This window comes from Candidatus Edwardsbacteria bacterium RifOxyA12_full_54_48 (assembly GCA_001777915.1).
Taxonomy (GTDB): domain Bacteria; phylum Edwardsbacteria; class AC1; order AC1; family EtOH8; genus UBA2226.
In genome coordinates this window covers 57,672-115,342 of sequence record MFFN01000008.1, presented here as the reverse complement: position 1 = coordinate 115,342, position 57,671 = coordinate 57,672, and the positions used below count along the sequence as shown (strand labels likewise).

Here is a 57,671-nt window from a genome sequence, read left to right as displayed (position 1 = left end):
GGGGTGTTGGCCCTCCTCGGCCGAGTATTTCTGGACCCTTTTCAGCTGGTCCACCGGCAGGTACAGCTTGTCGCCGTCCCGGAAGATCAGCAGCAGGCACTCGGTCTGCCGGCCCTCAATGTTAAGATTGCTCAGACCCTGATACTGGCAGATGCCGTGGTCCACGTGCACCATGAAATCGCCCTTCCTCAGGGCCTCCAGGCTGCGGATGGCCCCGCCCCCCTTGAAGAACCTTCGGGCCCTTCTCCGTTTCTCCCGGGCGAAGATCTCCCGCTCGGTGACGGCGCACAAAAGGGCCTCGGGAAAGACGAAGCCGCTGTGCAGCCCGGCCACCGTGATCTCGGCGACCCTTGCCCGGCTCTGGCCGTCGATGATCTCGTTCAGGCGCTCCTGCTGTCCCTGGTTGTCGCACAGCAGAAAGATCTGAAAGTTCTCCTGGTGCAGTTTCTCGATCCTGGCCCCCAGCAGGTCCAGATTGGACATGAAGGGCTCCACCGGCTGGATGCCGATGCGGACGATCTCCTCGGGCGACCTCTCCTCGGACATCCCGAAGCCGGCCCCGGAGGTCGCCAGCAGTCGGCTGAAAGTTGCTAGCCCCCGCCGGAACTGTTCGCCGGAGGCGAATCGGTTATCGTTGACCATGTCCCGGTACTCCTCGGACAGCTCGGCCCATTCGGAGGAGATCTCCCCCGGCTCGTCCATGATCACCAAACAATTCTCCGGCAGGTGCTCCAGCAGCAAGGCGGTCCTTTGGGAGACCTCCATCCGGGGCAGGATGGTGGCCCGTTCCAGCCGGGCGGTGGAGCGCTGGTCCAGCAGGCTGAAGCGGCGCAGCGAGACCAGGATGTCGTCGTCCAGCTCCAGCCTGACCGGCCCCTCCTCGCTGAAGCTGGCGATGTCGATGATGGAGCCCCGCAGGCTGATGTCCCCGATGCCCGACACGGCCGGCTGGCGCTCATAGCCGGAGTCTATCAGCCGGGCCAGCAGCTCCTCCCGATCGATCTTCATGCCCAAAGAAAGGTCTATCCTCCGCTGGCCGAACTCGGCCGGGTTGACGGTGCGCTGGATGACCGCCCGGGCCGAGGCCAGGATCACCGCCGGCTGTCTGGACGACAGGGCCTGGAGGCATTCCATCCGGCTGCCCACCAGCTCCACGTCCGGCTCCTTCTGGTCGCCCGGCAGGATGTCCCAGGCCGCCCACCATCTGATGTTGTCCGGGCCCAGCAGGACGGAGAGATTGTCCCGCTGCCGCTCGGTTTCCTCGTCGCCGGGGGTGATCCACAGCAGGGTCCGGGGCTGTTTGGCATACAGCCCGGAGACGATCACCGGCTTGCCGGCCTCGCAGGGCCCGGTCAGGCCGAAAAGCTTCTGATCGGAGGCATACAGCTTAAAAAGCTTGGCGAACGACGGGCTGTGGTAGACCGCTTTTGAAAATTTATCCCAGATCATATTATATTTTGTGATTAAACTTATTTCAATCTCTCACTAAGACACCAAGACCACTAATTATAATGATTTTAAACTTTGCGCCTCTGTGCCTTTGTGTGAGAAACAACCAACCTCTCACTGAGCCACTAAGGCACCAAGATTATTTTGTAATTACCAGAACTAAGATTACCCTTCGTGTCCCTGTGTCGCTTCGACAAGCTCAGTGCATGCTTTGTGTGAGAAACAACCCACCTCTCACTAAGCCACCAAGATCACTGAGTTCGTTTCGGGTTTCTTGGGTATTAAGATTACCTCTTTGTGCCTCTGTGTCACTTCGACAAGCTCAGTGCATGCTTTGTGTGAAAATATTCTTGGTTAATTTTTTGTGTTTTTCGTGTATTTCGTGGGCAGCGTTCCCGAACCGTAAACGCCGAAAGGCCAAGGCCCCGCTAGCATGGGGGGTCTTGGCTGTTCTTATAATTGATCAGAAATAATTATACACCGAAAGGATATTTTTGTAAAGCCTTATGATCAGGTGCGGTAGGCCATGAATTCCCCGTACTCCCCGCAGGTCTCGAAGCCCAGCCTTCGGTAGCATCTGATGGCCCCGGCATTGTCGGCCTTGACGTTGAGCCCGATGACATCGACCGTCTGCAAAAGATTCTGGCACAGCGCGGCGGTGGCCTTTGTCCCCAGCCCCTGGCCCCGCAGTTCCGGCCAGGTGGCGATGTTCCCCAGCGCCGCCACTTTGTACTGCTGCGAATAGACGTGAATCCCGGCGATGCTCGCCAGACGGCCTTCTTTACGCAGGCCGAAGTACTGTCCGGTCTCCAGCATCCGGGCATCGAACCAGTTGTCGGGATAACTGGCGGCGTAGAAATCCGATATCTCTTCCCTGTGGGAGGCACCCAATGGCGTGGTCCCGGCAGTATCGATATTTTTTAGAACCTCCGGCCGGGACAGCACCATCTTATGGTGGGTGCCGTGCGATTCTAAGCTAAATTTTTCTTTCAAGATCTCTTCCAGGCCCGGGGTCAGATGACAGTAGAGCCTGTCCGGCAATTCACCGGCCAGCTGAGCCAGAAGCTCTTCCATGAAAGGGGATCCCGGCTGGTCCAGGGCCAAAAGGACCGGCAGCTCGGTACCATTATACAGCAAGGCAATGGATTTTACCTCCCCGTTTTCTTCATGACCGTACCAAGTGGTGTAGGGAAAGAAAAAATCGTCCAGGTCGCCCAGCTCATAGAGGTGCAGGGCGGGGTTTTGGCGCAGGAATGATTCGATGATGGTCTTGTCAGTCAATACTCTCATCGGACGCTGATGAACGCAGATCTTATCGTTTCAGTATTAGAATAACCTATTAAAACGCGTAAATGGCTTTTAAATAATGGCATTGGGTTTTTGATTCGGTTCTATTATTAACGTAAAGAGTATCTACCCGTTTATAAGTTGTGTGGTTTTCCGTTTCAAAGGAATATTCGATTTTTATTTTTTCGTTGATTTTAACTGTTGTGCCCAGATCCAGCACCGGTCCATCCGTTCCACAACGTACCGTCCATGGGGATAATATATATGTCTCTAATGCCAAATGCCCGTCACCAATAAGCGAAATATATTCGCTCATATCCAGATCAATACCTTCGTAAATATCAAATATTATTCTGGTTCTTAATAGCCTTAGATAATAGGCCATACCAACCCCCAGACGGAAATAATTCCCGCGATGTCCTAAAGGCTGGCTCAACCCGCCTTTTAAACAAAGGGTCCTGTTTTTGCTGCGAATGGAACGCCATTTCAATTCTATAAGATATGTCTCCCCATAATTTCTTTTATAATAATTTACGAGAAACGCCAGGTTATTCAGGCTGTCCATGTTTGATATCCCGGCTTTGACACCATACCAATTATTATTAACATTGAATGATCGGTCATAACCGAAACCGTAGCCGAACCTGCCTGCCTTTTGTGCCAATCCAAGATTGATGATTCCATAGTTGATTCTTGAGGAATCATTAATGTTGATATTTTCGGTATAACTTATTGCAATATTAGTTGTCTTTCTGTCATTCAAACCAGCCTTTATATCTATCGTTGGTGAATTTCTGGAAGTTTTATAATACTGGCAGATGCTGTCAAGAACATAGAAAGTCTCGTTGCTGGTTAAACTGTTGCTGAAACCCAAAGCCGCAAAATCATATTGCATGCCTGACATTAATGCCGGATTATCATAGATATCGTTTTCTAAATCTTCGATGATGGTGCTGCCCCCCAGCCCTTTTACCCGGACATCGCTGGCAGTAGAAATATTGACGCAAAATAATCCAACAAGAATAACCACCAATTTCTTCATTATCTTCTCCTGTTTGACCAGCCAATAGAAAGGGTCATTATAATTAAATAATGACCCTATTTACTGTGCTAATTATAGTTGATGCCATTTCTAAAATCAAACTATATTTTAACGAATTTTACCGTTCAGCCTTTTCATTGAACGCAACTGTATAGAACGCTGATGAACGCTGATCTTATTGATATTAATTGCAATTGCTTTTTGAACCGTCAGTGCCTCCGCTGTAGCTATGGCACTCGAGGAAGCCGATATAAAGCGTAAGCGGAAGGCGCCAAGTGCGCCAAGATTTTTATAATTTTTCTTTGTGGGCTTCGCGTCTTCGCGGTAAATTATCAAGCACCGCTTTTCCGGTTCAGCTTTTTCACCTCCCTCAGGATCATCACCGCGGTGATGGAGGCCGCGATTAAATCCGCCAGCGGCCCGGACAGCCACACCCCGTCGATCTTTAAAAGCGGCGGCAGGATCAGCACCATCGGTATCAGCACGATCACCTGGCGCAGCAGGTTGAGGAACATGGAGATTCTGGCCTTGCCGATGGCCTGGAAGAAGTTGGAGCCCACCACCTGGAAGCCCACCACCGGGAACATGAACAGCAGGATCCTCATCCCCCTGACCCCTATGGCCAGCAGTCCGGGATCGCTGGTGTTGAACAGCGAAATGATGGCCCCGGGGAATATCTCCACCGCCAGCCAACCGCTTACGGTGATGCCGGTGGCCGCGATCAGGGCCAGCTTGAGGGTGCGCTTGACCCTGTGGTATTGCTTGGCCCCGTAGTTGAAGCCGATGATGGGCTGGGAGGCCATGTTGATGGCGATCACGCAGAACACCACCATCATGGCCACGCTGTTGATGATCCCCATGGCCCCCACCGCCAGGTCCCCGCCGTATCTTATCAGCTGGATGTTGAACAGGGCGTTGATGACGCTGCCGGCCAGTTGCATGGCGAAGGGCGCCATCCCGATGGAGAAGATCCCCAGCACTATTTTCTTTTCCAGCCGCAGATTGGCGGTCTTAAGCCGCAGTCCGCTTTTGTTCCCGGTGAAGTGCAGCAGCACCCAGGCGCTGGTGATGGCCATGGAGATCACCGTGGCGATGGCCGCCCCGGCCACTCCCATCTTAAAAACGAAGATGAACAGAGGGTCCAGCAGGGCGTTGGCCACCGCCCCGATCAGCATGGTGTACATGGCGGTCTTGGCGTGGCCCTCGGCCCGGATCATGTTGTTCATCCCGAAGCCCAGCCCCTGAAAGATGTTCCCCCACAGGATGATGGTGATGTACTGCTTGGCGTAGCCCAAAGTGTCCGGCCCGGCCCCGAACAGGGACAAAATGGTGTCCCGGAAGACCAGCCCCAGCACCGTGATGCCGAAGGAGATGACGATCAGCAAGGTGAAGGCGTTGCCCAGGATCTTCTCGGCCTCCGGCTTGTTCTGCTGGCCCAGCCGGATGGAGACCAATGAAGCCGAGCCCATGCCCACCAGCATGCCGAAGGCCATGGCGATGATCATGATGGGAAAGGTGACCGACAGGCCGGACAGCGCCAGCGCCCCCACCCCCCGCCCGATGTATATCCGGTCCACGATGTTGTACAGGGTGTTGGCCAGCACGCCGATGATGGCCGGCAGAAAATATTTCCACAGCAGTTTGCCTACCGGGGTATGGCCCAGTTCCTGGGTGCGGTCCAAATGGATTCTCCTGAGAAGGGGTTGGATTCTTTCCCGCGAAATACGCTAAAGAAACTAAAATGTTTTGGCGCCTTTTCGCGTGTTTAGCGGGCTAAAATAAATTAGTGCGGGCAGTAATACCCGCACCGTGAGTGTATTATAACCGAATAAATTTTTATATTCAAGCCATGTCTTTTTACTTTTTATATGTTCTTGTCTGCATTATCAAAGTATCTAATTTTTGATTGATGCTTTTTATCGATTCTTCATTGTTATTTATAATCTCTATTGGCTTTTTTATTTCTACTTTATTAAAAAATATTGTGAATATTGAAACAGCCAAAGTAATTAATATTGAGGCAATGGCAATTCGTGTAGCTATTTTTGCATTTTTCATTGCTTCGGTTAATTCAAGGTAATCAATATATTTAAACTTTGCCTCAATCGTTAAAATATATTTTATTTTTTCGTCTTTATATTTACCTTCAAGGTTTGCGGGTGCATATAATAAGAAAAACGGTGTTTCAAGGGGCGGATCCCCCTTTGCGCCCTTAAAGGGGTTATGATAAGCATGGGAAAAATATTTATCAACAATGTCAATCTCTTTGTCTCTAATATTACATTCCTTTATTAATTGGGTATAACTAAAACCTTCCGGATTTTTATCTCCAAATTGTAGTATTCTAATATATAAATCTTTTTCCATTTTCATTATATCCTTAATGCTTATTTAGTAACACTAAACGGCGCAACTTTAAAAACACAAACACCACTTCCAATATCTTGTCGCCCACCACTGACCTGTTTGTAATACCTGGCATAACTATACTGGTAATTGCTGTTAATATCAAAATCCGGAAAGCTTGCTAAAGTATCACCATTAATTTTAACACACTCGGCAATTTTAGTAATATTATTCTCTTGATAAACATACATACCGCCAAATAATATACCCCCGCCCATTCTTAATTTGTGAAACCAGAAAGCAATGTCTTCTAACATTATTTCGGGATATATTGGATTTGCTAAAGAGAACTTATAATATGATGCATATAATATATTAGAATTCGCAAAAGTGTGAAATATTGTTCTTGGACAACTAATGTTATTTACAACAACGGGCATTACTGGATCACTAATATCAACAACAGTTATTCCAGAATCTTGTTTTGCTATATATGCATAATTACCTGATATAGTTACATCATATGAATATTTTCCAATATTGCAAGAAGACACATTGGTTGGATTATTTGGGTCTTTGATATTAATAAGAAATAGACCATTATAGAAATTGGCAACATACGCTATAGTATCACGAACGGCAATGCCAATATTTCTTGGCACATCTATTTGTGTACAATTAGTTACATAGCCTATTTCTGTTGGGTTTAATGGATCTGTTAATGATGCAATGCTTAAACCATCACCAGCAACAAGTATATATAACAAATTATTTGCTAAAATTGCCTTTAACCCGGTTGAATTACCTCTGGGATAAATAACATTTTTTATATGGAGCGGTGTGTTGTAATTAGATATATCGTAAATGGCAATTTCTGTATTATAAAAAAAATACGTGTAATTATTATAAATAATTTGGCAATTGGGTTCTCCACCATAATATGTGGTAAATGTTTTTCCAATTACATATGGACCTTTTTCAAATACATTTATTAAACTTGGTTTCCATTCATTGATCGGATTCCACGCCTTTACCTGCCAATAAATTTTACCTAACTTATTAGTATCTACCCAATTATAAAACGTGTCCGCTATTTCAATTGCAACAAATGAATCAGATATGGTTGAATAATTACTCAGCCGTAATTTATATTTTGTCGCACCATCAACTTTAGACCATGTAAATGTAATCGTATCTTGTGCATTCCAAATCCATGCATTATTGGCAGGTGAAATTAAACCGGGCACCCCCGGCAATGGCACAGCAGATTCCACTGGATTATTCCACTTCCTCCCGCAACCCACAATAGATAACAGCACACAGATAACAGATAATTGGGCAATATATTTTTTCATTGCTAAAACCTCCAGGTCAGACCTAACCCCACGCCTTCGCAAAGGCTACGGCGTGCAGGCACCCCCTTCCCCGCAAGGGAAGGGGCTTCCTGTTCCCCCTCCTCACGGGAGGGGGTTAGGGGGCGGTCAGTAAAATATAGGTCCAATTCCGGACCATTTTCCGTCAGGCTCATCGGCTTTTTATTGCCAACCAAATATAAAATCCCCGAAGTAAGAAAACAAGCCCCGGCCGTGCCGGCCGTTATATAAGTAAACTTGTCTAATTTCTCGGTGTTGTCCCGGGCCTCCACGGCATCGGCGGTCAGTTCCGCGCTTTGGTATTTGTCGTATTCCTTATTGGCAAGTATCTTCAGCACTCCGGCCCCAGCGGTCAAACCAACCCCCGACCACATAAAAGCCTTGGCCGTGCCCCGGTAGGGCTTAATGTAGCCCAGGGCCATCAGCCGTTCCCGGCGTTCCTTTTCGTCCTGCTTGGCCTTTTCCTTCAACTGCTTCCGGTATTCCCCTTTCTTCTGTTCGTTCTCCTTCTCCAGCGCCTTAAGCCTTATCCGTCGTTCCTCCTCCTGTTTCTGGGCGTAAAGCCTGGCCTTGTATGCCTCCTCCTGCCGCCGTCTGGCCTCGGCCTCGGAGATCTTTTCCTGTTCAAAAGTTTGGTTTTGTTGCTGAGACTGGGCGTATTCCGTTTCTATCTTTTCAATGTCCTTGCGCCCCTTTTCCAGCAGGGCTTTTTCCTCGGGCAATAAAATATCCTTGTCCACCAGTTCCCCGGCCGCCTCCCGCATTAAAAGTAGCAGGCTCTCCTGCGGCCCGTTAAAATCCCGGTCCACCGTCTTATCTATCTTTCCGGTGGTAACGTCCACCAGCCTTAAATTCACCACCCAGGCCTGCCCGAACTTGCCTATACTGCCGCCCACCATCTTGGAAGCCGACAGCATCTTGCCGGCCTCGATCAGACAGCTGGTCTGGTCGCAGGCCCCGGTCATGGTAAAACCCTGTTCTTTTAATATCTCATCGCGCTTGGTGCGCTCTACGATGTCGTAAGTCCCGGCCTTGCCCAGCTCCGAGAGGAGGCGGTCGGTTACTATGACAGCATCGGCAGCAGAAAGGCCCTGGCATTGCAGATCCATGATGGCCACGGTGGGCCTGGGTCCGGCCAGGGCGGCATGGGCGATAAGAAAAATGAATAAGGCAAAATATTTAAGATTCATTTCATCACCGATATATTTAGTGTTTACAGTATCAACTATACACCCCGCCCCAGGCAAAATCAAGAAGAAATTTCATAAATGGTTTTATCAGGTTTTGTGTTTTAGCGATAGGCTAATTTATCCGCCGCAGCCAAAGCGTAGGAGGAAGCCTATCGCTTGGTATCATTCGCCTACGCTTGTATTGTTGGCAATTTCAAGCGCCGTAGCTACGGCGAAGGCGCACAAGGCCGCAGTTGCGGCCTCTGCCAATAGGCTTCGGCAAAGCCTTGTTGAATTACCAGCGATATTATTTCCTGTCCGCCTTTGGCGGAATGGTATCGCTGAATAAAAACATAAGCCCGGATGGCCTTCCATCCGGGCCTAACCTAACACCCTCTCCAAATTTATTTGGAGAGAGCCTGCACTGAGATGGCGATAATAAATGACAAACGAAAGTGGGCAGGGGTGAGGTCTAATAAAATGATATCAATCCTGCTTACCGCATCAACACCAGTTTTTTCGTCTCCACAAAACCACCGGCCTGTAAACGATAAAAATATACCCCGTTCCCCAGGCTGCCGGGATTAAATTTAACGCTGTGGCTCCCTGCGCCCTGGTGTTCGCTGACCAGCGTCTTCACCGCCCGGCCCAGCATGTCGTAAACCTTCAGTTCAGCAAAAACGCTGGCGGGCAGCTGATAGCTGATCACCGCCGGCCGATCGGCCGGATTGGGATAATTCTGGGTCAAGGCAAACCGACCTGTCGGCCGCTCTTCCCGGCCCGCCACTCCGGTCAGCGGTTCAATGAACCTTCCGTAAACATCGCCGTCAGTGAAATTATAATCCATCCTTGAACCGACGGCCAGGTACTTGCCGCCGCCGAACCCACAGCCTCCAACGGGAACCTTGCCGGCTACGTAATCGAATATTACAAATGGAGCATCGACCGGAATCCCAGCCGGTGACCAGAATCTTCCCAAGAGCGACAGAATGGAGTACTGCGACCAGGTTATCAGGTAATTGGTCCCGTCAAAAGCGATGCTGGGCATGCCGGGGTCCAGGATTGAGTCGCAAACCACAATAGAATCCTGAAGCACCCCCGAGGTGGTGATGAATCGCCCCATTATGGTCCACTTGGTGCCGGTGTCGGGCGTTTCGTGATAGACCAGCAGATACCTGGAGCCGTCGAAGGCCAAGCTGGTCGGATTATCGCTCAGGTTCGGTCCGCCGTCGATCAGGAAATTGGATCCACTCAGGGAACCGTTGCCTCCGACGAACTGCCCATAGATATCCTTGTCGCTGTCCTGGATCACCTCGACCCAGGCCGTCAGATAATTGGCCCCGTCATAAGCCAGGGAGATGTCGCGGGCCAGATTGCTGCTGATCTGGATCTGCCCGCCGATCAGGCTGCCGCTCTTGGAAACCCGCTGGCCGTAAAGCAGGGTGTCGGTCTTGACGAATAGCACCATATAAGAGGTGTCGTTGAAGGCCAGGCCGAAGTCGCCGGGATGCATCAGGGATGCGTTTGCCGCGATGGTAAAATAGCTTCCCACCAATCCGCCCGAGGTGCTGATGAACTGGCCGTTGAGGGAATTGTCGCTCTCCCGCCAGGCCAGCAGATAGTTGGTCCCGTCGAAGGCCGTCAGCGCCCCGGGGAATTCGGCCTGCCGGCCGATCGAGATCCTGGCCCCGATCAGGCTATCCGGGTACCCGATCAGCTGGGCGGTGACATTGCTCTGATCCAAGGTATCTCCCAAAATGGTTATAATTCCGTTCTCGCCCCCATAGACCGCGCACGACCCAATGGTGGAATCCCTTCCTACGGCAACCGGGAATTCCTGGGCATTAAGAACCGCCCCCGTTAAAGCGAGGCCCATCGCCATCATAAAAGAGATGAAAGGTTTAAACATGCTTGATATCTCCTATTTAATGATTTTTAGGACATTTGCACATGGCTTTTGAATTTATATGTTTTGCCATGTGCCTTTATGAAATATACACCCCGCCCCATGATAATGCAAGTGAATTCGCAATAAAATATCCGCGGCCTACGTCATCGCGAGTAATGCCCGATATCAAACATGCGAGTGCCTTCGCTGAAGCTACGGCACTGGAAGTGGTCAAATAAGGTAGCCTAGGCGAAGCGATCCAAAAACTTGGATTGCTTCATCCGTCAGGCGCAGATGTCTTCTCGCAATGACTAGAACCATAAGTCGCTCTGTGCCTTTGTGTCTTTGTGGCATAGCCCCTCAATACTTCTCTATCCACTCTATGGCCCGGACCAGCTCGAAGTTCGCATCCCCCGGCAGGGCATGCCCCACCCCGGAGAAGAAATTGAAGCTGGCGGTGATCCCGGCCTTGGTGAACTGCCTGATGGCCTGGATATTCTTCTCTATCCTTTCCTCCGGCTCCAGCTCGCCCATCAGCACATAAAATATGATCTTATTTTTGGCGGCTTCGGCCATCAGGGGATCCAGTTCGGTCCCGTAGCCCGGACCGATGGGAATGGAGCCGATGAAGATGTCGGGATGCTTCAGGCCCAGGTAGTAGCTGTAATACCCGCCCTGGGAGAAGCCGGCGATGATCATCCGCTTTTCGTCTATTTGATACTTGGCCTTCAGCAAGGCGATGGTCTCCATGATCCGCCGGTCGGCCTGCTCCCACTCCCCCCAGTTGAAGCTGTTCTTGCCCATCACCTCGGGTGCGTAGGGACAGCAGACGATGTAGCCCTTCTTGCTGCCGGCCGCTTTGAAGGCCTTGGAGAAGTTCACCGGCTCTCCTCCGAAGCCGTGCATGGCTATCAGCAGGGGATATTTTTTCCCCGGATCGAACCCCTCGGGCAGCAGCACCACCGGCTGGTTGGTGCGGCCCTTTATCTTTTCCATTAATTTTGCCGACCGGGCCAGGGCCTTTTTATAGCCCTTGGATTTGCGGATGTTGTTAAAATCCTCGTCCTGATCAAAATTGTACATCCCGGCGTCGATGGCCTGGTTGAGCCAGGCCAGCGCCTGCTTTTCATCGCCCAGCAGGCTGTAATTGCAGGCGATGTTGTAGATCACCGTGGTATGCCCCGGCCGGAATCTTAATGCCGCCTGGTAATCTTCGATGGACTGCCGGTACAGCTTCTGCCCGTAGCTGGTGTTGGCCATCTGGATGTAGACGGCTCCCGAATCGGTCTGGGCCGCGGCCAGAGAGACCAGGCCCAGCAGGGCAGTGATAGTCAATAAGAGTTTTTTCATGTCAGCCTCCTTAAACACTATTTTTGCTTTTAATATAAATCCCAAAAGATATAAACACGGTATGTCATTCCTGCGAAGCTTGTCCTCGCAAAGGCGGGGAGCAGGAATCCATATCTCTGGTGGATTCCCGATCAAGTCTGGAATGACATACTCAATATTTCAAACCTTCTTAGGGCCTCCACTTTCTCAGCCTCAGGCTGTTGCTCACCACGCTGACCGAGGAGAAGGCCATGGCCAGCGCCGCAATAAGACTCTTCAGATTATTTCCCGTTTCCGTAAAATTATCCTTTCTCCGCTTTCTCTTTGAAGAGAAAGCTACAAAGTCACGCCAAAGGCGGATCCGCCTATATGGATTTACCTGCGGTGGCGGAAGAACTGTCGCTGCACCGCTGCCTGGTAGTTTTTATAGCCAGCTGCCTAAATGTCTTGATCACGAAATTAGGCACCCGCAGGCAAAACATTTTTCACGGCAGCTTTTAGCCGGACAGCAGCGCTGATGCGACCCGGAGGTGGGTTCCCGCCTTCAGCGGAGCGGCTATGCTTCAGCCCCGAAAAAGCAGTCATTGCGTCATGTGCCTCCTGCTTGTTCTGGTTCAATGAATGCCGGGGCGTAAGCCTTGCTATCCGCGGAACTGGGCGGCAAAGACTTCTTTGGTTACTTTCTTGGTCACAAGAAAGTAACATCCGGCCTAACCATTGGATGTGCAACCTGTTTTTATTATTTCCACTTTCTCAGCCTAAGGCTGTTGCTCACCACGCTGACCGAGGAGAAGGCCATGGCCAGCGCCGCCAGCATGGGATTGAGCAGTATCCCCCAGAGGGGATACAGCGCCCCGGCGGCCACCGGTATCCCGATGACGTTGTAGAAGAAGGCCCAGAAAAGATTCTGCTTGATCACCCTCAGGGTGGCCTTAGAAAGCTTCAGCGATCCGGCTATCAGTTCCAGATTATCACTGATCAGGATGATGTCGGCCGACTCGATGGCCACGTCGGTGCCCCGGCCCATGGCTATCCCGATGTCGGCCTGGGCCAGGGCCGGAGCGTCGTTGATCCCGTCGCCCACCATGGCCACCTTTTGCCCGGCGGCTTGCAGCTTTTTGACTTCGGCTGCCTTATCGCCGGGTAGAACTTCGGCCAGCACCTGGTCGATCCCCAGCTGTCCGGCGATGTTTATGGCCGCCTCCCGGTGGTCCCCGGTGATCATGGCGGTCCTCAGACCCAGGCCCTTAAGGTCGGCGATGACCCGGACGGCATTCTCCCGCAGGGTGTCGGCCACCGCGATGATCCCGGCCGGCCGGGAATCTATGGCAACATAGACCACCGTCTTGCCCTCCTGCTGCAGGCGTCCGGCCAGTTTTTCCAGCTTGGTGTAGCCGATGCCTTTCTGCTCCATCATCTGCCGGTGGCCGACCTCCACCATCCGCCCGCCCACCCGGCAGCTGAGGCCGGAGCCTGGCAAAGCCTTGAAATCTAAAACTTCCAACAATGATATTTTTTTCAGCCGGGCGTAATCCATTATGGCCTGGCCGATGGGATGCTCGGATGAACTTTCGGCCGAAGCAGCCAGGGCCAGCAGTTCGTCCTCATTGAATTCCGGCATCACCGCCACATTGGTGACGGCTATTTTCCCTGAGGTCAGGGTCCCGGTCTTGTCGAACAGAATGCTGGTGATGCGGCCCGCCTGTTCCAGCACCTCGCCCCGCCGGATCAGTATCCCCAGCTCGGCCCCCCGTCCGGTGCCGGCCATGATGGCGGTGGGGGTGGCCAGCCCCAGGGCGCAGGGGCAGGCGATCACCAGCACCGCCACCGCGTTGATCAGGGCCATATTGAACGACGGCCCCCAGATCAGCCAGGCGACAAAGGTGGCGGCGGCCACCGCCATCACTACCGGGACGAAGATGGCGGCGATCCGGTCGGCCAGCCTCTGGATCGGAGCCTTGCTGCCCTGGGCCTCCTCCACCAGTCTGATGATCCGGGCCAGCATGGTATCCCGCCCGATCTTTGATGCCCTGAAGCGAAAGGCTCCGGTCTTGTTGATGGTGCCGCCCATGACCTGGTCGCCGATGTTTTTGTCAGCCGGAATGCTCTCCCCGGTGATCATCGATTCGTCGATGGTGGAATACCCCTGGGTGATGACCCCGTCGGCGGCGATCCTCTCCCCCGGCCGGACAATGATGATATCCCCGACTATAAGCTGATCCAGCGGCACTTCGATCTCATTGCCATCCCTGGCCACCCGGGCGGTCCTGGCCTGCAGGCCGACCAGCCGCTTGATGGCCTCCGAGGTCCGGCCCCGGGCTTTGGCCTCCAGCATTCGGCCCAGCAGGATCAGGGTGATGATCACCGCCGCCGAATCGTAATAGTAGGCCGGCTCCCGTCCCGCACCGGCGAAGAATTCCGGCCAGAAGGTGGCCGCCAGGCTGTAGCCGAAGGCGGCGGTGGTCCCCACCGCCACCAAGGTATTCATATCGGCATTGCGCCGTTTTATGGAGGCCCACAAACCCTGGTAGAACGGCCAGCCGGAGAATATCTGGACCGGGGCCGCCAGGCCCAGCATGATGTAGGGATCATGCAGCCAGCCGGGAAGGAATGGCAGGAACATGTGCATCCCGCCCAGGAAGACCGGAACGGCAAATATCAGGGCGAACAGAAACCTTCGCTTAAGCGACCGGTAATATTCCTCCCGCCGGACATCCAATGAGACCGCCGGAGCAACTGGCACATTTTCGGATTTGGCGGATCCTTCCGACACCTGGTATCCGGCTTCGGTGATGGCGGTCTTTATTTTATCCCGGCTGGTCATCTCCGGAAGATATGAGATGTCGGCCTGCTCGGTGGCCAGATTGACGCTGGCCGATACCACCCCCGGGCTTTTCTTCAAGGACTTCTCCACGTTAAGCACGCAGGAGGCGCAGTGCATCCCGCCCACCGGCAGGGAGAGCTTCTGGACTGGGACCTGATAGCCCGCATCGCTGACGGCCTTGACTATCCCGGCGACATCGATCTGCCCCTCATCGTATTCGATGAAGGCCTTCTCGGCGGCCAGGTTGGCGCTGGCCGAAACTATCCCTCCGAGCTTTTTCAGATGCTGTTCGAGGTTATTGACGCAGGAGGCGCAATGCATCCCGCGGACGGGGATCTCGGTTTTTTTCATGTATACTCTCTCGTCTTGACTGGTTTCCTGGCCCGCAGCCGGTCCATCCTTATCTTGTATTCCACATCCCGGGTCTGGGCATACAACTTTTCCGAAAGCTCTCCGGCCGCCTCAAGGTAATCGTTATCGCCGGTATGCCGGTAAAGCCCGATGCAGGCCCCCATTTTGATGGATTCCGATGCTTCACTTTCAGCCAGTTCTTTTAATCCCTTGAGTGCCGAAGCTTCCCCCTGTTCCAGTTCCAGCAATAAAGACAAAAATCCCATCACGGCTGTCTGCTCGGGATCCTCCTGTTCCCGGTTCAACGATGCTGCCTGCCGGAGCAAATTGGAAGCTTCGGCGGGATTATTTTGTTCCAATAAAAGTTCTGCCAGGGTGTTTAAAATGATCACCCTCAGGTTGGTCAGCTTGCTTTTGCCGGCAATCTCCAGGGCGGCGCGCAAAAGGCTTTGGGGCTTGTCCGGGTCCCCGGCCAACTCCTCCAGTTTGCTCAGATTCACCAGTGCTATGATCTGGCCCGGACAATCCTCCATTTCTTCGGTAAGTTTTTTATGCTCCTCAAGATGATGTCTGGCCTGATCCCACCGGCCAAGCTGCAGGCAGACCACCCCCTCATTCCCCGTGGCCACGGAAACCACCCGGATATACCCTATTTCCGAAGCCGCCTGGACCGCCTTATGCAGATATTCCAGCGATTTCTCCAGCTGGGCCTGTCTCTTAAACAACAACCCCAGATTGCAGGTCACGCCGCAGAGGGTCCTTTTGTCCCCGATCTTGGCGGCCAGCTCCATCTGCCTTTGCATATGCTCAATGGCCGTATCATATTCGCCCTGGTACAGGTACATATTGCCGGAATTCCCCTCGGCCAGCGAAACTCCCAACAGGTCGCCGGTCTCTTCGGCCAGCTTCTTTTGCTGCCGGTAGCATTCCAGGGCCCGGTCCAGCATCTTCTGCTCGGCATAGATCACCCCCAGGTTGCCCCAGGCTATCCCCAGCTCCATTTTATCCCCGGTTTTTTCCGCCCAGTCTTTTCGTTCGCTAAAGCATTCCAGGGCCTGCTGATAATCTCCCTGCTCTCCAAATACTCCGCCCATGGCGCCTGCCGCTTTGGCCGCTCCTCCCCCTTCGCTCAGCTCCTCAAACAACTGCTTGGCTTTTGATAAATGCTCCAATGCCGCCGGGTATTCGCTCTTCAGCCTGAACACCTCCCCCAGTCGGAAAAGGCTTTCGGCCCTTTGGTGATCTGCCCCCAGGCGCTCAGCGGCGGCCAGCACCTGCTGATACAGATCGACCGCTTTGTCCCACAGTCCGGTCACCACCTGGACCTCGGCCTTCCTCAGGGCGATACCGCTGGGATAGCATTCTTTGTTGCCGTCGGCTGACGATATCCAGTGCCGTTCTATTTTATAGCATCCCTTGTGCATTATCTTGGTTTTTAGAAATCTATTTGTTTGATGTTCAGATCATCCAGATGGCCGGTGTCGTTCAGGCAGGTCAGCACGAACCTTTTTCCGTCCCATTCCACGGTGGTCAGGCCGCAGGACGACAGCTTGATGTTCCAGAACCCCTCCGGGCCCATGTTCAGCATCTTCATCAGGATCAGCTTGAGGATCACCCGGTGGGTGACCACCGCCACGGTGGATTCCGGCAGATTGTCCTCGATCAGGCCTTTGATGGCCCTCAGGGACTGGGCCTGGATATCCTTGATGTTGCTGGCCCCCGGGATCCTGGCCTTCCAGGGGTTCTCCCGCCAGGCCTGGTATTGCTTGGGATACCTCTGCTTCACCTCCTGGTGGGCCAGCCCCTCCCACTCCCCGAAGCACATGTCCACCAGCCCGGGTCCCACCATCACCGGCAGTCCCTGCAGGCGGGCGATGGCCTCGGCGGTGTACATGGCCCGTTTGAGCGAGCTGGAATAGATGGCATCTATCCGGCGCGATCTCAGCCGTTCTCCCAGGGCTTCGGCCTGCTGGCGCCCGGTCTCGTCCAGCTCTATGTCCTTTGACCCCCGGAATATCTGTTCCCGGTTCCATTGGGTCTGGCCGTGCCTGACCAATATCAGCTCCACCGACATCTCCTTTGAAATGTGAAACCACTTCCATTATACCGATTATGTCCCTAAAAGCAATATAAATGATGGAATATTTTAAAAGCCAGCAGGGTCATTGCTGGCTGTGATAGCTGTCAAGAAATCCCCGGCTCCATTCATCAAACTTATCATCTGATATGGCCTGTCTGATATTTTCCATCATCGCCAGGTAGAACCGCAGGTTGTGCACCGTGGCCAGGTGGGCGGCCAGTATCTCTCCGGACATGAACAGGTGCCGGAGGTAGGCCCGGCTGAAGTTGCGGCACAGGTAGCAGTCGCAGCCTTCGTCCACCGGGCCCAGGTCGTTCTGATGAACGGCGTTCTTCATGGCCAGTTTGCCCGAAGAGGTGAACAGGGAGCCGTTCCGGGCGTTGCGGGTGGGGATCACGCAGTCGAACATGTCCACCCCCAGCCAGACGCCTTTGATGATGTCCTCGGGGAAGCCCACTCCCATCATGTACCTTGGTTTATTGGTAGGAAGGATCTGGTTGGCGGCCTCGATGGCCTCCCAGGTGGCCTCCTTGGGCTCCCCGATGGCCAGCCCGCCGATGGCATATCCCTCGAATCCTATCTCCAGCATCTCCCGGGCGCTGCGCTGGCGCAGTTCCGGATGGGTGCCGCCCTGGACGATCCCGAAAAGCGCCTGGCTGTCGGTGTCGCCTTCTTTCAGTTCCAGGAATTTCTCCCGGCATCTTTTGGCCCAGCGGGTGGTCCGGGCGGTGGAGTCCTCGGTATATTCAGGGGTGGAGGGATAGGGAATGCACTCGTCAAAATTCATGATGATGTCGGCCCCCAGGTCGACCTCCAGCTGCATCACATTCTCGGGGGTGAATTTATGATGGGAGCCGTCCAGGTGCGACTGGAACTCCACCCCGTCTTCTTTGATCTTCCTTAGATCGGCCAGGCTGAAGACCTGGAATCCCCCGGAATCGGTCAGGATCGGCCGGTCCCAGCCCATGAACTTATGCAGGCCTCCGGCCTTTTTGACCAGCTCCTGTCCGGGCCGCAGATAGAGGTGGTAGGCATTGCCCAGGATGATCCGGGCCCCGGCAGCTTCAAGATCCTGCGGGGTCATGGCCTTGACCGTGCCCTGGGTGCCCACCGGCATGAAGATGGGGGTGGGGATCTCGCCATGGGCGGTGGTGATCGTGCCTTTTCTGGCCCGCCCGGAAGTATGTTCTAATTTAAAATGCATTTCTTTTCGTTGGACTGAATGGGTTATGGCTCTTTTATAAATAGACCTCCCCTACATCCCCTCCTTGATCAAGGAGGGGGTTGGGGGTGGTTCAGACTATCATCATGGCGTCGCCGTAGCTATAGAAACGATACTTTTCCTGAATTGCCTCTTGGTAGGCCCTCATTACCTTCTCCCGCCCGGCCAGGGCCGACACCAGCATGATCAGGGTGGATTTCGGCAGATGGAAATTGGTGATCATCGAATCTACTAATTTGAACTCATACGGCGGGTATATGAATATCTCGGTCCAATCCGACAGCTGGCCGCTCTGCCCAAAACTCTCCAAAGCCCGGCTGGTGGTTGTTCCCACGGCCACGATTCTACGATTTTCCAATTTCCCATTTTTTAATATCACCGCCACTGCCTGACTGATATTATAGTACTCGGCCTCCATCTTGTGTTCCCGGATATCATCGGCCTCCACCCCCTTGAAGGTTCCCCAGCCGACATGCAAAAGGATCTCCAGCACTTCGACCCCTTTGGCCTTGATCCTCTCCATCAGCTCCGGTGTGAAGTGCAGGCCGGCGGTCGGCGCAGCCACCGCCCCGGCGTCCTTGGCATAGATGGTCTGATAGCGGTCCTTGTCCGCCTGATGGGGACCTCGGTCGATATAGGGCGGCAGGGGCACCTGCCCCACCTTTTCCAGAGTTACATAAAAGTCGCCCTGATGAGTGAATCTGACCAGCCTCTGTCCGCCCGGGCGGTATTCAATTATCTCAGCCTCCATCATCCCGTCCCCGAACCCGACCTTGGCCCCCGGCATCAGGCGGCGCCCGGGACGAACCAAGCAGTTCCACCGGCTTTCAGCCTCCTGCCGCAATAAAAGGATCTCCACTTCTCCCCCGGTCCTTTTTTTATGGCCCATCAGCCGGGCCGGGATCACCCTGGTATTGTTGACCACCAGGATATCGGAGGGCCTTAGGTACTCAACGATATCACTGAACCGGCGGTGTTCTATCCGGCCGTCACCGCGATGAAGCACCATCAGCCGGGAGGCATCCCGCTTCTCGGCGGGGCTTTTGGCGATAAGCTCCGGAGGGAGATTATAGTCAAAGGAGGAGAGTTTCATATTCATCAGAATCGTCAGCTGTTTTATTTTGAATCATACCTTGATTTTATTATAGCATATGATACTGGTTTGTTCAATTCATAAAAAAGACGCCTTTTAAGGCGTCCTCGAAAAGCATCTATATTTGATCCACCTGATCAGCGTTAATCTGTGCCCGATTTCGATCTTCCGCACACCGGGCACCCTTGCAGGCTTAAGGGGATCTCCAGGCCGGCCTCCTCCATCAATCCCTGGTTCGTCAGAATATCTTTGGCCGGGCCGTCGGCTATGGCCTGTCCGTCTTTCATGACGATGACCCGCTGACAGATCTCCAGCACCATATCCAGATCGTGGGAGGTGATTATCTTGGTATGCTCGAATCCCCTGAGTATATTCATCAAACGCCGCCGGGACTTGGGGTCCAGCGAAGAGGTGGGCTCGTCCAGTATCAGGATGTCCGGGGACATGGACAGCACCGTGGCGATGGCGGCGGCCCGTTTTTCCCCGGCCGAGAGATGGAACGGGGCCCGGTCTTTAAGATGCAGTATGCCGACCTGTTCCAACGCTGAGACCACCCTCTGCTCCACCTGGGGCTCGTCGATCTTCAGGTTGCGCGGGCCGAAGGCCACGTCGTCATGGACCGTGGTCATGAACAGCTGGTCGTCGGGATTCTGGAACACCATCCCCAGCCTCTGCCGGATCATGTTCAGGGTGTGCTTGGTAAGCCCGACCTCGCCGATGACCACCTCGCCCCTTGCCGGCGTAAGAATGTCCGTCAAAAGCATCAGCAGGGTGGATTTCCCCGCCCCGTTGGCGCCGATGATGCCCACCGATTCCCCGTGGTGGATGCGGAAGGACAGGCCGTTGACGGCCTGATGGCCGTCGGGATAGGAATAGAATAGATCTTTGGCCTCGGTGATATGATGGCTCATTTTGAAACTCCCGTCATCACGTTTCCCAGCCACAAGGGGAGGTTTATCATGCGGGACAGGGCAAAAAATGCGCCCCAGGTCGATACATACATGATGTCGATCCAGCCCGCCCCCGGCCCTTTTCCGGTATGGTATTCGCCTCTAAAGCCCCGCAGGCACATGGCATCATAGACCCTCTGGGCCCGGTCCACGGTCCTTAAAAGGATCTGCCCCAGCAGCGGGCCCCACACCTCCCGTTTAAGCCCTTGGGAACTGAAAGCCCGCAAGGCGTAAGCCTGGACGGTTCTGGCGGCCTCCTCCAGCAGAACGGATATGTACCGGTAGGTCAGGATCATCTGGAGAACGAATATCCTGGGAACCTTCAGTTTTCTCAGGGAAAGCGCCACCCCATCCATACCGGTGGTGGCTATCAGCAGCAGGGCCGAGGTCACGGCCAGGGTCCCTTTTAAAAATATCGACCAGAAGATCAGCCATCCGGACGACATCGTATATCCCAAATAATTTACGGTCCCCTGATCGAACAAGGGGTTCAAAAGACCTATGCCCACTATCATCGGTTCGATGTACAAGAGACGCTTTAACAGGGGGTCCACGGGGATTTTCGCTGCTGCTGCAACGAATACCGGAAAGAATACCAAAGGCAGCAGGGCAATTGTGGCGTACTTGTCGTAGGAGACCAGCAGCACCGTGTAAACCAGGGTGGACAGCAGCTTGGCCAGGGGATGCAATCGGTGGATGAAGGAATCCCGGCCGGCCAGCTCGTCAAACTGCCGGATGTTATATATGGCGTTTATGATATTGGACATATACTCAATAATTTTTTACCACAAAGCTATGCACTGAGCAGTTCGACAGGTTCACTGTACCCCTTTCGAAGTGGCACCAAGACACAAATACTTATTTATAAAGTTTATTAATTGGGCCTTCATATCCTATCGGTGGTCTGTTTGTTTTTTAGGCTGACTTTTTCTTGGTTTTATTGCTCAGGTTGATAATGAAGCCCATAAAGGCCGCCAACAGCAGGGTCATCATGCCGCCCACCAGTCCGGAGAGGCTGGTGCCGCCGTTGACCGCCGGCCATTTTTCGTTTTGTTCACCGGCCGGCCTTTCGCCTCCGGAAACCTTGAACCCGTAATCCGGCAGAAAAGCGGTCCTCTGCTGCACTGCGGCCAGTTTTTCATGAGCCGGGTCGGCGGCCTCCAATTCCTCCTGGCCGGAGGTTCTGAACATGGCCCATTCCAAGCCGTCGGGATGGGTGGAGGCGAACCAGGAGAGCACCGCCCCGGTCAATACCGCCGCCGCCGCCAGGCCGGTCATCACCTTTTTAAGGGACAGGCCGCCGCCCAGGGCCTGGTTCAATGACGCCCTTTCCATGATCTCCGGCCGGGCCTTCCAGACGAAGGATATCACCGCCGCGGTCACCAATCCCTCGACCATCCCGATGGCCAGATGGATGGGCTGCATCAAGAGAACGAAAGTGCTGAACGGCAGTTCGGTCTTGCCGGAGAACAGCGTTTCCAGGACCACTGCAAAAGCCCCCAGCTGAAGTCCAATGATGGCGGCAGCCATCGATGCGATCATGATCCGTTTGGGGGAAATATCTTTCCCGATCATTTTTTTATAGATCAGCGGATAGGCCACAAAACAGGTGAAAAAACCCATGTTGATGATATTGGAACCCAGAGCCAGCAAGCCGCCGTCGGCGAAGAACAGGGCCTGAATTATAAGGATGGAGGACATGGTCAGGAACCCGGCATAGGGGCCCAATAGTATGGCCAGCAGCAACCCCCCGCCCAGATGCCCGCTGGAACCGGTGCCGGGTATTGAGAAATTTATCATCTGGGCGGCAAAGATGAAGGCCCCCATCACGCCCATCAGGGGAATTTTTTTCTGGTCCAACCCCTCTTGGACCTTTTTGATGGAATAGGCGGCCACTCCTGCGGTGGCGGCCCACATTGCTCCGCCCACCGCCGGCGAGATCAGGGCATCTGCCATGTGCATGTTACATTGCTCCTCAATATGTATTTGGACTACTTTAACGCTTCCTTCAGCACTTCCAGATTCTTCTCCATGGCCTGAACATAGGCCTCCGGCTCCATGGGTCCGGTGACCGCGGGATCAAGCGTGTAGACCTCGGCCCCGGTCTCCCGGGCAATCACCCGGGCGGACCCGGCCGGATACTGGGGCTCGGCGAAGATGGCTTTGACCTTGTTTTTTCTTACTAGCTCGATGATTTGGGCCAGGTCGCCGGCGCTGGGCTCGGAGCCCGGTTCTCTTTCTATCACCGCCATGATGTTCAGATCGAATTCCCGGGCAAAATAGGGAAAGGCCTCGTGAAAGGTGATGATATTCCTGTTCTGGACATCCTTGAGGGCTAAGTTCATCCTGGCTTTGAGCGATTCCAGCTTCACCAGATACCGTTGGACATTCTCCCGATAATAGCCGATGTATTCCGGATCGGCCCTCTCCAGCCCGGCCGCGATATTGCGCACCTGTTGGATGGCCCCGGAAATGCTGGCAAATATATGGGGGTTGGCGTGGCCCTTTTCTTCGATCAACTCGATATTCTTGCTGGCATCTATTACCGACAGCTTGGTGTTCTGCCGGATCACATCGTCCAGAAATGACTCCATCCCGGCCCCGTTGATCACCAGAATATCAGCCCGGCTCAGGGTCTTCATGTCCTGGGGCGTCATCTGATAGTCATGCAGGCAGCCGGTGAAAGGCGGGGCCATGTTGATCAGTTTGACCCCCGGAACATCCTTGACGATATTGGCGGTCATGATGTACATGGGATAGAAGGAGGTGACCACAGTCAGCCGGGCTGGCTCTTCCTTTTTTGAGCAGCCGGCCAGCAAAATCACCGCCGATGCCAGCGACAAAGTCCAGGTTTTCATTTTCCTCTCCTTGTTGTTAAAATCCTGCGGTGATGCCCGTGGTGATTGTGGTCTGGGGGCCGCGCTGATCATGAATTCGGATGCCCAGGTCCCAGTCAACCGGACCCAATGTAATCGAGCCGCCTATCAGACCGCTGTTCCCAATGACCTCCGAGCGGTCATCCAAGATCTCCCCGTTGAGCTCGGCGCAGATCCGGTACTTGTCGGCAAAGGTATATTCGGCCGCCAGGGAGGTTCCGATGCTGCCCCGGACCAAGGCTTCCCCGGATGAATTGTAACCCAGGTCATAGTGCAGGCCCAGATCTCCATATTCCCGGCTGAAGATAAGATTGAGGCCGTATCCGGCTGAGCCGGTCTCGAAGCCGGCGCTTAAGGAGATATCCGGCAGTGTTTGATGTTCTTTCAGCAGAGCCATTTTAAAGCCCACTTCCAGCGGTGACATCCCCCAGCCAACAGTGTTTCCGTCGGCATCCTGATCGGTGCTGTGGGAAAAGCCCAGCCCGAGGTCCAGGCGGTCGGTCAGGCCGTGTTTGATGGCGATCCCCGGAACCTGGCAGGTCCCGTCCGGCCGGTATTGGCAATGGTCGAACGATACCTCCGTTTCCGATTTCCCTTTCTCCACCGTTCCGGCGTCGTCGGTGTCCAGCGGCCGGGCGGCCTGCGCCCAGCCGGCAAACCAAACCAGCATGATCCCCAAAAACATTCTCAGCATCCCAGAATTCCTTGCCCTCTTATAAATTAAAATCGTGCTACGATTAATATAATTGTAGCACGATTTACAAAACCTGTCAAGGTAATTTATTCTGCCGTCAGTGCAGCACCTGACAGCTGGCCCGGGACAGCAGGCACTGGCCCACCCCTTTCAGGGCCCCGATCCTTCCCTGAAGGTCCTCCAGTTTTTCCACCGGCCCCCTGACTATGATGGTCTCCATGCAGTGATGGTGGTCCAGATGGACATGCTGGGAGGCGACGATCTCGGCGTCGGCGTCATGCTGCAGGGCCAGCAGTTTCTCCACCAGGTGCGGCCGGTGATGGTCGTAGATTATCAGAATGGCCCCCACCATCTCCTGCCCCCTCTCGGCCGCCTGGGCCGCCAGCAGATTTCGGATCATGTCCCGGATGGCCTCGGAACGGTTGGTGTATCCCTTGCGTCGGATGAGTTTTTCGAATTTCTCGACCAGGCTCTCCTCCACCGAGACCCCGAAGCGCAGGATATTTTCCTTTTTCTGATTCATCGTCCTTTTTTTGATCTTTTATATTTTCTTTTTGGTTTTCATATATCTGTCCCGCTCGCTGAAGATGCAGCCGCAATATTTTTGGCGGTAAAGGTCCAGTTCCATTGCCTTGGTCCGGCCCTCCTCCCAGCCTTTTCTGAAATCCCGGTAGATGAATTTCACCCCGTGTTCCCGGCCGATCTCCGCCCCCAGGCCCCTGATCAGGTCGTGTTTCTGATATATGCTGTACAGCAGGGTGGTGGAAAAGCCGTCATATCCCCGCTGGGCGGCTTCCCGGGCGGCGGCCTCCAGCCGGATGGAATAACAGGCCCGGCAGCGGTCCTTAAGCAGCAGGGAAACATTCTCCTCCAATGGATAGGAATCGTCATAGATCATTTCCAGTCCGTGGTTTTGGGCAAAATCGCGGACCGAGCCCAGTCGCGCCTGGTATTCCCTGTAGGGATGGATATTGGGGTTGAACCAGAAACCGGTGATCCCCGCCTTTTCGTCCGACAGCGACTGGTGCGGATAACAGAGACAGGGAGCACAGCAGATATGCAGCAAAAGCCGGGACATCGGTTAAACTATAAGTCCGTATTTTTTCAGCTCGGCTTTAAGCAGTTTCTTGGTGGCCTCCGACACCTCCACCAGCGGCATCCGCATCTCGGCATGGCACAGCCCCATCAGATTCAGGGCGGCCTTGACCGGCCCGGGGCTGGTCTCCACGAACAGGGCCTTGATCAGGGAAAACTGCTTGAGGTGTATCTTTCGGGCCCCATCAACCTCCCCCTTGAGGAATTTATCCACCATTTTGGCGGTATCCTTGGGGGCGACATTGGCCACCACCGATACCACCCCTTGGGCCCCGATGGCCAGCATCGGCAGGGTCAGGGAGTCCTCTCCAGAGAACACCGCCATATTTTCCCCGCATAGAGTGATTATCTGGCTGACATTGTCCAGGTTTCCCGAGGCCTCCTTGATGGCCACGATATTCCCGATGGCGGCCAGGCGGCAGACAGTGGCCGGATCCAGGGAGACCCCTGTCCGGCCGGGGACGTTGTACAGCATGATGGGCAGTTTGGTAGCCGAGGCCACCGCCTTGAAATGCTGGTAAAGCCCCTCCTGGCTGGGCTTGTTATAATAAGGAGTGACCACCAGCGCCCCGTCCACTCCCATTTTCTCCATCTCCTGGGTCTTGGTGATGCTTTTCAGGGTGTCGTTGGTGCCGGTATAGGCCAGGACCTTCATTTTGCCCTGGGCCTTCTTCAGGGTTGTTTCGACGATCTTTTTGTATTCCTCCGGCAGGACCGTCGGCCCCTCCCCGGTGGTGGCGGCGAAGACCACCCCGGCGGTGCCGTTGGCCGCATGAAAATCTAAAAGCCGTTCCAGGGCCGGTACGTCCAGGGTACCGTTTCTGAACGGCGTTACGATGGCCACGAAAGAGCCTTTCCAATCTATCATTTTAATCCCGCTCCTTAATATTGTTTATCGGTATGATTATTATCATTTTCAGTCCTCTGTTCATGGTCTCGGCTTCTACCTCTTGCCCTTGCTGCCCACCGGCACATAATATCTGGTCCCGGGATGGGGCTGGCAGATCTTCGCCACCAGGTCGTTGAAATCATCCTGGTTGTTCACGAAATCTATGTCGTTGACGTTCACCACCAACAGCGGGGTCTCGGAATAATGGAAAAAGAAATGATTATAGGCCTCGGAGAGCTCGGCCAGGTATTCCCGCTGCATTCCGTGCTCGAAGGGCCGCCCCCGGTGTTTGATCCGCCGGAGCAGCACGTCCACCTCGGCCTGCAGATAGACCACCAGGTCGGGCTGGTTGATGTTCCTCTCCAGCAGCGGCAGCATATGCTCGTAGAGCGAGATCTCGTTCTGGTCCAGGTTCAGGTAGGCGAAGATCTTGTCCTTGGCGAACAGGTAATCGGACACTATGCCCTGGCTGAACAGCTCCTGCTGGAAAAGGTTCTGCTGCTGTTTGAAGCGCGACAGCAGGAAGAAGATCTGGGTCTGGAAGGCGAAGGCCCGCCGGTCGGAATAGAACTTGGTCAGGAAGGGGTTCTCCTCCACTTCCTCCTGCACCAGCTTGGATTTGAAGCGCTCGGCCAGCATTCGGGCCAGCGAGGTCTTGCCCACCCCGATCACGCCCTCCACCGCTATGTAGTTGGGTATCTGTGCCATCTTTTTAATATCTGCTCTTATCTAATTTTCTCACTCCCTGGCCGTCGATATCCAAGCCTGCCAGGATTTCGCTTATTTTCTTTTTACGGGAGGGGTCGACCAGATCCGGGGCGATCTCCAGCAGGGGGACCATCACGAAGGCCCTCATGGCGGCCTGGGCATGGGGGAGGGTCAGCTGCTCGGTGCTGGTCACCAGCTGATCGTAGTACAGGATGTCCAGGTCGATGATCCGGGGTTCATCTTTCCGCTGCCGCTTCCGGCCCAGGTGTTTTTCTATCCGCTGCAGGGAGATCAGCAGTTCGGCGGCCGGCAGCCGGGTCTCGATCTCCATCACCGAATTGAGGAACTTCGGCTGGTTGACGTTTCCCACCGGCTCGGTCTCGTAGACCGACGAGGTGTTCATAATGATGATGCCCGGGACCTGTTCCAGCGCGGCGATGGCGCTCCGGATGTTTCCCAGGCGCTTGCCCAGGTTGGAGCCCAACCCTATGTAAGCCCGGACGGCCTTCTCCTTGGATATTTTCATGATCGAAACTTGGTTGTTTTGAGTTTTGCCTCCCGGAGCATCTGGCGGGACAGCTCATCGGGATAGCCCTCCAGGAATACCACCTTCTTGATCCCGGCGTTGATGATCATCTTGGAGCACAGCACGCAGGGATGATGGGTTATGTAGATGGTGCCCCCGGCCAGCGACACCCCACAGGTGGCCGCCTGGATGATGGCGTTCTGCTCGGCATGGATGGCCCGGCAGATCTCGTGCCGCTCCCCGGAGGGCACTTTCAGCTGCTCCCGGATGCAGCCCACCCGGTCGCAATGCTCCAGTCCCGAAGGAGCCCCGTTGTACCCGGTGGCCAGTATCCGCTTGTCGCGCACCACCACCGCCCCCACCTGGCGCCGCAGGCAGGTGGACCGGGTGGAGACCATCTGGGCCAGGCTGATAAAAAACTTTTCCCAGCTGGGCCGGGTTTTTCCCCGGGGCAAAATTTTAGCCCGGCCGGATTTTTGGGCCGGTCTGGAGGCCTTCTTCTTAAGCGGCATTGTCTATTTCTTGCTTTCCAGGGCGATGTCCGGCTCGAAGGACAGCTCGCTGTCCTTGGCCGAAAGGCACAGGGCCAGCACGCTCATCTGATGGAGGGCCATGGCCTCCTCTAGCCGCTGCCGGGTTATCATCTCCAGCTCCACCAGTATGTCCCCCAGCCGGCCCCCGTTCTTCTTCTGGTGGTCGACCGCCCTCTTGACCTCCTCCGGGCTCAAATGGCCGCCGGCGGTCAGGATCTCGCCGATCAGCTTCTTGCGCTCGGCCGAGGAGAAGCCCGAGATGGAGCCCCCCTTGAATTCCACGTATTCGGTGTATTCGGGATTGTCGATGGTCAGCACCCCGGACCAGTGCTCCTTGATGGCGGTGCCCACCACATCCCCGAACTGGACCTTGCCTAGCTGTTTGATCTCTCCCATTTTCTTATCCTTTCAATCGGTTGGGATACAGGGGAAATTGCCGGCACAGCTCCTTGATCTCGCCGGATACTTCTTTGATCTTGCTCTGGTTTCCGATATGGGACAGCACCTGGTCGATCATCCCGGCCACGGTCTTCATCTCGCCCTGCTTCATGCCCCGGGTGGTCAGGGCCGCGGTGCCCATCCGGAACCCGGAGGTCACGAAGGGGCTGCGGGTGTCGAACGGCACCATGTTCTTGTTGACGGTGATCCCGGCGGCGTGCAGGGCGTTCTCGGCCTCCTTGCCGGTGATGGTCTTGTTGCTCAGGTCGATCAGCATCAGGTGGTTGTCGGTGCCGCCGGAGACTATCTGATATCCCCTCTCCACCAGGCTAGCGGCCAAAGCCCGGGCGTTGTCTATCACCTGCTGGGCGTAGACCTTGAAAGACGGCTCCAGGGCCTCCTTGAAGGCCACCGCCTTGGCGGCGATGACGTGCATCAGCGGGCCGCCCTGGATGCCGGGCATCACGGTGCTGTCCATCACCTCGGACATCAACTTCAGCCGCTCACCGGCCTTGGTCTTTAGCTTGATCCCGAAGGGGTTCTCGCTGTCCTTTCCGATCAGCACCATCCCGCCCCGGGGGCCGCGCAGGGTCTTGTGGGTGGTGGTGGTCACCACGTGGCAATGGGGGATGGGCGAGGGGTGCAGCCCGGCGGCGATCAGCCCGGCCGGATGGGCCACGTCGGCGAACAGATAGGCCCCCACCTGGTCGGCGATCTCCCGGAACTTGGCGAAATCGTAATGCCGGCTGTAGGCCGAGGCCCCCACGATGATCATCCTGGGCTTGTGCTCCCGGGCCTTTCTGGCCGCGTCGTCCATGTCGATGTATCCGGTCTCTTTTTTTACCCCGTAGGATACTATCTTGTACATCTTGCCGGAGAAGGACACCGGCGAGCCGTGGGTCAAATGGCCGCCGTGGGCCAGGTCCATCCCCAGCACCGTGTCGCCCGGCTGGCAGAAGGTGAAGTAGACCGCCTGGTTGGCGGTGGAGCCGGAGTGCGGCTGGACGTTGGCGTACTCGCAGTTGAAGAGTTTTTTGGCCCGGTCCCGGGCCAGGTTCTCGGCCACGTCCACGAACTCGCAGCCCCCGTAGTAGCGTTTGCCGGGATAGCCCTCGGCGTACTTGTTGGTCATCACCGAGCCTTGGGCCTCCATCACCTCCTCGGATACGAAGTTCTCAGAGGCGATCAGCTCCAGGCCGTATTCCTGGCGCCCGGTCTCGTCCTGGATGGATTGATAGATCTCGGGATCGAACTGGGATAGATTGCTCATGTTTTTTATCCTTGAAAATTGGTGAACTTGAAATTACTTTTGTTATTTGAAAGTTTTTATTGACTTGATCAATTTCTTTATTTGGCAATCCCTGTCTTTCGCCCTGTATGCCAGTGCAAGAAAACACCAATTGAAAGTTCTGCGTCCTTTAGAATACGGGTCATAATACCTTTTCCCAGAGTTTCTCCTGCATGGTCCGGCACGGTGGCGGTGCGGCCGTCGGAATGCCTAAAAAACCGGTGGCTTCCCTTTTGCCGCGCCTGTTCAAAACCCTGCGATTGTAAAAACCGAATAATGGTCTTTGCAGTAATGGCTGGTATCCTTGACATGTCAGACAGCAACCTGGACTTGCTGCAAACTGACGAATTTCATAACCGCCGGCTTTTCTTCCCGCAGACAAAGTTCGATAACTTCCTTGATGCGGGGATACAAGTCCTCCAGCTTTTTTGCCTGAGTATAGCAACTTTTTAAGGCCGGAACTGTGGCTACAAAATAACCATCCTCGTCCTGTTCTATCAGGACGCTGAAGTTATATTGCCGGTGTTTATAGTTTTTCACTTTGCCCTCCTGCTTTTGAGAGTGTCACTTTATTCACTCAATAATTGTTTTCTGCTGCCTGTAGAGAAACTCGGTTGCGCAGTTTTATGTGGCGATCAGCTCCAGGCCGTATTCCTGGCGCTTGGTCTCGTCCTGGATGGATTGGAATATCTCGGGGTCCCGGTTTTTGAGGTCGCTCATGGTTATTTCCTTAATATATTACTTCTTTGTTTTCTTCTTTTTAATGCCCGGTTTTTCTGTCACCTTTACGGTATCAGCTTTGGTCGTATCCGGCCGGACCGCCGCATGGCCGGAATTCCCTGCCTGGCCCATGCCCAGCAGCGAATGGATCTTCATCCTGATGCTGTCGCCGTAGGCCGGGATGAACCCGGTGTGGTATTCTTTGAGTATGCCGTCCTTGTCTATCATCACCAGGGTGGGCAGTTCCTTGACCTGGTATTTCTTGGAGGCCACCTCGTACTGGTCCATCAGCACCGGCAGGGAGACCACGTTGTTGAAGACGTAATTCTCCACGGTGTCGCGGGACTGCCCGACGTTGACCAGGTAGAACTTTACCGGAAGCCCGGCCATCTCCGAGGCCAATTGCTGGAGCACCGGGATCTCGGTCTTGCAGTTCTTGCACCAGGAGGTAAAAAAACTGAGGACCACCGCTTCCCGTTCCTGCTTGTGGCGCGGCCCCCGGACCTGCCCGCAATGATCCCGCAGGTAGAAATCCTTTCCGTCCAGCGTTTTCAGGACCACGATCGGGGCCGGCTGGCCGCATAGGCCGGGGTCGGCCGTCCCGGCCGTCAGGGACGATGCCATGATAACCATCAATAAAAGACCGCAGGCTGCAATGCGCGTCATTTGGAATGATCCTCCTCGTATTTTGTGATCTTGTCCAGGCGCCGCTGGTGGCGGCCCCCCTCGTACTCGGTCTCCAGCCACACCTTGACCATCTTGGGGACCATCTGGAGGTCCACGAAATCGGCCGGCAGCACCAGGATGTTGGCATTGTTGTGCTGGCGCGACAGCCGGGCCATATCGGGGGTGAGGGCCAGCGCCGCCCGGATGCCCTTGACCTTGTTGGCCGCCATGGCCATGCCGTTGCCGGTGCTGCAAATCAGGATGCCCTTGTCGGCCTGGCCGCTAGCCACCGCTTGGGCCACCGGGAAGGCGTGATCGGGAAAATCGCACGATTCCGCGCTCTTGGTGCCCAGATCGGAGAACTCTATATTGTCGGGGGAAAAGGTGCTCTTGATCTGTTCCTTCAAGAGATAGCCCCTATGGTCGGACCCGATGGCAACTTTCATATAACAGCCTTTGTTGGGTTAAGAATAAATTATCACTGGTATAAAGTCAATAACCCTGGAGATGTCTGCTTGCCAGAATGCGCAATCTTTGAGAAACAAGCAGACAAACACCGCTTGATGATTGAACCATTTTAAACATCTTTGAGACCACCTGCCGGACAGTCTTAACATCGCCCGGCTTTTATCATTGATCCTCAAACATTGTCTGACAAGCCGGCCCGGCTATTTGGCCATCAGCACCGAAAGGATTATCGACATGAACTTGGTGTCGTCGGAATCGGTGCGCGAGGTCAGGACCACCGGAGCGCTGGTGCCGATCACCATGGCCGCCAGTTCGGCCTTGGCCAGCTGGGTCAGGGTCTTGTACAGGATGTTGCCGGCCTGGATATCGGGGGTCAGCAGAATATCGGCATACCCGGCCACCGGGGATTTAAGCCCCTTGCCTGCCGCGGATTCCGGGCTGACCGCCGCGTCCATGGACAGCGGGCCGTCCACTATGCAGCCCTTGATCTGGCCCCGGTCGGCCATCTTGGCCAGCTGGGCCGCCTCCAGGCTGCAGGGCCATTTGGGATTGACCTTCTCGGTGGCGGTGAGCACCGCCACCTTGGGGGTTTCGACCCCCAATTTTCTGGCCACCGCCACGGCGTGGTTGATCATGTCCACCTTCTGGCCGAAATCAGGATACGGTATCTGGGCGGCGTCGGTAAGTATCAGCAGACGGGGGTAGTTGGGTACCTCGAACACTGCCACGTGGGAGACCGTGGCCCCGGTGGTCAGGCCGGTTTCCTTGTTCAGGTAGGCCCGGGCGTAGATCGCAGTGTCTATCAGCCCCTTCATCAGCACGTCGGCCTCCCCCTTCTTGACCATCTCCACCGCCTGGGTGGCCGCTTTTTTATAATCGGTCTGGTCTATCAAGGTGAATATCCTGGGATCGATGTTGTTCTCTTTGGCCAAAGCTTCGGTCTTCTTCTGGTCGCCGATCAGAATGGCCTGAGCCAGTTTCTCATTGACCGCCCGGGCCAGGGCTCCGATGATGTCCGGGTCCTGCCCGCAGGCCACCGCCACTTTCTTGAGGGGTCCGCCTTTTACCAGTTCCGCCATCTGCTTCAATGATGTCACTTGTGCCACTTTTTACTCTCCGATTTTTATATTTTATGTATTTTGGTTGTTTTTAACTCAAGTAAACGGCGTTGCGGCCGCCCTGCTTGGCCCGGTACAGGGCCTTGTCGGCCCGGTCTATCAGGGACACCATCGATTCGTCCCGGTTCAGCTCGGCCACCCCCAGGCTGATGGTGACCTTGAAAGGCCACAGCTTCTCCCGATGGATCAGCCTCCACCTTTCGATGGAGAGGCGTAGCCTCTCGGCTATCTCCACCGCGATCTCGGCCTTGGTCTGGGGCAGCATGATCAGGAACTCCTCGCCGCCGTAGCGGGCCGCCCGGTCGTACTCCCGGATCCCGGCCTGCAGGTGCCGGGAGACCCCTTTTAAAACCTCGTCCCCCACCGGATGGCCGTACTGGTCGTTGATGTTCTTGAAATAATCCAGGTCGCAGAAGATCAGCGACAGCGGCAGGCCCAGCCGCCGGGATTTTTTCAGCTCCAGGTCCAGCTCCATCTCTATCTTGCGGCGGTTCAGCAGCTCGGTCAGGGGGTCCATGGCGGCCAGCTTGGACAGCAGCTCCGAGGCCTTGGCCTCCTCCTCGTAGATGCTGGCGTCCCGGAATATCTGCGCCGCCCCCAGGCGCCGGCCGGCGGGATCATTGATGGGCGAGGAGACCACGTCCACCGGCACCCGGCGTCCGTCCTTGTGCTTCAGGTAGACCCGGGTCTGTCCGGTGGCCTGCCCGTGGTTGACCGCCCGGCTCAAGGGGCACAGCGGGCCGCACATCCCCCGGCCCCCGGTGTCGATGTGGCATAACAGATCATCGGAACAGCGAAAATTCAACACGTCCTTCAACTGGTAACCGGAGATGTTTTCGGCCCCCTTGTTCCAATAGGTGATCCGCCGGTCGTTGTCCACAAAATAGACCCCGTCATAGGTCTGGTCCAGAATGGCCTGATAGGTCTGGCAGGGCAGTCCCGGGGGATTATTTTCGGCTGGGGCGGCCATCAGCAGCTGACCACTCCCAGGGCGATGGAGTTCAGCTTCTGCTGCTTGGAGTCGGCCCGGGAGAGCATCACCACCGGCTTGGCCGCCCCGGCGATGATCCCGGCGGCCTGGGCCCCGCCCAGGTAGATCAAGCCTTTGACCAGCATGTTGCCGGAGGCGATCTCCGGCGTCAGAAAGATGTCCGCCTCGCCGGCCACCTGGCTCTTTATCTTTTTGTGGGCGGCGGCCTCGGCCGAGACCGCCAGGTCCAGGGCCAGCGGGCCGTCCACCAGGCAGCCCTTGATCTGCCCCCGGTCGGCCATCTTGGCCAGGTGCGAGGCGTCTATGGTGTCCGGCATCTCCGGGTTGAGCACTTCGATGGCGGCCAGCACCGCCACCTTGGGCTTCTCCACCCCCAGCTTGTGGGCTATGGCCACCGCATTGTTGATGATGTCCACCTTGGCCATCAGGTCGGGCTTGACGTTCATGCCTCCGTCGCTGACCAGGATCAGCTTGGGATAGGACGAAGATTCCATCACCGCCACGTGCGACAGCAGGCGCCCGGTGCGCAGGCCGACCTCCTTGTCCAGCACCGCCTTCAGGAAGGTGGAGGTGGCCACCAGGCCCTTCATCAAAAAATCGGCCTTCCCGCTGGAGACGGCAGCCACCGCGGCCTTGGAGGCCTGGGCCATGTCCTTGATGTCATGGATCTCCCAGCCCTTGATGTTAACGCCCGCCTTCTGGGCGGCCTGCTCGATGGCGGCCTTATCGCCGAACAATATGGGGGTGGCGATCTTCTCTTTGGCGGCTTCGCTCAATGCTTCCAGCACCACCTCGTCCTGGGCCACCGCCACCGCCACTTTTTTGGGCCCGCTGGCCTGGGCCTGTTTCATCAGATCGGAAAAGGATTTGATCATGTATGCTCCTGTATTATTGCTAACATGTCATTCCTGCGAAGGCAGGAATCTTATTCTTTCGTGTCATTCCAGCGAAAGCTGGAATCCACGGCTCATTTTACGTAACCATTATGGTCATTCCTGCGAAGGCAGGAATCCATTTTATTTCAATACTTCTATCTAAGTTTAAACGTTATCGGCCACATTACCCAAACCCTTGTGGGCTTATTGTCTTTACCGATCGCCGAACTATATTTTAAAGAATACCCCGATTTCATGGCTTCATAATCCAGACAAAAAGCCCCGCTGCTTTTCGCCACAACTCCATCCGTAATAGAACCATCAATATCTATCAATAATTGCAAATAAACTTTTCCTTCCACGCCATTTGCCTTTGCCAAACTGGGATAGTATGCGTTCTGTTTATCTTTGATCTCCGGCGGGACTTTAAATTCTACGAACTCATTCCGCCGGGGAATATCCCTTGATTCTTCAACAATAGGATCTGTATTCAGTGAATCATTCTTAGCCTTGAGCGCGATCTTTCCCACCAGCCGCTTTCCGTTTTCGATCGTCATTTCAGTCAGCAGCGAGTCATAACCCTGATGCTTAAGCTTCAATTCATAGGTGCCAGGAACAACCTTGACTGGGCAGAACGGCGTCTTGCCGAAATAATATCCGTCAATGTAAACATCGGCGCTGTCGGGCACAGAGGTGATCACTGCCGATCCGAACTCCTGCCCGAAAACCGGAGAGATGAATAGACCCGTAAGCCAAAAATAGACAAATATTTTATTTATCATTGCCTTCCAGGGCGATTCGCGAATCGCCCCCTACAATATCGTTCTTTTTTCCCTCTCCCTTTGGGGGAGAGCCTGCACTGAGATAAATTTTATTTTGCCTTATGAAGTGGGCTGGGGAGGGGTCAGTTATATTCCCGGGCCTGCTCCTCGCCCTTCAGTATCCTCATCCCGGCCTCGGCCAGGGCCGTCATCTCGTCCTCGCCGGGGTAGACCAGGACCTCGGCGATCCAGGCCACCCGCTCCTTGATCCACTCGATGAATTCCGGGAAGTAGGCGAAGGAACCCGTCAGCACGACGGCGTCCACCTTGCCGTTCACCACCGTGGCCATCTCGCCGATGCACTTGGAGACCTGGTAGGCCATGGCCTGGATGATCAGGGTGGTCTTGGCATCGCCTTCCTTGACCCGCTTCTCCATTTCCCTTCCGTCGTTGGTGTCCAGATGTGAAACGCAGCCGCCCTGGCCGGCCAGCTTTTTCATCATCTCGGCCTGGGTGTATCTGCCGGAGAAGCACATCTTCACCAGGTCGCCGGTGGGCAGGCCGCCGGAGCGCTCCGGTGCGAACGGCCCGTCGCCGGTCAGGGCGTTGTTGACGTCCACCACTTTCCCCTTTTCATGGATGCCCACCGAGATGCCCCCGCCCAGGTGCACCATCACCAGATTCAGCTCCTCATATCTTTTGCCCAGGTCCTTCGAGGCCCGGCGGGCCACCGCCTTCTGGTTGAGGGCATGGAAGATGCTGACCCGGGGGATCTCCGGCAGGCCGGAATAGCGGGCCAGGGGGTTCAGTTCATCCACCACCACCGGGTCGACGATATAGGCCTTGACCCCGGCATCGCGGGCGATGTCATCGGCGATCAGGCAGCCCAGGTTGGAGGCATGGTCGCCTCCGGTGCCGGCCAGGATATAATCCTTCATGGGCTGGCTGACGGCATAGGTGCCCGAGGGAATGGGCTTGAAAAGCCCGCCCCGCCCGATGACCGCATGGAGTTCTTTGACATTGATGCCGGCCTTGCCCAGCACCTCCTCTATGACCTTCTTGCGGAAATCGTACTGGTCGGTGATGCGCTTGAAGGGGGCCAGCTCCTCGGCGGAATGGCTCAGGGTCTGTTTGAAGGTCGGCTTGTCGTCCTCAAAGACCGCTATCTTGGTCGAGGTCGAGCCGGGATTGATGGCCAAAACTTTGAAGGGCAATGATGGTTCCTCCGGAAATTTTGATATTTGATATTAATATTTTACCTTCCCTATCCCAGCAGCCACTGCTCGGCCTCGCCCTGGTCCTCGAACACCCTCAGCAGGAACCCCCGGTTAAGGCTGACCGTCTCCACGAACTGGTGGTCCTGTTTCTTGGGATCGTCCTTGGTTATCAGGGTGGCTATCTTGGTGCGGCTGGTGAAATACTTGTTGTGCGACTGGGCGAACTCGTACCGCTCCATGGTGGTGGTGGTCAGATCGATGTTCCGCATGTCCACCAGGATCCTGGGTGATTCATGGCCCTGCACCATTTTCAGGGCCTCCAGCCGGGCATTCCACAGGTCATCCTTGTCCACATGTTCTGAATGTTTGATTACCACCAGGTTCCTTTCCAGGTCCTGCTTGACATCGTGAGCCATGTTGATGAGACCCCCTTTTGAGTTAATGTTTTTAAGCCTACTGCTGCCATTATGAACCCTGTGTTGTGACCCTAACTATCCCTCGCCAAATTTATTTGGAGAGAGCCTGCATTGAGTATGGTGAATTATTATGCTGCCGAAGTGGACAGGAGGGTGAGGTCTAATATTCTCTAGCCTTTTCGTCTCCTCTTAAAACCCTTAAGGCCCCGGCGGCCAGGGCCGGCATCTCGTCCTCGCCGGGATAGACCAGGAACCTGGGGCTGATGAACAACACCCGTTCCTTTATCCAGTCGGTGAAGATCTCATTGAAGGCCACTCCCCCGGTGACCACGATGGCGTCAACCCGCCCTTTAAGCGCCGTGGCGCAGGCCCCGATCTCCTTGGCTATCTGATAGGCCATGGCCCTGAAGACCTCCTCGGCCTGCTGGTCCCCGGCCAGCACCCGGTCCTTGACCTGGTTGGCCATGTTGGTCCCCAGATAGGCCGACAGGCCCCCGCTGCGGGTAAGCTTTTTCTTGATCTCGTCAACGGTGTATTTGCCGGAGAAACACATCTTGACCAGGGCTCCGGTGGGCACCCCGCCGGCCCTCTCCGGGGAGAACGGCCCGCCTTCGTTGGCATTATTTACATCTATGAATTTCCCGTGATCCAGCGGGGAGATGGAGATCCCTCCCCCCAGATGGGCCACGATCAGGTTGACCTCGGCCAGTTTCTTCTTCAGTTCCTGGCAGGCCTGCAGGGCCGCCATCCGCATGTTCAGGGCGTGCAACAATGACTTGCGCTCGATCTCGGCCAGGCCGGAGATCCGGGCCAGCGGATCGAACTCGTCCACCGAGACGGCGTCCACTATAAAGGCCCGGCAGCCGGCCTGCTCGGCGATCTCCTTGGCTATGAAGGCCCCCACGTTGGAGATGTGTTCGCCCCGCCTGGCCTCCTTGAGGTCGTCCAGCATGGACTGGTTTATGTGATAGGTGCCCGAGGAGATGGGCTTTAACAGCCCGCCCCGGTCCACCACCGCGGAAAGTTCTCTGACGCCGATCTTATTGCGCGACAGAAAATCCAGCACCACCGCCTTGCGCATGGGGTACTGGTCCACTATCCGGGGAAATTTCTCTATCTCGGATTTATCGTGCCCGATGGATTCGGCCACCAGCTGTTTTGAGCCCCGGTAGACCGCCACCTTGGTGGAGGTGGAGCCCGGGTTGAGCACCAGTATCAAAAAATCTTTTGCGGCCCTATCTGACTTAGGGACCTTTTTTACCGACGGTGATTTTTTTATTGCCTTACTGGCGACGGTTGCCTTCTTTTTTGTTTTTTTCCGCGGAGCCGCCTGGGCCTTAAGCGGTTTTCTGACGGCCTTCCTTTTGGGAGGGGATTTTTTTACCGCTTTGACCTGAACTTTTTTCTTTTTGGCTATGGTCTTTTTGACAGCCTTCTTTTTGCCCGGCTTTTTCTTGACCATGGATATTCTCCTTAACAATGACCGTATATTTTACGTTTTAAAATGACACGCTTTGTCATTCCCATGCATATGGGAATCCAGGCTCAGAAAGGCGATCTAGACCAACAGCTTCTTCAGCTCCGGATTCTCCCACAATGATTTGAAATCCTCGTCCTGGGTAACGTTCTCCTTGTAATCCTCGTCGTTCTCGATGGCCTTGGCCAGGCTCTGCAGGGAAGCATTGACATCCCCCTTGAACAGCTGGACCCGGGCCAGCTCGTACCAGGCATCGGCATCATCGGAGTATATCACCAGGGATTTTTTAAGGGCCACCATGGCCTCGTCGTATTTCTGCATCCGGCGCAAAGTGACGCCCTTGCTGTACCAGGCGTCGTTGTACTCGGCGTCCAGCTTGATGGCCTGGTCGAATATTTTGACCGCCTCGTCAAAGCGCCCCAGGTCACGCACCGCCAGCCCCTTGTTGTACCAGGCGGCGATCATCTTGGGGTCCAGGCTGATGGCCTTGTCCAGGGCTGCCTCCGCCTCCTGGTCGCTGTCCAGCACCCCAAGCACAATGCCCTTGTTGCACCAGGCCTTGGCAAAATCGGGCCTTAGGGTGATGGCCTGATCGTAGGCCTTGATGGCCTGGTCGAAGCTCTCCATCCGGCTCAGGATGCGGGCCTTGCTGAACCAGGCCTCGGCGTTGTCCGGCTCGGCCTGCAGGGCGCTCTCGAAGGCGTTCAGGGCCTGGTCCAGATGGCCGTGCTTCTCCAGCTTGTTCCCCAGATCGATGTAATCTTCTGACATAATAATCCCAGTTTTAATTTGCGTTATGACCGATTTACCTCTCCAGCCTGATTGGGCCGGAAGTGTCCGTGGATATCCTTACGATCCAATGTCCATCCCCCGTCATCTAATATCGATCCACTGATCACCAGATCATTCCCACTCGATGGTGGCCGGCGGCTTGTTGGAGATGTCGTAGACCACCCGGTTGATGCCCTTGACCTCGTTGACGATCCGGTTGGAGACCCGGGCCAGAAGATCTTCCGGCAGCCGGGTCCATTCGGCGGTCATGAAGTCGGTGGTGTTGACCGCCCGCAGGGCCAGCACGTTCTGGTAGGTCCGTTCGTCGCCCATCACCCCCACCGCCCGGATCGGCAGCAGCACCGCCAGGGCCTGGGAGATGCGGTCGTACCATCCGGCGTTTCTGATCTCCTCGATGAAGATGCGGTCGGCCGCCCGCAGGGTGTCGCAGCGTTCCTTGTTTACCTCCCCCAGAACCCGCACCGCCAGGCCGGGTCCCGGGAAGGGGTGGCGCATCACCATCTCCCGGGGCAGCCCCAGGGACAGCCCCACCTGCCTGACCTCGTCCTTAAAAAGTTCCCGCAGGGGCTCGATCAGCTTAAGGTTGCGCATGTTCTTGGGAAGCCCGCCCACATTGTGATGGCTCTTGATGGTGGCCGAGGGACCCTTGAAGGAGACCGACTCGATCACATCGGGATAGATGGTGCCCTGGGCCAGAAAGCCCACTTTGCCGATCTTTTTGGCCGCTCCGGCGAATATCTCTATGAATTCCCTTCCGATTATCTTCCGCTTTTTTTCGGGATCCTGAACATTCTTCAGTTTGCTGTAGAATCTTTTGGAGGCGTCCACGGTCATCAACGGTATCCGGAACTGCTTTTTGAAGACCTTCTCCACCTCCTGGCGTTCGTTCATCCTCAGCAGGCCGTTGTCCACGAAGATGCAGTGCAATTGATTTCCCAGGGCCCGGGAGATCAGCACCGCCGCCACCGAGGAATCCACCCCGCCGGAAAGGCCCAGCACCACTTTGGCCTTGCCGGCCTGCACCTGGATGCTTTGGACCGATTGTTCGATGATGGAGTCCATGGTCCAGTCGCCCTTGCAGCCGCAGACCTTGAATAAAAAGCCGGACAGCATCTTGTGGCCGTTCAGGGTGTGGGCCACTTCGGGATGGAACTGAAGCCCGTAGATCCGGCGCTTCTTGTCGGCCATGGCCGCTATCCGGCAGCTGTCGGTGGAGGCGATGGTCTCGAAGCCCGCCGGGGCCTTGAGCACGCTGTCCCCATGGCTCATCCACACCTGGGTGGCGTCCGGCATCCCGGAGAACAGCCAGCCGGCCGAATCATTGCGGGCCAGTTTTAAAATGGCGTGGCCGTATTCCCGCTCCCGGCTTCGCTGCACCTTCCCCCCCAGCAGCAGGGCGGTCAGCTGCATGCCGTAGCAGATGCCCAGGATGGGTATTCCGGCGGAGAATATTCCGGCGTCGATGGTGGGGGCGTTCTTGTCGAACAGGCTGGATGGCCCGCCGGACAGGATCAGCCCGCTGGGATTCCCCGCCAGGATTTTTTCGGTCCCGGCATTGCAGGGGATGATCTGGCAATAGACCTTCTGCTCCCTGACCTTGCGGGCGATCAGCTGGGTATACTGCGAGCCGAAATCTATGATGTTTATCCTGTCCAAAAGGCCCTCCGATAATTTACTGTTGCGGTTTCATTTTCTTGAGCAGCCCCGCCAGGGCGTCCTGGGCGGTCCGGGCCAGATCCGGGTCGCGGTCCTTGGACGCCTTCATCAGGAAACCGGCCGAGCTCTTCAGCTCTATCTGCCCCAGGGAGACCAGGATCTGTCTTTTGACCTCCGGCGTCTCCCCCCGGCTCAGCAGGTCGCGTTTGGCATATAGCTCGGTCATGGCGTCCACCGAGGCCTCGTCTCCCACCTTGGCCAGGTACTCGATGGCCAGCTTTTTGACCTCGGGCTCCTTGTCGCCCAGGGCCCGGATCAGCCAGGCTTCGGAATCCTTGCCGCTGATCTTGTAGATGGCCTTCAGCGCCTCGAGCCGCACCCGGACATCCTTGTCGTCGAGAGACTCTCCCAGATGGGGGACGGAGTCTTCGGTGCCCATCAGGGCCAGCAACACCGCCATGTTGCGGCGCACGAACCAGCGATCCTCCCCCAAAGCCTTGATGGCCAGGGATTCCACGCCCTGCCCGATCTTGTTGAGCACATACATGCACTTGAGCCGCATGTTGCTGTCCTCGCTCTCCTTGACCGTATCCATAAGATAGGGCAGGGCCTTTTCCTTGATGCCGGACAGGGCGCTGGCGGCGGCCTCCAGAATGGGATCCTTCAAAAGGCCCAGTATCAGGGAACGGATGGCCGCCTCGTCTCCGATCAGCGCCAGGATCTTTATCATGTCCCTGGCCACCGGCTTATCGGCCATCAGCAGCATGATGTCGGAGATATCCTTGCTGATGCGGGAGACCAGGGACTGGTGCCGGGTGTTCTTGATCTGGTCCGCCATCAGCTGGATCACCGCCAGAGCCTGCTGATATATCCTGATTTCGCTCTCCTGGCGCAGCCGGCTGGTGATATTGTCTATCACCAGCTCCACCAGGTCGAAACGCTCGATGGACAGCAGGTCGTTCTCCAGCAGCATCATTTTTTCCAGAGCACTTTCCCTGACCCCGGGATCGGCCCCGCCCAGCAGTTTCAAAAAACCCTCCAGGGCCGGTTTGCAGTTCTCGTCGCGCCTTATTATCCAGCGCAGGGTTTTCACCTCGTCCTCCGAGGCCATCTCGGCCGCCGGGCGGGAGGATATGTCAGCCAGATATCTCTCCAATACCGGCTGGGTGGATGATATCTGCCCGAAGACAAAAGCGCAATCCTCGGCGCTCAATCCGTAATACTGCAGCTTGGCCTGGACCAGCGGCAAAAGGGTCTGCTTGCGGAAATTGTCGGCCGGGATGGAGGCCACCATCCCCCGCAGTTTTTCGGCCAGCACCACCGGGTCGTTCTTGGTCTCCAGGGCCAGCACCTCGGTCTTGTCGATGATCAGCTTGGCCAGCTCCTGGTCGGAATACTTGGTCAGCAGCTCCCGCACCACGTCGGACCACTCCGGATTGTCCAGCTTTACCTGGGCCACCATCTGGCTGCTGCGCTGATCCAGGCCCCCTATGACATTGGCCATCATCGAGGCATATTCCCCGCCGCCCTGGGTCTTGGCCATCAGGGCCAGCCGGTCCAGGTCGCTCACCAGTTTCTCCTGGCCCTCCGGGGTGTCGGCCATGGCCAGGGCCCCCTTCAAGAGCATCTCGGTCACCATGGTAGGGTCGCTTTTAAGCATGGCTATTATCTGCTCCGGCAGCAGGCTTTCCAGGGCGGCCCCGCCGCCCGGGCTGCCGCCGGACCCCGAACCTCCGCCGTAGGAGATCCCAGTGGCGACTATGTTGGAGATGCCCCGCAGGGCCAGGGCCGCCGCCAGCCCCCCTTTGGCCTTTACCTGATCCACATCCATGGCCATGGTCTCAAAAAATCCCTGAAGCTGGTCGCGGTCCAGGCCCTGTTTAAAGGTCAGCTGGCCCACGCTGCGTTTTCCCAGCTCGGAGATGAAATTGGCGAACACCTCCTTGCGGGAATCGGGCACCGGATTATCGTTCAGCAGCAGGATGTTCCCGGCCAGGCTGAAGCTCAGAAAGCTGTCGGTGCCCATGGCCTCCTTGATCAGCTGGAGACTGGCCTCGAACAGTTTCTGGGAGGTGGGGTGGCTGGCCGGATACATCTTCAGATTGCGCAGGGAGCCGGTCAGCTGGCCCACCAGCCTGGTCATCAGCATGGGAGATATGTTGGCCATGATTTTCTCTATCCCTTTTTAATAATGAACCCGGGGAATCCAGAAAATATTATGAATCTATTGCCCATCGGAAATTTTCCTGGTGTCATGATTTCCTTATGAAATCCTCTAGTGCCTGAAATGCCGGTGGCCGGTGAGCAGCATGGTGATATTCAGCTCCTGGGCCTTCTGGATGACCTCCGCATCCTTGACCGAGCCGCCCGGCTGGATGATGGCCGCGATCCCCCCGGCCGCCGCCTCTTCGATGTTGTCGTGGAACGGGAAGAAGCCGTCGGAGGCCAGCACCGACCCTATGGCCCGGTCCCCGGCCTGCCTCAGGGCCAGCCGGACCGAGGCCAGCCGGTTCATCTGCCCGGCCCCGGCCCCTATCAACTGCTGGTCCTTGGCAATGGCGATGGCATTGGATTTTAAATGCTTCACCACCCGGTAGGCGAAGGTCAGGTCCGTCATCAGATCTTCGGTGGGGGCCGGGCCGGAGACATGCTGCAGGATCTTCTCATCCAGCACCATATCGTCGGGCCGCTGGATAAGGTATCCTCCGGCCGCCGATCTGGCCAGCCGCCCCGATCTGACGGCGTCCTTGTCCATCTTGACCAGCCGGACATTCTGGCCCCAGCCCTTGCGTCCGGCGAAGATGTCCTTGACCCCGGGGTCGAAATCCGGCGCGGCGATCACCTCGTAGAAACTTCCCGGGGCCGCGATCTGCAGGGCGGTCTCGGTATCCAGCGGCCGGTTGAAGCTGATGATCCCGCCGAACCGCGAGATGGGCTCGGGCGGCAGCTCGCCCTGGCTGGCCAGCACATAGGCCTGGACCAGGGTCCCGGCGGTGGCGCAGCCGCAGGGATTGGTGTGCTTGATGATGGCGCAGGACGGTTTTTTGAATTCCTGGATCAGCTCCCAGGCCGCCGACAGGTCCAGGATATTGTTATACGAGATCTCCTTGCCGTGTATCTGCTGGAAAGGAATTTGGGCTCCGGAAGGGATATAGAACCCGGCCTTCTGGTGGGGGTTCTCGCCGTATCTGAGCCCTATGGCTTTGTCGAGGGAAAGGTTGATGCCGACAGGCAATTCCTGGCCGCCCGCGATGCGTTGGGAGAAATAATTGTTTATGGCCAGGTCGTACCGGCCGGTAAGTTCGAAAGCCAAAACGGCCAGTTTTTTCCTGGTCTCCAGCGACACTTCTTTGTATTGCTTGATCTCGTCCAGCAACGGCTGGTATTGTTCCGGCGAGGTCAGCACCGCCACCGCCTGGTAGTTCTTGGCCGCCGCCCGGATCAGCGAGGGCCCGCCGATGTCGATGTTCTCGATGGCCTGCTCCTCGGTGACCCCGGGCTTGGCCACCGTCTGCTCAAAGGGGTACAGGTTGACCGCCACCAGGTCGATGGGGGCGATGTCGTTCTGCCTGAGTTTCTCCATGTGGGCCGGGATGTGGCGGCAGGCCAGGATCCCGGCATGGATCCGGGGATGCAGGGTCTTGACCCGTCCATCCAGCATCTCGGGGAACCCGGTGACGTCGGAGACGTCTATCACATCGATCCCCTTCTCCCGCAGATGCCTGGCTGTCCCGCCGCTGGAGACAATCTCGTAGCCCTGGGCGGCCAGCTCCCGGGCGAACTTATCAATCCCGGTCTTATCGAAGACGCTTATCAGGGCGCGTTTTATCTGCATGGTGTTGATCAAAAATTATTTTCTTGAAGTTTCAGGCTGATCTGTTTGCTTTTTTCAGGCATGGTCTTCATCAGGAACTCGTTGATCTTTTCCAGCATTTCCATCCTTTGGCCGTATGTCAGCTTTTGGGCGGATCGCAGATCGTCAAGGTTGTAATACTGGTCGTCTTTGTTTATTTTGTTTTTCATTTTTTCAAGGCTTTTTTGGTAAAGCGGTTCAGGCCTTTAAGTTTCCCCGGCGGCAACGTTCATCGCTTTAGGACCACCAGCCGCCGCCGGACTGACTTATTTTCACGCTGTAAGCGGGTCGGGGTTCCAGCCTGCAGCTTCAGCCGCAGGCATTATGGGCCTCTGCGTTGATCTGCCCCGAAAAGGGGCGCAGAAAATCTAATCCCAAATGTAACGCTCGTCATATGTGATCCCCCGTTCTTTCAAAAACAATAGATATTCTTCCTTAAAACCTTTTACCCTGTGGTGTTCCTCCTGGTTTTCAATATAACGCGAGACCGTTTCAATCATGGATTCGCCCAGGGTGAAAGCGCCGTAGCCCCTCTGCCATTCAAAATGGATTTTTATGTTGCCGTTTTCGTTCACCCATTTGGAGGAGTTTCCCTTGATGCGGCGCAGGGCTTCGGAAACAGACAGGGTTGGGGGCAGGGAAGCAAGGATATGAACGTGGTCGGCTGCACCGCCGATTTTGAGCATCGCTCCCTTTTCACCGCGGATTATGCCGCCTATGTAAGGATACAAGATTTCTTGCAAGGCCGGGGCGACGATATTCTGTCGGCCTTTGGTCGAAAACACAATGTGATAGATCAGATGCGTCAAGGTGCTGCCCATCCAACCTCTTTTCCACCGCCCCTTCTGGGCGGATGATCCATTTATTCTATGATCTGCGGTTAAAGCCGCAGTCTTGGCCCCTCCGCCCCTTAGGGCGAGTTATGGATGAATTTACATCCCCTTCCGGATCACCTTGCCCTCGGCCATCACGCAGTTGGGATAGGCCGCCATCTGCAGCGGGTTCCGGTCCCACACCGTCAGGCTGGCCAGCTTGCCCGGCTCCACGCTGCCCAGGATGTCGTCTATCCCCAGGATCGCGGCATTCTTGTAGCTGATCAGCGAGACGGCCTCCTCCTCCTTCATCCCGAAGATAAGGAAGAACTTCAGGCTGTCCCGCAGGGCCGGGGCCATGATCACCGGATGGTCGGTCATCAGTCCGTAATGGGCTTTCGATTTCATCAGCAGTTCGGTGTTCTTGTAGCTCTCGTTCTTCAGCTCCACCTTGTAGGGCAGGGACCCCAGCGGGCCGTAGACCACCGGGATGTCGTTATTGGCCAGCTGGTCGAAGATCTCCTTGTGATGCACGTCGCCCAGGTGGTCGGCGGTGACCTTGATCTGGTATTTTTTCGCCAGCTCGATCAGGTACAGCACGTCGTCCTCCTTGTGGACGTGGACCTTGGCGGTCTTCCTGCCCTCCAACAGCTCCAGCAGGGCCCTCTCCTCGCAGTCGAAATCCAGCTGGTATTCCTTCTCGATGGTCTTCTTCTCAAACTCCACGTCCTCCCGGTTCATCTTCTTCTCGCCGCTCCGAACCTTGATGTCCAGCTCCTTTAGCTTTTTGTCCCGGGCCAGCTCTGTCTTCTGTTTCTTCAGCAGCACCGAGTCGAACTTCTTCTCCAGCATCCCGTAGATGCCCATCCGGGTATTGGGCCTGGTCCCTTTCCATTTGTGAGTGGAACGGGGATTATAGCCCAGGGCCATCTTGTAGCCGTAGTCCCTAAGCAGGGCCTCCTGGCGATGGCGGGCATAATTCTTGATGATCATGGCCCGGCCCCCCAGCAGATTGCCGCTGCCGGGGACGATGCAGCTGTACAGCACCCCGAAATCCACCGCCTCCCGGAAGGCCAGGTCGTCGAAATAGACGCTGTTCAGGGGGTCGTTGATGGGCAGGAACTGGTCGGTGATGTCGTTGGCCTCATCCTCGGCCCCCGGCTCGCCGAAGCGGGCCATCCCGATGTGGGAGTGGGCGTCGATGAAGGCCGGGGTGACCACCCCGGTGAAATCGGCCTTCTGTCTCTTCTTGCCGATCTCAATTATTTTGTCGTTCTCGATGACCACCGAGACGTTGTTCAGCTTCCTCTTTCCGTCGAACAGGGTCTCGGCGTTGATGATGATGTTCTTGGCCATGTTATGATTCCTTAATATTTTGCTTGACTCTTTATTATGATCAAGGGCCCTGATATCATCTATGGTTTTTTGTAGTACTTCATGGCTTCAGGGATTAGGGTCTTGATGTTCTTGATTCTAACCTCGTCCGAGGGGTGGGTGCTTAAAAACTCCGGTGGTTTAACGCCGGAATCCTGGCTCATCCTCTGCCAAAAATCCAGTGCCGCGTTCGGGTCGTAACCGGCCTTGGCCATAAAAATCATGCCCAATCGGTCAGCCTCGTTCTCCTGCAGGCGACTGTATGGCAGCATCACCCCCAGCTGCGAGCCCAGCCCGAAGGCGGTCATCCAGATCTGCTGGGTCTGCTGCGGTTTGTCCTCCAGCGCCTTCTGCAGGGCCATGCCGCCCATCTGTTGCAGCAGTCCCTGGCTCATTCTTTCGTTGCCATGCTTGGCTACAGCGTGAGCGACCTCATGGCCCATTACCACCGCCAGCCCGGCTTCATTTTTTGCTACCGGGATTATGCCGGTATAAAAGACCACCTTACCCCCGGGCATGCACCAGGCATTGACTTCCTTGCTCTCTACCAGGTTGAATTCCCAGGCGAATCCGTCCAGTTCTGATTTAAGGTTATGCTGGGCAAAATAACCCTCCACCGCGTGCTGGATGTTTAACCCCACTCTTTTGACAGTCTCGGTCTGTTTTTGGTCGGTGCTCAGCTTGTTCTCCTTCAGGAACTGGTCATACTGCTGGTAGCTCATGGCCATCATCTCCCCGGCCGGAACCAGGTCCAACTGCTGCCTTCCGGTGATCGGTACGGTGGAGCAAGATAAGGCAAAGAAAGTGCACAACGCCAGTGCCGGCAATAATGACTGATTTTTCATGTTCTCTCCTTTTATCGGTATTTACCGGATGACTGCTTCTATCTGATCCTGTACCCTATGATAAAGGACAGCACCCGGTTGCGGTGGTCCACATACCGGTTGATGTCGTCGATGTCCGACCTTAATATCCTGGGGAAACCCAGGCTGTAGCTGCCGCCCAGCTCCATCCGGCCCAGGGGGATATTTCCGCCCAGCACCAGTCCGTAATCATCCTTCCTGAAGGCGGACTCCGAAATTATGTAAACGCTGTCCATCTGGATGATGCCGGCTGAAGCGCTGGCGGTGGTGACCTGCCGGCCGGAGATAAGCATGGCTCCGTAAACCCCGAAATATAGATTGAGCAGGGAATGATACGACCTCGACAGGCTGAAGCACATCACCGCCGGAACCTCGGCATAGTTCAGCCTGGTATCCGAGGTATTGTAATGATCGTAGGTGATGCCGGTGGCCGGATCGGTCCGGCCGAAAGCCTGCACCACCTCGGCCCCCTTCTGGTTGAACAGAATCCCGGACCGGAAGGAGACCAGCCGGTTGATCCGGTAATTTACATACCCGCCGCCGCCCAGCCCGATCTTCTCGTTGATCGAGGCGTTGGTGTTTGGGTTCCGGACGAACTTGGCCCCGTTCAAATTTCCCCACAGGCCGAAGGTCAGGGATTGGGCCGCTCCGGGCCGGGGGAGCAATGCCAGTCCGGCGATCATAACGGCCAGATATGTCGAAATCTTTTTGGGAAGCATCTGTGTTAAATTGCTAGGCCCCGAACTTGCCCAGCTTCAGGGCGTTGGCCAGCATCAGGGGCATGGCCTCCACCGCCGGGAAGCAGCCCAGGCTGCCGTAGGCGCAGTTCCGCTCGTTGAAGCTGTCCAGGCCGTCCGGCCGGACATAGGGCGAGTGCAGCATGAAGGGGTTGGGGTGCCAGCTGTGGCCCTTCATCCGGGCCGGGGTGGAATGGTCCCCGGTTATCACCAGCACCTCCGGGTTCAGCTTGCTGACCATCGGCATGGCGTCGTCCAGCTCGGTGATCACCTGGACCTTGGCGTTGAAATTGCCGTCTTCGCCGTAGGAATCGGTCTTCTTGATGTGGATGTAGAAGAAATCGAAATCGTTGTAATACAGCCGCAGGGTCTCGAACTCGTCCTCGATGGTCTGGCCGGTGTCCAGCTCGGTCATCCCCACCAGCTTGGCCAGCCCCTTGTACATGGGATAGGCGGCGATGGCCGCGGCTTTGAGGCCGAATCTCTTGTTCAGGGAGGGGATGTCGGGATGTTTGGCAAAGCCCCGCAGTAAAATGGTATTGGCCGGATGCTGGTCCTTGAGCACCTGGTTGGCCCGGGCGACGAATTTGGCCGCCACCCCGGCCAGCTTGAGGTCCTCCTCGAAGAAGGCCTTGGGCTCTATGGCTGCCAAACCCTCCCTCTGGGGATCGGTGTCGTGCAGGTTGCCGGAGAGCCCGTCGCCCCGGAACAGCACCACAAAGCGGTGCTCCTTGCCGTGCCGGATCATCACCTCCACCCCGTCGATGGCCGGGATGGCCGCCTGCAGTTTGGCGCACAGCTCCAGGTTCTTCTCGGTGGGGATCCGGCCGGCCCGGCGGTCGGTGATCAGCCCCTGGGGATCCATGGTGGCGAAGTTGGCCCGGGCCGCCACGTCCCGCGGGGTCATCTCCAGGCCGATGCCCAGAGCCTCCAGCACCCCCCGGCCGATCTGGTATTTGACCGGATCGTACCCGAACAGCGACAGGTGGGCCGGGCCGCTGCCGGGGGTGATGCCGTGGGAAACGGGGACCGTCAGCCCGCAGACCGATTTAATGGCCAGGGCGTCGATATGCGGCTTGGCGGCCGCCTCCAGTTCGGTCTGGCCGTCCCTCTCCCGAGGCAGACCGCCCAGGCCGTCGGCCACTATCAGCACTATCTTCTTATCATTGCTGACCAGCAGTTCCTGCAACAACGAATCGTCCAGCATACATCGCTCCCTTGGCTAGGCTTGCTTTTCTTTTTTATTCGCCAGGCGCCGTTTCATCTCCTGCACCACGCTGTAGGGCACTTTCACCGAGCCGCCGCCGTTGTTCATCAGGTTGTCGCTGTGGCAGTCGGAGCCGCCGCAGACCAGAAGGTTCTTCTGCCGGGCGATGTCCAGATAGTTCTTCACCTGGCTGTTGGAGTGCTTGGAATGCCACACCTCCAGCCCGTCCAGTCCCTGGGAGGCGAACCGGTCTATCAGTCCGTCCCGGTTCTCGATCCCGGGGTGGGCGAAGAAGGCCAGCCCTCCCACCGAATGGACCAGGTCGAAGGACTCCCGGGGGGTCAAAAAATTCTTGGGCACATAGGCCGGGCATCCGTTGCCCAGATACCTGGTGAAGGCCTCGTCGGTGCCGCCCACGTAGCCCTCCTCGGCCAGGGCCCGGGCCACATGGGGCCGGCCCACCGAGCCCGAACCGGCGATCTCCAGCACCCGGGCGATCTCCAGGCGCACCCCCAGCTCGGCCAGCTTCTCCACCATCCGGTGGGCCCGTTCGATCCGGGCGTTCTTGAAATGCAGCACCCTCTCCTGGAATTGGCTCTGGGTGTAATCGATGAAATATCCCAGGATGTGGATCTCGGTCCCCTCGATGTTGGTGGACAGCTCTATCCCGGGGATGACCTCGATCCCCACCTTGAAGGCCAGGCTGGAGATCGGCTCGATGGCGTCCCAGGCGTCGTGGTCGGTGATGGCGATGGCCTTGAGCCCTTTCAGGGACGCCTGCTTCACCAGCTCCTGCGGGGTGAATATTCCGTCGGAGGCCGCGGTATGGATATGCAGATCTACAAAATATTGCTGGCTGGTCATGGATCAAAACACCGGCTGTTTGTTCTTGCCGCCCGTTTCGTCGGCCTCGCTCTTGAGGCCCAGGTCGCTGACCACCGTCTCGATCAGCGATTCGTCTATCTGCTGGATGCCGCTCATGGATCCCTCCAGCAGGGCGTTGTCGCAGATGGTGTTTATCAGGCGGGGCTTGCCGTCGGAGTAGAAATGGATGAACTCGTAGGCCGAATCGGTGAACAGCTCGTGCTGGCAGCCCACCACCGCCAGGCGGTACTGGATGTAGCCCCGGGTGGACTCCGAGGTCAGCGGCTCCAGCTTGTGCTTGACCGCGATCCGCTCCCTCAAGGGGGGATCCAATGCCAGGCACTGCTCCAGATCGGGCAGCCCGAACAGCAGGAAGGTTATCAGCATGCTGCCGGAGACCTCCATGTTCAGCAGGCCCCGCATCTCCTCCATGATCTCCTTGTTCTTGAGCATGTTGGCCTCGTCGATGATGATCACCGCCCTGCGGCCCTCGTTGTAGATCTTCATCAGCTGTTCGTAGAGCTGGCCCACCATCCCGGCCTTGGTTTCAGCCGGCTTCTCCACCCCCATCTGCAGGGCGATCTTGGAGATCAGCCAGCCCGGGCTGACCTCGGAGTGAACGATCACCAGCAGGCCGGTCTCGAACTGGTCGTCCGGCAGGATCTCCAGCATTCGCCGGGAGATGGTGGTCTTTCCGGTGCCGATGTCGCCCAAAACCACCGCCAGCCCCTTCATCATCTCGGCGGCATGGGACAGCTTGAGGATGGCCTTGGAATGCTGGGGGCTGTCGTAGTAGAATCGGTTGTCGGGAGCGTTGGAGAACGGCTGGTCGGTCATACCATAAAATTTTAGGTAGTCCATTATATTAACTCCTTGAAAAATAATCCAATTAGACTATAATATTAACTGAAAAAAAAGATATTTGCAAGCTTAAAATTAAGCATTTTAAATAAAAAAAGGCGGTTTTTATAACCGCCCAGATCTGTTGGAAAACATCCCCATTTTTGCCCTGGTTAAGCAGGTAATGATGAACCGGCAAATATCCTTATAGTTTGTTCAACATACCCTCTCTATCTCCACCCCTTTGTAATAATATTTCAATATGCTTTTATACCCCCTGCTGGGAAGAATCCCCCTCATTTAATGCAACAGGACGTTTTGAATGGAAGGGCTGGCGTTGTGCATTGTTCTTTTTCTTTTTTGTCCCGCACCTCTCCCCTACCCCTCTCCTAAAGCATTAGGAGAGGGAAGGGTGAGGTCAAAAGCTCGTCGCTAAACCTCTGCTCGGCAGCCCTATAACGTTGGCCTAAATTTGACAAACTCGCTTCGCTCAAACAATGTCAAATTTTTAAGTGCCTCCGCTAAAGCTATGGCCCTGGTGAATGCCGGAAGTGTGCGAAAGCGGACGGCCTCCTTTTTTTCAGCAGCAGAGCTAATGCGACCGTGGGGCCTCTCCCTGCCTTGCGGCTTCCCTCTCCGCCACGGGGAGAGCCTGCACTGAGCAAAGCCTTTTATAGTGCCAAACTAAGTGGAGTGTGGGTGGGGTTGGTTCTCAGCCATCCCTCCTACGCTCTGCTTCGGCGGACAGGCAGTGGAGCGGCATTGCTGCAGCGCCGAAAAAGCATTCAGCGTGTTATTTGCTTATAGCCGGTTCTGGTCCGATGAATGCCGGTGCATACGCCATACTTTCCGCGAAACTGGGCGGTAAAGACTTCCTTCGTTTGCCGAGCAAGCAGACTACCTCAGGACAGGCCTTTGGTTACTTTCGGCGCCTGCCCTGAGAAAAGCAACCAGCCTTGGTTGTGAAGGGTCATAAGAACGTAACGGGAAAGTTACAATAACAAGTTCAATATACCCTCTCTATCTCCACCCCTTTGTAATAATGTTTTAAAATGCTCTTATAGCTTTTGCCGGCCCGGGCCATCCCGATGGCCCCCCACTGGCACAGGCCCACCCCGTGGCCAAAACCCCGGCCGGTCAAAATTATCCTTTCGATATTTCCCTGGGCATCCCTCAGGTTCTCTATCTCGAACCAGGCACTGAGCAGGGGCTTGTCCCTCAGCCCGTTGCGAACCGCCGCTTTGGTCAGCACGGTATCTCCAGCGCTGGTGGAGACCAGCAAAGAAATTATCCTTCCCGACCTTCCGACCTTCAGAACCTTTACATCTTTTACAACCTCCCGCTTCCCCGGAAAAAGCCTGCCCGCCAGCTCCTCCGCCAGGATGGTGTCTCTCCAGGCGTATCTGGGCGAGATGCCGCACCACTTATCCTCCACCGGTTCCAGATAGGGAAAATCCTCGTCTTTGGCGTTCCAGACCTCGGAGGGACGGGCGGTCCTGCCCCCGCAGGTGGAGTGAAAGTTGGGTGATATAACTTTGCCTCGGAAGGTCAGCGCTTTACCCTTGGTATCCCTTACCGCCCTTTTGATTGCCAGGGAGGCCATGTTGTCCAGGTCAAAACACTGGTGCGAGGTTCCGGCTTCGATGTCATAATAGCTCTGGGGATTGGCGCCGATCCTGGCCAAGGCGTAGCTGCGGGAGATCACGGCCTGGGCCATGGCCGCCTGCGGCGTTTTGTCGGCCAAACCCCCGATCTCGCTGGCCAGCACCCCCGGCAGGTATTCCTCCAGCGGCATCTCGGCGATTATCAGCAGTCCCTGGTCGTTGTCGCGGCGGATCTCGATGGCGCCCTTCACCCGCTTGTGGTTGATGAAATATTCATCGGCCGACCACAGACGGATCCGTCCCGCGATGCCTTCGATGGCCGTGCCCCGGTTGGTTCCGGCCGTCAATCCGGGACCCGCCGGCAGGAGGCTCCAGCTTTCGCCCGGCAGGATGGTTCCTTTATGGCTCTGGTCCCAGACCGAGATATTGTATGAGCCGTAGACCACCGCTATGGACTGCCGCCTCTGCAGAGCGATCCTTATCAGCACCTCGCCCTCCGGCGGTTTCCGGCTGAGGTAGACCGGGGAACAGCTAAAGACCATGGCTGATATGCTCAGCAGGCAGATCGCATATATTTTATTTCCGGATCTTTTCATTCAGCTCCGCAATTCTTTTTCTGACGAATGCTTCATTGACCGACTGTCCTTGGGCCGCGGCCCTCTGCAAAAAGATCTCCCAATGTTTGGCCGCCAAGGCCGGATCGGACTTTTCCAGAATAAGCGCCAGGTTCATCCTGGCCGGCAGAAAGTCAGGATCGAGGGACAGGGACCTTTGCCATAAAGCCGCCGCTTTATCCAGTTCTCCCTTTCTGGCCCAGATAGCCCCCATCTCATTGTATAGAAAATAATCCCGGGGCTGTATCGCTAATGCCCGGTCAAAACAGGCCATGGCTTTATCCCAATCCCCCTGTTTTTGGCGAACTATCCCCAGATTGATCCATCCTTTTTCATTTTCCGGTTCGGCATTGGTGACCCGGGAAAAATAAATTTCAGCCGAATCAAGATCGTCGCCGGCCGCCCGGCAAATGCCCGCTGTCAGCAAGGCATTGGTGTTGCCGGGATTCAGCGCCAGGCATTTTTGGGCATAACTTTCCCCCTCCTGGTATTTCTGCAGCTGGGCGCAGGTTATGGCCAGCCCGGACAGGGCATTGTCATAGGTGGGATCCAGCTCCACCGCCCGGCGGTATTCTCTTTCGGCCCCGGGCATATCTTCGTTCAGGAACAGGATATTACCCAGATTGCCGTGAGCAATGTAGGAATTTGGCGAACGCTCCGTCTCGGTCCGCCAGAATTTTAACGGCTCCTGCCATTCAATATTCCGCCTTATCGACAAACCGGCCATCAGCAGTATCAATGTGATCATAACCATCTGGAATATTTTTTGGCTCCGGATGCCGCCCAGCAGAAAGCCGGCCCAGACCGCAAATCCGATCACCGGCAGGTACAGGAACCGCTCGGCCAGCAGGGCCGTCAGCGGCAGAAGGTTGGAGACCGGCAGCAGGCCGACCACCAGCCACAGCCAGCCGAAGGCCAGGAATCTTGACCCTTTGATGTCACGGACGGCCAGAAGGCTGATGATCGTAAGGATGGCCAGCGAGCCCAGCACCCTCCAATCCAGCAAGGAGGTGGACAGGTCGTACCCGTAATCCACCCTCAGCCACAGGGGCAGGAATAACAGCCGGACATAATCCAGGGCCGCCCGTAACATGGTGAAAACGGTGGTCCATATGGAATCGCCCCAGTAGGGGCACTGGGAGACCCGGCCCAGGGCCAGCCGCCTGGTTATCAGATAAACAGCCAGCAAAGCCAGATAAGGAAGATAGGTTTTCCACCCGGCCAGGAAGGGTCTTATTTTTCCCCTGTTCTCAAAAAGCCAGTCATAGAGCATGACCAGCAATGGGAAGACCACCGCCGTTTCCTTGGACAGCAGAGCCAGGGTCAAGCTTAAAAGCGACAGCCCCAGTAAATATATTCTTTTATTTTCCCGATACCTGTGATGCCAGATGAACATCAGCAGGCCGAAGGTCACATACATAAGGTCACCCCGGCTGGAGATCCAGGTCACCGCCTCGGTCTGCACCGGATGGAGGGCGAATATCAGGCCGGCTGTCAGCTGCAGTCTTTTATCCTTGAACAGCCGCCCCAGCAAAAAATACAGCAGGATGATGTTTGCCAGATGCCACAGCAGGCTGGTCAGGTGGAAGCCGAAGGGGTTAAGGCCCCAGACCTGGTAGTCGACAAGATAGGTGATGGTCCTCAAGGGTCGCCAGATGCCGTCCCAGAAGATGCTGGCGATGGAGCGTCCGGAATTGGTGAAGTATTCCCCGACGTATTTCCAGTCCCGGATCTTGGTGTTCTCCTGCACAAAAAAACGGTCATCGTACATGAAGCCGGCCTTCAGGGCCGGCAGATATACCAGGACCGTCAGAAGCAATATGAGCGATATTTGCAGATATTGTTTTTTCATATAATTTTCATCATAAAATCATTTTATCCCGCCCACTTCCTGAACTCCCAGACCGCCTTCAGGGCCTGCCGCCAGGCCCCCGGGGTTCTTAAATGAGCCATGGTTTTGACCATCTGCCCCGGCCGCAGGTAGAATTCCCGGAAGGCCCTATTGCGCCACCTCTCCACCTGCCGGGGCTCCAGTTGATCGGTCCTGATGACGCAGAAATTCTGCTCGTAATACCGCCAGTCCCCGCTTTCTATCATCCCCTTGTCCCTGGCCTCGGCATATAGCTCGGAGCCCGGGAAGGGCACCGCCGCATAGAACTGGGCGAAGTCGAACCTCAGCTCCTTGACCAGGGCGATGGTCTGTTCGATTTCTTTTGAGGTCTCCCCGGGGTAGCCTATCATAACATGGGCCGTCACCTGGAGGCCGGCTGCTTGGGCCGCCGCCACCGCCGCCCGGGTCTGCTCCAGGGTGGTGCCCTTGTTCATCAGGTCCAGCACCCTCTGGCTGCCGGACTCCACCCCGTACCCTATCATCCAGCAGCCGGCCCTTTTGAAGGCCTCCAGCATTTCCCGGTCCACCTGGTCCACCCGGCTGTTGCACACCCAGCCGATGTCCAGCTTCCGGGAGATGATCTCGCGGGCCACCGCCAGGGCATGCTGCCGGTCCAGGGTGAAGGATTCGGCCCAGAACAGGAATTCCTTGACCCCGATTTCCTTGATGTCGTGTTCGATCTCATCGACGATCCTTTTGGCCGAGAATTTTCTCAGCCTCCGCCCGTAATAGACATGGTCGGCGCAGAATCTGCAGTGGAAGGGACAGCCCCGGTTGGTGGCCAGCAGCAGAAAGGGCTGGTCGGAAAGCGGCAGTTTGTAAAGGTCCCGCCGGATCAGGTCCCAGGCGGGAAAGGGCAGGCGGTCGAGCTCTTCGATGGCCGGACGGGGCGGATTGTGCTTTATCATGCCGGCGGCCCGATAGCTGATGCCGGCCACGCTGCCCAGATCAGCAGCTGAGATCAATTCCAGGGCGGTCTGCTCCGGCTCGCCCATTATGATCACCTCCAGATGCCGGGAGAGGGCGAAGGTCTCCTCCGGCAGGGCGGTGGGATGGATCCCCAGCACCGCCATACGGCAGGCGGGCAAAGCGTTTTTTAAGGCATCCACCGTTTCCATATCCCCGGCGATGGAGGGCGTGGCGCTGTTGAATATGCACCATTCTGGTTTAAAGCCCCGGGCGATCTGTGCCAATTTTTCCCGGGAAATATTTTCCACGATGCAGTCGTGAAGCAGCACCTGATGCCCGGCCCGGCGCAGAACGGCCGCCGTCAGGGCCAGCGACAACGGCGGCCAGACGGAGGTCCAGGCCCCGGCCCGCTGCATGCAGCGGCCCTCCCTGACCTGCGCCACGCCCAGGTATTCCGGCGGGTTGACCAGAAAGACCTTCAAAACATCATCTCCTTGAAAATGTGCCACAGGAATTTCCAGCCCTGCGAGGTCTTCAGTTTGGAGACGCCTCCCTGCCGGGAAAATTCATGGCTGGCTATCTCCTTGATCACCAGCCCCTGCTTGATGGCCTTGATCACCATCTCCTGTTCTATCAAAAACCCGTCGGACCTCAATCCCAGCTGCCGGGCCTTGGCGGTATCGACCGCCCGGAAGCCGTTCTCGCAGTCGGTGATGTCGGCCTTCCAGCGCCAGAGCAGCATCAGGCTGATCAGGGCTCCCCCGGTCTGCCGGACGATGTTGTCCAGGGTGCCGTGGAATTCGTCCGAGCCCCCCCGCAGCCGCGAGGCTATCACCATGTCGGCCCGGCCCTCGATGATGGGGCCCGCCAGGCGGGGAATGTCGGCCGGCTGGTGGGAGCCGTCGGCATCCATCAGCACCAGCACCTCTCCCCGGGCCCTTTGAATGGCGGTTCTGACCCCGTCCCCCTTACCTCTACCGCCGTCCGATATCACCACCGCCCCGGCCCCGGCCGCCTTTTCGGCGGTGCCGTCGGTCGAGCCGCCGTCGATGACCAGCAGCTCGTCGGCCAGGGGTCGGGCCGCCTCGACCACCCGGGCGATGGTGGCCGCCTCGTCCCGGGCGATTATGGCAACGGTCACTTGCTTCACTGATTTTCCCTGATCCTTTTTTCGGCCTGGAGCATCACCTCCTGGGCCCGGCGGCGCTCGTTCACCAGTCGGCCGGCGGTATCCTGGTCCAGCGGATAGCTGATGGACTGCTGGGCGGCGCGGTAAGCGCTGTGGTATTTCCCATTCTCCAAAAGACATTTGGCCAGTTTATAGGAGGCCACCACCTTGTTGTAATTGTTCAGGGCATTCTGACCTTCCAGCAGGTTAACCAGTCTGCCAAAGGCGGCCTCGGCCTCCGGCCATCTTTTCTGCCGCCACAATACCTCCGGCACCGCCCAGTGGAAGAAGGGATTGTTGGGATACTGCTTTTCCAAAAGCCGGCCCA

At 56.2% G+C, this 57,671-nt stretch carries 56 protein-coding genes (2 of these 56 cut by a window edge); all 56 read right to left on the bottom strand.

Annotation, left to right across the window (positions count from 1 at the left end; all coding sequences use genetic code 11):
- Positions 1–1,449, bottom strand: partial view of a transcription-repair coupling factor gene (locus A2273_11575; GenBank protein ID OGF06196.1) — the 5' end (the start) only. The gene continues 1,797 nt to the left of window position 1, outside the view; 1,449 of the gene's 3,246 nt are visible here — the first part of the coding sequence; the start codon lies at positions 1,447–1,449; the stop codon falls past the left edge of the window.
- A gap of 510 nt (positions 1,450–1,959) precedes the next feature.
- Positions 1,960–2,739, bottom strand: coding sequence for a GNAT family N-acetyltransferase (locus A2273_11570; GenBank protein ID OGF06195.1), 780 nt, complete (start codon positions 2,737–2,739; stop codon positions 1,960–1,962).
- Positions 2,740–2,788: 49 nt separating this feature from the next.
- The gene (locus A2273_11565) at positions 2,789–3,778 is read right to left on the bottom strand and encodes a hypothetical protein (GenBank protein OGF06194.1); all 990 of its coding nucleotides are present in this window, start codon (positions 3,776–3,778) and stop codon (positions 2,789–2,791) included.
- A 108-nt stretch (positions 3,779–3,886) separates the two neighbouring features.
- On the bottom strand, positions 3,887–4,114 hold the full coding sequence (locus A2273_11560; protein ID OGF06193.1) for a hypothetical protein: 228 nt from the start codon (positions 4,112–4,114) through the stop codon (positions 3,887–3,889).
- Positions 4,111–5,460, bottom strand: a complete 1,350-nt coding sequence (locus tag A2273_11555; protein OGF06192.1) for an MATE family efflux transporter — start codon at positions 5,458–5,460, stop codon at positions 4,111–4,113. The genes A2273_11560 and A2273_11555 overlap by 4 nt, the downstream gene beginning before the upstream one ends.
- Before the next feature lie 175 nt (positions 5,461–5,635).
- Complete coding sequence (locus A2273_11550) at positions 5,636–6,151, bottom strand: hypothetical protein (GenBank protein OGF06191.1); 516 nt, start codon at positions 6,149–6,151, stop codon at positions 5,636–5,638.
- A 14-nt stretch (positions 6,152–6,165) separates the two neighbouring features.
- The gene (locus tag A2273_11545) at positions 6,166–6,441 is read right to left on the bottom strand and encodes a hypothetical protein (GenBank protein ID OGF06190.1); all 276 of its coding nucleotides are present in this window, start codon (positions 6,439–6,441) and stop codon (positions 6,166–6,168) included.
- 1,040 nt (positions 6,442–7,481) lie between these two features.
- Positions 7,482–8,687 (bottom strand): hypothetical protein, encoded by a 1,206-nt coding sequence (locus A2273_11540; protein OGF06189.1) that lies wholly within the window; start codon positions 8,685–8,687, stop codon positions 7,482–7,484.
- 475 nt (positions 8,688–9,162) lie between these two features.
- Entirely contained in the window at positions 9,163–10,575 is a 1,413-nt protein-coding gene (locus A2273_11535) for a hypothetical protein (protein OGF06188.1), read from the bottom strand.
- A gap of 339 nt (positions 10,576–10,914) precedes the next feature.
- Positions 10,915–11,904: a hypothetical protein gene (locus A2273_11530; GenBank protein OGF06187.1), complete on the bottom strand. Its 990-nt coding sequence runs from the start codon at positions 11,902–11,904 to the stop codon at positions 10,915–10,917.
- A gap of 718 nt (positions 11,905–12,622) precedes the next feature.
- Positions 12,623–15,058 carry a copper-translocating P-type ATPase gene (locus tag A2273_11525; GenBank protein OGF06186.1) on the bottom strand — a complete coding sequence of 812 codons (2,436 nt, stop codon included), beginning with the start codon at positions 15,056–15,058 and terminating at the stop codon, positions 12,623–12,625.
- A complete protein-coding gene (locus A2273_11520) occupies positions 15,055–16,482 on the bottom strand; it encodes a hypothetical protein (GenBank protein ID OGF06185.1) in 1,428 nt (475 codons plus the stop codon). Before A2273_11520 ends, A2273_11525 begins: the two co-directional genes overlap by 4 nt.
- Before the next feature lie 11 nt (positions 16,483–16,493).
- Positions 16,494–17,132, bottom strand: coding sequence for a hypothetical protein (locus A2273_11515; GenBank protein OGF06184.1), 639 nt, complete (start codon positions 17,130–17,132; stop codon positions 16,494–16,496).
- Positions 17,133–17,220: 88 nt separating this feature from the next.
- A complete protein-coding gene (locus tag A2273_11510; protein ID OGF06183.1) occupies positions 17,221–18,342 on the bottom strand; it encodes a tRNA guanosine(34) transglycosylase Tgt in 1,122 nt (373 codons plus the stop codon).
- Between the two features lie 91 nt (positions 18,343–18,433).
- Complete coding sequence (locus tag A2273_11505; GenBank protein OGF06217.1) at positions 18,434–19,453, bottom strand: tRNA preQ1(34) S-adenosylmethionine ribosyltransferase-isomerase QueA; 1,020 nt, start codon at positions 19,451–19,453, stop codon at positions 18,434–18,436.
- Between the two features lie 143 nt (positions 19,454–19,596).
- Entirely contained in the window at positions 19,597–20,364 is a 768-nt protein-coding gene (locus A2273_11500; protein ID OGF06182.1) for a cobalt ABC transporter ATP-binding protein, read from the bottom strand.
- Positions 20,361–21,170: a cobalt ECF transporter T component CbiQ gene (locus tag A2273_11495; GenBank protein ID OGF06181.1), complete on the bottom strand. Its 810-nt coding sequence runs from the start codon at positions 21,168–21,170 to the stop codon at positions 20,361–20,363. The genes A2273_11500 and A2273_11495 overlap by 4 nt, the downstream gene beginning before the upstream one ends.
- Before the next feature lie 148 nt (positions 21,171–21,318).
- Complete coding sequence (locus tag A2273_11490; protein OGF06180.1) at positions 21,319–22,365, bottom strand: cobalamin biosynthesis protein CbiM; 1,047 nt, start codon at positions 22,363–22,365, stop codon at positions 21,319–21,321.
- 29 nt (positions 22,366–22,394) lie between these two features.
- Positions 22,395–23,333 carry a metal ABC transporter substrate-binding protein gene (locus A2273_11485; protein ID OGF06179.1) on the bottom strand — a complete coding sequence of 313 codons (939 nt, stop codon included), beginning with the start codon at positions 23,331–23,333 and terminating at the stop codon, positions 22,395–22,397.
- A complete protein-coding gene (locus A2273_11480; GenBank protein ID OGF06178.1) occupies positions 23,278–23,973 on the bottom strand; it encodes a hypothetical protein in 696 nt (231 codons plus the stop codon). Before A2273_11480 ends, A2273_11485 begins: the two co-directional genes overlap by 56 nt.
- Positions 23,974–24,070: 97 nt before the next feature.
- Positions 24,071–24,496, bottom strand: coding sequence for a hypothetical protein (locus tag A2273_11475; protein ID OGF06177.1), 426 nt, complete (start codon positions 24,494–24,496; stop codon positions 24,071–24,073).
- An 18-nt stretch (positions 24,497–24,514) separates the two neighbouring features.
- The gene (locus tag A2273_11470) at positions 24,515–25,051 is read right to left on the bottom strand and encodes a hypothetical protein (GenBank protein OGF06176.1); all 537 of its coding nucleotides are present in this window, start codon (positions 25,049–25,051) and stop codon (positions 24,515–24,517) included.
- A gap of 3 nt (positions 25,052–25,054) precedes the next feature.
- Positions 25,055–25,936, bottom strand: a complete 882-nt coding sequence (locus A2273_11465; protein OGF06175.1) for a 4-hydroxy-tetrahydrodipicolinate synthase — start codon at positions 25,934–25,936, stop codon at positions 25,055–25,057.
- A gap of 75 nt (positions 25,937–26,011) precedes the next feature.
- Positions 26,012–26,665, bottom strand: coding sequence for a deoxyadenosine kinase (locus tag A2273_11460; GenBank protein ID OGF06174.1), 654 nt, complete (start codon positions 26,663–26,665; stop codon positions 26,012–26,014).
- A gap of 4 nt (positions 26,666–26,669) precedes the next feature.
- Positions 26,670–27,191: a 2-amino-4-hydroxy-6-hydroxymethyldihydropteridine diphosphokinase gene (locus A2273_11455; GenBank protein ID OGF06173.1), complete on the bottom strand. Its 522-nt coding sequence runs from the start codon at positions 27,189–27,191 to the stop codon at positions 26,670–26,672.
- Entirely contained in the window at positions 27,188–27,589 is a 402-nt protein-coding gene (locus tag A2273_11450) for a cytidine deaminase (GenBank protein ID OGF06216.1), read from the bottom strand. The genes A2273_11455 and A2273_11450 overlap by 4 nt, the downstream gene beginning before the upstream one ends.
- A 117-nt stretch (positions 27,590–27,706) precedes the next feature.
- Positions 27,707–28,120: a hypothetical protein gene (locus tag A2273_11445; GenBank protein ID OGF06172.1), complete on the bottom strand. Its 414-nt coding sequence runs from the start codon at positions 28,118–28,120 to the stop codon at positions 27,707–27,709.
- A gap of 4 nt (positions 28,121–28,124) precedes the next feature.
- Positions 28,125–29,432, bottom strand: a complete 1,308-nt coding sequence (locus tag A2273_11440) for a serine hydroxymethyltransferase (protein ID OGF06171.1) — start codon at positions 29,430–29,432, stop codon at positions 28,125–28,127.
- A gap of 77 nt (positions 29,433–29,509) precedes the next feature.
- Positions 29,510–29,761, bottom strand: coding sequence for a hypothetical protein (locus A2273_11435; GenBank protein ID OGF06170.1), 252 nt, complete (start codon positions 29,759–29,761; stop codon positions 29,510–29,512).
- 1 nt (position 29,762) lies between these two features.
- On the bottom strand, positions 29,763–29,990 hold the full coding sequence (locus A2273_11430; protein OGF06169.1) for a hypothetical protein: 228 nt from the start codon (positions 29,988–29,990) through the stop codon (positions 29,763–29,765).
- A gap of 198 nt (positions 29,991–30,188) precedes the next feature.
- A complete protein-coding gene (locus tag A2273_11425; GenBank protein OGF06168.1) occupies positions 30,189–30,836 on the bottom strand; it encodes a hypothetical protein in 648 nt (215 codons plus the stop codon).
- On the bottom strand, positions 30,833–31,282 hold the full coding sequence (locus A2273_11420) for a ribose 5-phosphate isomerase B (protein ID OGF06167.1): 450 nt from the start codon (positions 31,280–31,282) through the stop codon (positions 30,833–30,835). The genes A2273_11425 and A2273_11420 overlap by 4 nt, the downstream gene beginning before the upstream one ends.
- A 222-nt stretch (positions 31,283–31,504) precedes the next feature.
- Positions 31,505–32,383, bottom strand: coding sequence for a phosphate butyryltransferase (locus A2273_11415; protein ID OGF06166.1), 879 nt, complete (start codon positions 32,381–32,383; stop codon positions 31,505–31,507).
- Between the two features lie 70 nt (positions 32,384–32,453).
- Positions 32,454–33,392 (bottom strand): hypothetical protein, encoded by a 939-nt coding sequence (locus A2273_11410; GenBank protein ID OGF06165.1) that lies wholly within the window; start codon positions 33,390–33,392, stop codon positions 32,454–32,456.
- Positions 33,392–34,288: a phosphate butyryltransferase gene (locus A2273_11405; GenBank protein ID OGF06164.1), complete on the bottom strand. Its 897-nt coding sequence runs from the start codon at positions 34,286–34,288 to the stop codon at positions 33,392–33,394. Before A2273_11405 ends, A2273_11410 begins: the two co-directional genes overlap by 1 nt.
- 155 nt (positions 34,289–34,443) lie before the next feature.
- A complete protein-coding gene (locus tag A2273_11400) occupies positions 34,444–35,070 on the bottom strand; it encodes a hypothetical protein (GenBank protein OGF06163.1) in 627 nt (208 codons plus the stop codon).
- Between the two features lie 122 nt (positions 35,071–35,192).
- On the bottom strand, positions 35,193–36,263 hold the full coding sequence (locus A2273_11395; protein OGF06162.1) for a butyrate kinase: 1,071 nt from the start codon (positions 36,261–36,263) through the stop codon (positions 35,193–35,195).
- Between the two features lie 50 nt (positions 36,264–36,313).
- Positions 36,314–36,682 (bottom strand): hypothetical protein, encoded by a 369-nt coding sequence (locus A2273_11390; protein OGF06161.1) that lies wholly within the window; start codon positions 36,680–36,682, stop codon positions 36,314–36,316.
- A gap of 160 nt (positions 36,683–36,842) precedes the next feature.
- On the bottom strand, positions 36,843–37,961 hold the full coding sequence (locus tag A2273_11385; GenBank protein ID OGF06215.1) for a butyrate kinase: 1,119 nt from the start codon (positions 37,959–37,961) through the stop codon (positions 36,843–36,845).
- 279 nt (positions 37,962–38,240) lie between these two features.
- Entirely contained in the window at positions 38,241–38,930 is a 690-nt protein-coding gene (locus A2273_11380) for a hypothetical protein (GenBank protein ID OGF06160.1), read from the bottom strand.
- A gap of 132 nt (positions 38,931–39,062) precedes the next feature.
- The gene (locus tag A2273_11375) at positions 39,063–40,607 is read right to left on the bottom strand and encodes a glutamine-hydrolyzing GMP synthase (protein OGF06159.1); all 1,545 of its coding nucleotides are present in this window, start codon (positions 40,605–40,607) and stop codon (positions 39,063–39,065) included.
- 16 nt (positions 40,608–40,623) lie between these two features.
- Entirely contained in the window at positions 40,624–42,774 is a 2,151-nt protein-coding gene (locus tag A2273_11370) for a hypothetical protein (GenBank protein ID OGF06158.1), read from the bottom strand.
- Between the two features lie 108 nt (positions 42,775–42,882).
- Positions 42,883–44,442 (bottom strand): bifunctional phosphoribosylaminoimidazolecarboxamide formyltransferase/IMP cyclohydrolase, encoded by a 1,560-nt coding sequence (locus A2273_11365; protein ID OGF06214.1) that lies wholly within the window; start codon positions 44,440–44,442, stop codon positions 42,883–42,885.
- Between the two features lie 8 nt (positions 44,443–44,450).
- Positions 44,451–44,630, bottom strand: a complete 180-nt coding sequence (locus A2273_11360; GenBank protein ID OGF06157.1) for a hypothetical protein — start codon at positions 44,628–44,630, stop codon at positions 44,451–44,453.
- Between the two features lie 198 nt (positions 44,631–44,828).
- On the bottom strand, positions 44,829–45,281 hold the full coding sequence (locus tag A2273_11355) for a transposase (protein OGF06156.1): 453 nt from the start codon (positions 45,279–45,281) through the stop codon (positions 44,829–44,831).
- A 111-nt stretch (positions 45,282–45,392) separates the two neighbouring features.
- Positions 45,393–46,628 (bottom strand): amidohydrolase, encoded by a 1,236-nt coding sequence (locus A2273_11350; protein ID OGF06155.1) that lies wholly within the window; start codon positions 46,626–46,628, stop codon positions 45,393–45,395.
- Between the two features lie 59 nt (positions 46,629–46,687).
- Complete coding sequence (locus A2273_11345) at positions 46,688–47,491, bottom strand: peptidase M48 (protein OGF06154.1); 804 nt, start codon at positions 47,489–47,491, stop codon at positions 46,688–46,690.
- Between the two features lie 38 nt (positions 47,492–47,529).
- The gene (locus tag A2273_11340) at positions 47,530–48,228 is read right to left on the bottom strand and encodes a hypothetical protein (GenBank protein OGF06153.1); all 699 of its coding nucleotides are present in this window, start codon (positions 48,226–48,228) and stop codon (positions 47,530–47,532) included.
- A gap of 13 nt (positions 48,229–48,241) precedes the next feature.
- Positions 48,242–49,453 carry a phosphoglycerate mutase gene (locus A2273_11335; protein ID OGF06152.1) on the bottom strand — a complete coding sequence of 404 codons (1,212 nt, stop codon included), beginning with the start codon at positions 49,451–49,453 and terminating at the stop codon, positions 48,242–48,244.
- A 15-nt stretch (positions 49,454–49,468) separates the two neighbouring features.
- Complete coding sequence (locus A2273_11330; protein OGF06151.1) at positions 49,469–50,317, bottom strand: hypothetical protein; 849 nt, start codon at positions 50,315–50,317, stop codon at positions 49,469–49,471.
- A gap of 3 nt (positions 50,318–50,320) precedes the next feature.
- The gene (locus A2273_11325; GenBank protein OGF06150.1) at positions 50,321–51,178 is read right to left on the bottom strand and encodes an AAA family ATPase; all 858 of its coding nucleotides are present in this window, start codon (positions 51,176–51,178) and stop codon (positions 50,321–50,323) included.
- 985 nt (positions 51,179–52,163) lie between these two features.
- Positions 52,164–53,357, bottom strand: coding sequence for a hypothetical protein (locus tag A2273_11320; GenBank protein ID OGF06149.1), 1,194 nt, complete (start codon positions 53,355–53,357; stop codon positions 52,164–52,166).
- On the bottom strand, positions 53,338–55,227 hold the full coding sequence (locus A2273_11315; GenBank protein ID OGF06148.1) for a hypothetical protein: 1,890 nt from the start codon (positions 55,225–55,227) through the stop codon (positions 53,338–53,340). Before A2273_11315 ends, A2273_11320 begins: the two co-directional genes overlap by 20 nt.
- Before the next feature lie 23 nt (positions 55,228–55,250).
- Complete coding sequence (locus A2273_11310; GenBank protein OGF06147.1) at positions 55,251–56,657, bottom strand: hypothetical protein; 1,407 nt, start codon at positions 56,655–56,657, stop codon at positions 55,251–55,253.
- The gene (locus A2273_11305) at positions 56,654–57,325 is read right to left on the bottom strand and encodes a hypothetical protein (GenBank protein OGF06146.1); all 672 of its coding nucleotides are present in this window, start codon (positions 57,323–57,325) and stop codon (positions 56,654–56,656) included. Before A2273_11305 ends, A2273_11310 begins: the two co-directional genes overlap by 4 nt.
- Positions 57,322–57,671: the 3' end of a hypothetical protein gene (locus A2273_11300; protein OGF06145.1), read on the bottom strand. 691 nt of this gene lie beyond the right edge of the window; the window shows 350 of its 1,041 coding nt (coding positions 692–1,041); its start codon lies beyond the right edge, outside the window — the gene reads right to left on this strand; the stop codon is at positions 57,322–57,324. Before A2273_11300 ends, A2273_11305 begins: the two co-directional genes overlap by 4 nt.

Excerpts from the sequence above, each read along its gene's own strand:
- A2273_11405 (OGF06164.1), bottom strand. The coding sequence starts at position 34,288 with ATGATCAAATCCTTTTCCGATCTGATGAAACAGGCCCAGGCCAGCGGG.
- A2273_11550 (OGF06191.1), bottom strand. The coding sequence starts at position 6,151 with ATGAAAATGGAAAAAGATTTATATATTAGAATACTACAATTTGGAGAT.
- A2273_11410 (OGF06165.1), bottom strand. The coding sequence starts at position 33,392 with ATGGCCGCCCCAGCCGAAAATAATCCCCCGGGACTGCCCTGCCAGACC.
- A2273_11570 (OGF06195.1), bottom strand. The coding sequence starts at position 2,739 with ATGAGAGTATTGACTGACAAGACCATCATCGAATCATTCCTGCGCCAA.
- A2273_11325 (OGF06150.1), bottom strand. The coding sequence starts at position 51,178 with ATGGACTACCTAAAATTTTATGGTATGACCGACCAGCCGTTCTCCAAC.
- A2273_11380 (OGF06160.1), bottom strand. The coding sequence starts at position 38,930 with ATGTCAGAAGATTACATCGATCTGGGGAACAAGCTGGAGAAGCACGGC.
- A2273_11470 (OGF06176.1), bottom strand. The coding sequence starts at position 25,051 with ATGTCCCGGCTTTTGCTGCATATCTGCTGTGCTCCCTGTCTCTGTTAT.
- A2273_11455 (OGF06173.1), bottom strand. The coding sequence starts at position 27,191 with ATGAAAATATCCAAGGAGAAGGCCGTCCGGGCTTACATAGGGTTGGGC.
- A2273_11425 (OGF06168.1), bottom strand. The coding sequence starts at position 30,836 with ATGACGCGCATTGCAGCCTGCGGTCTTTTATTGATGGTTATCATGGCA.
- A2273_11365 (OGF06214.1), bottom strand. The coding sequence starts at position 44,442 with ATGCAGATAAAACGCGCCCTGATAAGCGTCTTCGATAAGACCGGGATT.
- A2273_11525 (OGF06186.1), bottom strand. The coding sequence starts at position 15,058 with ATGAAAAAAACCGAGATCCCCGTCCGCGGGATGCATTGCGCCTCCTGC.
- A2273_11495 (OGF06181.1), bottom strand. The coding sequence starts at position 21,170 with ATGTCCAATATCATAAACGCCATATATAACATCCGGCAGTTTGACGAG.
- A2273_11435 (OGF06170.1), bottom strand. The coding sequence starts at position 29,761 with ATGTCAAGGATACCAGCCATTACTGCAAAGACCATTATTCGGTTTTTA.
- A2273_11370 (OGF06158.1), bottom strand. The coding sequence starts at position 42,774 with ATGGCCAACATATCTCCCATGCTGATGACCAGGCTGGTGGGCCAGCTG.
- A2273_11335 (OGF06152.1), bottom strand. The coding sequence starts at position 49,453 with ATGCTGGACGATTCGTTGTTGCAGGAACTGCTGGTCAGCAATGATAAG.
- A2273_11475 (OGF06177.1), bottom strand. The coding sequence starts at position 24,496 with ATGAATCAGAAAAAGGAAAATATCCTGCGCTTCGGGGTCTCGGTGGAG.
- A2273_11490 (OGF06180.1), bottom strand. The coding sequence starts at position 22,365 with ATGCACATGGCAGATGCCCTGATCTCGCCGGCGGTGGGCGGAGCAATG.
- A2273_11500 (OGF06182.1), bottom strand. The coding sequence starts at position 20,364 with ATGAGCCATCATATCACCGAGGCCAAAGATCTATTCTATTCCTATCCC.
- A2273_11400 (OGF06163.1), bottom strand. The coding sequence starts at position 35,070 with ATGATAAATAAAATATTTGTCTATTTTTGGCTTACGGGTCTATTCATC.
- A2273_11415 (OGF06166.1), bottom strand. The coding sequence starts at position 32,383 with ATGGCGGAACTGGTAAAAGGCGGACCCCTCAAGAAAGTGGCGGTGGCC.
- A2273_11515 (OGF06184.1), bottom strand. The coding sequence starts at position 17,132 with ATGTCGGTGGAGCTGATATTGGTCAGGCACGGCCAGACCCAATGGAAC.
- A2273_11450 (OGF06216.1), bottom strand. The coding sequence starts at position 27,589 with ATGGTCTCCACCCGGTCCACCTGCCTGCGGCGCCAGGTGGGGGCGGTG.
- A2273_11315 (OGF06148.1), bottom strand. The coding sequence starts at position 55,227 with ATGAAAAAACAATATCTGCAAATATCGCTCATATTGCTTCTGACGGTC.
- A2273_11390 (OGF06161.1), bottom strand. The coding sequence starts at position 36,682 with ATGGCTCACGATGTCAAGCAGGACCTGGAAAGGAACCTGGTGGTAATC.
- A2273_11545 (OGF06190.1), bottom strand. The coding sequence starts at position 6,441 with ATGTTAGAAGACATTGCTTTCTGGTTTCACAAATTAAGAATGGGCGGG.
- A2273_11480 (OGF06178.1), bottom strand. The coding sequence starts at position 23,973 with ATGCTGAGAATGTTTTTGGGGATCATGCTGGTTTGGTTTGCCGGCTGG.
- A2273_11520 (OGF06185.1), bottom strand. The coding sequence starts at position 16,482 with ATGCACAAGGGATGCTATAAAATAGAACGGCACTGGATATCGTCAGCC.
- A2273_11350 (OGF06155.1), bottom strand. The coding sequence starts at position 46,628 with ATGGCCAAGAACATCATCATCAACGCCGAGACCCTGTTCGACGGAAAG.
- A2273_11505 (OGF06217.1), bottom strand. The coding sequence starts at position 19,453 with ATGAAACTCTCCTCCTTTGACTATAATCTCCCTCCGGAGCTTATCGCC.
- A2273_11565 (OGF06194.1), bottom strand. The coding sequence starts at position 3,778 with ATGAAGAAATTGGTGGTTATTCTTGTTGGATTATTTTGCGTCAATATT.
- A2273_11340 (OGF06153.1), bottom strand. The coding sequence starts at position 48,228 with ATGCTTCCCAAAAAGATTTCGACATATCTGGCCGTTATGATCGCCGGA.
- A2273_11345 (OGF06154.1), bottom strand. The coding sequence starts at position 47,491 with ATGAAAAATCAGTCATTATTGCCGGCACTGGCGTTGTGCACTTTCTTT.
- A2273_11440 (OGF06171.1), bottom strand. The coding sequence starts at position 29,432 with ATGAGCAATCTATCCCAGTTCGATCCCGAGATCTATCAATCCATCCAG.
- A2273_11485 (OGF06179.1), bottom strand. The coding sequence starts at position 23,333 with ATGATCAGCGCGGCCCCCAGACCACAATCACCACGGGCATCACCGCAG.
- A2273_11330 (OGF06151.1), bottom strand. The coding sequence starts at position 50,317 with ATGACCAGCCAGCAATATTTTGTAGATCTGCATATCCATACCGCGGCC.
- A2273_11465 (OGF06175.1), bottom strand. The coding sequence starts at position 25,936 with ATGATAGATTGGAAAGGCTCTTTCGTGGCCATCGTAACGCCGTTCAGA.
- A2273_11540 (OGF06189.1), bottom strand. The coding sequence starts at position 8,687 with ATGAATCTTAAATATTTTGCCTTATTCATTTTTCTTATCGCCCATGCC.
- A2273_11320 (OGF06149.1), bottom strand. The coding sequence starts at position 53,357 with ATGAAAAGATCCGGAAATAAAATATATGCGATCTGCCTGCTGAGCATA.
- A2273_11510 (OGF06183.1), bottom strand. The coding sequence starts at position 18,342 with ATGCATTTTAAATTAGAACATACTTCCGGGCGGGCCAGAAAAGGCACG.
- A2273_11445 (OGF06172.1), bottom strand. The coding sequence starts at position 28,120 with ATGGGAGAGATCAAACAGCTAGGCAAGGTCCAGTTCGGGGATGTGGTG.
- A2273_11530 (OGF06187.1), bottom strand. The coding sequence starts at position 11,904 with ATGAAAAAACTCTTATTGACTATCACTGCCCTGCTGGGCCTGGTCTCT.
- A2273_11355 (OGF06156.1), bottom strand. The coding sequence starts at position 45,281 with ATGGGCAGCACCTTGACGCATCTGATCTATCACATTGTGTTTTCGACC.
- A2273_11460 (OGF06174.1), bottom strand. The coding sequence starts at position 26,665 with ATGGCACAGATACCCAACTACATAGCGGTGGAGGGCGTGATCGGGGTG.
- A2273_11420 (OGF06167.1), bottom strand. The coding sequence starts at position 31,282 with ATGAAAGTTGCCATCGGGTCCGACCATAGGGGCTATCTCTTGAAGGAA.
- A2273_11360 (OGF06157.1), bottom strand. The coding sequence starts at position 44,630 with ATGAAAAACAAAATAAACAAAGACGACCAGTATTACAACCTTGACGAT.
- A2273_11535 (OGF06188.1), bottom strand. The coding sequence starts at position 10,575 with ATGTTTAAACCTTTCATCTCTTTTATGATGGCGATGGGCCTCGCTTTA.